This is a genomic window from Streptoverticillium reticulum, from assembly GCF_047456005.1.
GTDB lineage: Bacteria > Actinomycetota > Actinomycetes > Streptomycetales > Streptomycetaceae > Streptomyces > Streptomyces reticulum.
Genome location: NZ_CP179757.1, coordinates 1 through 46439, shown reverse-complemented (window position 1 = coordinate 46439; position 46439 = coordinate 1). Strand labels below are relative to the sequence as shown.

Annotated in this window: 29 protein-coding genes and 7 pseudogenes; 16 read left to right on the top strand and 20 right to left on the bottom strand. The window is 66.9% G+C overall.

What is annotated here, in order from left to right; translation table 11 throughout:
• Window positions 1-121: 121 nt before the first annotated feature.
• The 6 genes and pseudogenes from ACMATS_RS38330 to ACMATS_RS38305 form a co-directional block, all read right to left on the bottom strand.
• Window positions 122-4987: a DnaB-like helicase C-terminal domain-containing protein gene (locus tag ACMATS_RS38330; RefSeq protein WP_414170974.1), complete on the bottom strand. Its 4866-nt coding sequence runs from the start codon at window positions 4985-4987 to the stop codon at window positions 122-124.
• 83 nt (window positions 4988-5070) lie between these two features.
• A complete protein-coding gene (locus ACMATS_RS38325; RefSeq protein ID WP_414170973.1) occupies window positions 5071-5559 on the bottom strand; it encodes a hypothetical protein in 489 nt (162 codons plus the stop codon).
• A gap of 79 nt (window positions 5560-5638) precedes the next feature.
• Window positions 5639-6718, bottom strand: a complete 1080-nt coding sequence (locus ACMATS_RS38320) for a hypothetical protein (RefSeq protein WP_414170972.1) — start codon at window positions 6716-6718, stop codon at window positions 5639-5641.
• Window positions 6715-7110, bottom strand: coding sequence for a hypothetical protein (locus ACMATS_RS38315; RefSeq protein ID WP_414170971.1), 396 nt, complete (start codon window positions 7108-7110; stop codon window positions 6715-6717). The genes ACMATS_RS38320 and ACMATS_RS38315 overlap by 4 nt, the downstream gene beginning before the upstream one ends.
• Before the next feature lie 437 nt (window positions 7111-7547).
• Window positions 7548-8747, bottom strand: a pseudogene (locus ACMATS_RS38310) (IS256 family transposase).
• A gap of 850 nt (window positions 8748-9597) precedes the next feature.
• Window positions 9598-10004 (bottom strand): annotated as a pseudogene (locus tag ACMATS_RS38305) (transposase family protein); the annotation flags it as partial.
• A 181-nt stretch (window positions 10005-10185) separates the two neighbouring features.
• Here ACMATS_RS38305 and ACMATS_RS38300 point away from each other — a divergent pair.
• A complete protein-coding gene (locus ACMATS_RS38300; RefSeq protein ID WP_414170970.1) occupies window positions 10186-10779 on the top strand; it encodes a hypothetical protein in 594 nt (197 codons plus the stop codon).
• A gap of 24 nt (window positions 10780-10803) precedes the next feature.
• A complete protein-coding gene (locus tag ACMATS_RS38295) occupies window positions 10804-11631 on the top strand; it encodes a hypothetical protein (protein ID WP_414170969.1) in 828 nt (275 codons plus the stop codon).
• A 158-nt stretch (window positions 11632-11789) separates the two neighbouring features.
• Here the strand turns inward: ACMATS_RS38295 and ACMATS_RS38290 are convergent, their stop codons facing one another.
• The 3 genes and pseudogenes from ACMATS_RS38290 to ACMATS_RS38280 form a co-directional block, all read right to left on the bottom strand.
• Entirely contained in the window at window positions 11790-14228 is a 2439-nt protein-coding gene (locus tag ACMATS_RS38290) for an FG-GAP-like repeat-containing protein (RefSeq protein ID WP_414170968.1), read from the bottom strand.
• A gap of 527 nt (window positions 14229-14755) precedes the next feature.
• Complete coding sequence (locus ACMATS_RS38285; protein WP_414170967.1) at window positions 14756-15169, bottom strand: hypothetical protein; 414 nt, start codon at window positions 15167-15169, stop codon at window positions 14756-14758.
• A gap of 1108 nt (window positions 15170-16277) precedes the next feature.
• Window positions 16278-16939, bottom strand: a pseudogene (locus ACMATS_RS38280) (transposase family protein); the annotation flags it as partial.
• A gap of 420 nt (window positions 16940-17359) precedes the next feature.
• Here ACMATS_RS38280 and ACMATS_RS38275 point away from each other — a divergent pair.
• The 4 genes from ACMATS_RS38275 to ACMATS_RS38260 all read left to right on the top strand — a co-directional run bounded on the left by ACMATS_RS38275 (window position 17360) and on the right by ACMATS_RS38260 (window position 25634).
• A complete protein-coding gene (locus tag ACMATS_RS38275) occupies window positions 17360-19429 on the top strand; it encodes an FG-GAP-like repeat-containing protein (RefSeq protein WP_414170589.1) in 2070 nt (689 codons plus the stop codon).
• A gap of 796 nt (window positions 19430-20225) precedes the next feature.
• The gene (guaD, locus tag ACMATS_RS38270; RefSeq protein ID WP_414170966.1) at window positions 20226-21554 is read left to right on the top strand and encodes a guanine deaminase; all 1329 of its coding nucleotides are present in this window, start codon (window positions 20226-20228) and stop codon (window positions 21552-21554) included.
• 1069 nt (window positions 21555-22623) lie between these two features.
• A complete protein-coding gene (locus ACMATS_RS38265) occupies window positions 22624-22773 on the top strand; it encodes a hypothetical protein (RefSeq protein ID WP_414170965.1) in 150 nt (49 codons plus the stop codon).
• Window positions 22774-22865: 92 nt separating this feature from the next.
• Window positions 22866-25634, top strand: coding sequence for a SpoIIE family protein phosphatase (locus ACMATS_RS38260; RefSeq protein ID WP_414170964.1), 2769 nt, complete (start codon window positions 22866-22868; stop codon window positions 25632-25634).
• A 453-nt stretch (window positions 25635-26087) separates the two neighbouring features.
• Here ACMATS_RS38260 and ACMATS_RS38255 read toward each other — a convergent pair whose 3' ends face one another.
• The 4 genes from ACMATS_RS38255 to ACMATS_RS38240 are packed head-to-tail and all read right to left on the bottom strand — an operon-like array spanning window position 26088 to window position 29596.
• Complete coding sequence (locus ACMATS_RS38255) at window positions 26088-27302, bottom strand: ABC transporter permease (protein ID WP_414170963.1); 1215 nt, start codon at window positions 27300-27302, stop codon at window positions 26088-26090.
• The gene (locus ACMATS_RS38250) at window positions 27284-28000 is read right to left on the bottom strand and encodes an ABC transporter ATP-binding protein (protein WP_414170962.1); all 717 of its coding nucleotides are present in this window, start codon (window positions 27998-28000) and stop codon (window positions 27284-27286) included. The genes ACMATS_RS38255 and ACMATS_RS38250 overlap by 19 nt, the downstream gene beginning before the upstream one ends.
• Entirely contained in the window at window positions 27997-29079 is a 1083-nt protein-coding gene (locus tag ACMATS_RS38245; RefSeq protein ID WP_414170961.1) for an efflux RND transporter periplasmic adaptor subunit, read from the bottom strand. The genes ACMATS_RS38250 and ACMATS_RS38245 overlap by 4 nt, the downstream gene beginning before the upstream one ends.
• Window positions 29080-29104: 25 nt before the next feature.
• Window positions 29105-29596 carry a hypothetical protein gene (locus ACMATS_RS38240; RefSeq protein ID WP_414170960.1) on the bottom strand — a complete coding sequence of 164 codons (492 nt, stop codon included), beginning with the start codon at window positions 29594-29596 and terminating at the stop codon, window positions 29105-29107.
• 157 nt (window positions 29597-29753) lie between these two features.
• Between ACMATS_RS38240 and ACMATS_RS38235 the strand changes: the two genes are divergently transcribed.
• Together ACMATS_RS38235 and ACMATS_RS38230 are read left to right on the top strand one after the other, a co-directional pair.
• On the top strand, window positions 29754-30422 hold the full coding sequence (locus tag ACMATS_RS38235; protein ID WP_414170959.1) for a response regulator transcription factor: 669 nt from the start codon (window positions 29754-29756) through the stop codon (window positions 30420-30422).
• Window positions 30419-31570 carry a sensor histidine kinase gene (locus tag ACMATS_RS38230; RefSeq protein ID WP_414170958.1) on the top strand — a complete coding sequence of 384 codons (1152 nt, stop codon included), beginning with the start codon at window positions 30419-30421 and terminating at the stop codon, window positions 31568-31570. The genes ACMATS_RS38235 and ACMATS_RS38230 overlap by 4 nt, the downstream gene beginning before the upstream one ends.
• 604 nt (window positions 31571-32174) lie before the next feature.
• Here the strand turns inward: ACMATS_RS38230 and ACMATS_RS38225 are convergent.
• Window positions 32175-32900 carry an SPFH domain-containing protein gene (locus ACMATS_RS38225; protein ID WP_414170957.1) on the bottom strand — a complete coding sequence of 242 codons (726 nt, stop codon included), beginning with the start codon at window positions 32898-32900 and terminating at the stop codon, window positions 32175-32177.
• Window positions 32901-33524: 624 nt separating this feature from the next.
• Here ACMATS_RS38225 and ACMATS_RS38220 point away from each other — a divergent pair.
• A pseudogene (locus tag ACMATS_RS38220) lies at window positions 33525-33871 on the top strand (transposase); the annotation flags it as partial.
• 144 nt (window positions 33872-34015) lie between these two features.
• Here ACMATS_RS38220 and ACMATS_RS38215 read toward each other — a convergent pair.
• Complete coding sequence (locus tag ACMATS_RS38215; RefSeq protein ID WP_414170976.1) at window positions 34016-34852, bottom strand: peptidoglycan-binding protein; 837 nt, start codon at window positions 34850-34852, stop codon at window positions 34016-34018.
• A 1078-nt stretch (window positions 34853-35930) separates the two neighbouring features.
• Between ACMATS_RS38215 and ACMATS_RS38210 the strand changes: the two are divergent.
• Window positions 35931-36718: pseudogene (locus ACMATS_RS38210) on the top strand (IS5 family transposase); the annotation flags it as partial.
• A 62-nt stretch (window positions 36719-36780) separates the two neighbouring features.
• Here ACMATS_RS38210 and ACMATS_RS38205 read toward each other — a convergent pair.
• From ACMATS_RS38205 to ACMATS_RS38190, 4 genes and pseudogenes are all read right to left on the bottom strand, one after another.
• The gene (locus ACMATS_RS38205; protein WP_414170616.1) at window positions 36781-37596 is read right to left on the bottom strand and encodes an ExeA family protein; all 816 of its coding nucleotides are present in this window, start codon (window positions 37594-37596) and stop codon (window positions 36781-36783) included.
• A pseudogene (locus tag ACMATS_RS38200) lies at window positions 37593-38567 on the bottom strand (DDE-type integrase/transposase/recombinase); the annotation flags it as partial. The pseudogene ACMATS_RS38200 and the gene ACMATS_RS38205, both read right to left, overlap by 4 nt.
• Window positions 38521-39174 (bottom strand): DUF6431 domain-containing protein, encoded by a 654-nt coding sequence (locus ACMATS_RS38195; RefSeq protein ID WP_414170975.1) that lies wholly within the window; start codon window positions 39172-39174, stop codon window positions 38521-38523. The gene ACMATS_RS38195 and the pseudogene ACMATS_RS38200, both read right to left, overlap by 47 nt.
• Before the next feature lie 445 nt (window positions 39175-39619).
• Window positions 39620-39856 (bottom strand): hypothetical protein, encoded by a 237-nt coding sequence (locus ACMATS_RS38190; protein WP_414170613.1) that lies wholly within the window; start codon window positions 39854-39856, stop codon window positions 39620-39622.
• Between the two features lie 897 nt (window positions 39857-40753).
• Here ACMATS_RS38190 and ACMATS_RS38185 point away from each other — a divergent pair.
• The 4 genes from ACMATS_RS38185 (at window position 40754) to ACMATS_RS38170 (ending at window position 42816) form a co-directional block, all read left to right on the top strand.
• Window positions 40754-40912 (top strand): DUF5993 family protein, encoded by a 159-nt coding sequence (locus ACMATS_RS38185; RefSeq protein ID WP_414170612.1) that lies wholly within the window; start codon window positions 40754-40756, stop codon window positions 40910-40912.
• Between the two features lie 9 nt (window positions 40913-40921).
• Window positions 40922-41479 carry a disulfide bond formation protein B gene (locus ACMATS_RS38180; RefSeq protein WP_414170611.1) on the top strand — a complete coding sequence of 186 codons (558 nt, stop codon included), beginning with the start codon at window positions 40922-40924 and terminating at the stop codon, window positions 41477-41479.
• A gap of 375 nt (window positions 41480-41854) precedes the next feature.
• Complete coding sequence (locus tag ACMATS_RS38175; protein ID WP_414170610.1) at window positions 41855-42532, top strand: response regulator; 678 nt, start codon at window positions 41855-41857, stop codon at window positions 42530-42532.
• A gap of 110 nt (window positions 42533-42642) precedes the next feature.
• Window positions 42643-42816, top strand: coding sequence for a hypothetical protein (locus tag ACMATS_RS38170; protein ID WP_414170609.1), 174 nt, complete (start codon window positions 42643-42645; stop codon window positions 42814-42816).
• A 66-nt stretch (window positions 42817-42882) separates the two neighbouring features.
• On the opposite strand, the gene ACMATS_RS38165 is transcribed toward ACMATS_RS38170, so the two are convergent.
• Window positions 42883-43842, bottom strand: a complete 960-nt coding sequence (locus ACMATS_RS38165; protein ID WP_414170608.1) for a transposase family protein — start codon at window positions 43840-43842, stop codon at window positions 42883-42885.
• Between the two features lie 222 nt (window positions 43843-44064).
• On the opposite strand from ACMATS_RS38165, the pseudogene ACMATS_RS38160 reads away from it, so the two are divergent.
• Together ACMATS_RS38160 and ACMATS_RS38155 are read left to right on the top strand one after the other, a co-directional pair.
• Window positions 44065-44789: pseudogene (locus tag ACMATS_RS38160) on the top strand (IS5 family transposase); the annotation flags it as partial.
• 267 nt (window positions 44790-45056) lie between these two features.
• The coding region (locus ACMATS_RS38155; RefSeq protein ID WP_414170956.1) for an IS1182 family transposase at window positions 45057-46439 on the top strand (1383 nt) is incomplete at its 3' end.

The following is a 46439-nucleotide window of genomic DNA, read 5'->3' as shown; positions in this document are numbered from 1 at the left end:
GGCGGGAGAGGGCTTCTTCCATGGCGCGGCCGAGGGCGCGGCCGCCGCGGACGTTCTCCGGTGAGCGGCCGGCGCCGTAGACGCCGAAGTTGCGCCAGCCGCTGTCGTCGTACGGCATCGGTTATTTCCCCCCGAGGGTGTACAGGCGCTTTTCCTTCATTTCAGCTGGCATGCGGCCTTCCTTGAAGACCTGGCGCCAGTCGCCTCCGGCGACGTGGAGTTCGTCAACTCCGGATACCTGTACCAGGATAAGGCCTCCCTGGTGGGCTTTCCATGATTTGAGCCAGAGGCTGGCGAATGCCTGGGAGCGGATGGTGTGGACCCATTCGGGTCGGCGGAGTTCGTTGTTCTTTCCGGATTCGCCGATGGTGGAGGTGAACCGGGAGTACATCGCTTTGACGTATTCCTCGGTGACCTTGTCGTGGTTCTCGATCGCGGTGGTGCGGGCCTGCTGCAGGACGCGGCGGAATTTCTCCAGCAGTCCTTCGGAGGCGCCGGAGGTCCAGGACTCCAGGATCCGCGGTGCCTCGCACAGGTCGAGCTGGTGGCAGCGGATCAGCAGGCGCAGGGTGGCGTCGTCGAGGTAGTACGGGCCGGGCTCGACGCGGTTGCCGAGCGGGCTGGGCAGGTGGGTGTGGGGCCATTCGAAGTGGTCGACGCGGTGGATGCCGGCGCGGCGGCGGTCGAAGCCTCCGGTGGGGTCGTGCTGGAGCGCGCCGATGGGCAGGTGCGTCTTGAAGGCCGACAGGAATGCGGCGTTGGTGTCCAGCGCGGTCACGTCGAGCGGTTCGTGGGTGCCCTTGCGGATGGCGTCGGCCAGGGGCTGGTTGCGCCATTTATGGCGGCCTTCCCATACCTCGTCCGATGCGCCCTGGGCGGGCTTGGAAAGGAATTTAAGGGCGGGCGGGTAGACGGTGTGGACGTAATTCGCGCCGACGCGGGTGAGTTTGAACAGGGCCATCGAGTCCGGCACAGCTTTCCGCACGAGGGCCTTCGTCGCGGCCTCCATGTCACCCCCGGCTTCTTCGAGGGCCTGCTCGACGGCGGCGGTGATCTTGTTCAGGAAGAACGTGTACACCCGCGCGCTCGTACGGGACGCCGGGACGTCCGCTTCCGGCAGCGCGGTCGTGTCCTGAAACGACTGCGACGCGGCCGTCTCCTCGTCGCCGGGCGTCTGGAGCGCCTGGGCAGGACCGGCGGGCCGGTCGCCCGGCGCAGCAGGGGTCGTGTGAGGCACCGGCGCGGCGGCGGGCGGCTCCCCGGCGAACGGGGCGGTACGGGCCGGAGTGGGGGCCGTGCGCGCGGTCGCGGAGTGCACGGTGGTGTAGGCGGCGAGGGCGGTGTGGAGGCGGGCCCCTTCGGGGGTGTCGGGCAGGCGCGGTGCACGGGCGGCCAGATCGGTCATCGTCCGGCGCAGCCCCGCCAGCACACCCGCCAGCTCTGGCTCCGGGCACGCACCGACAGCCACGGGTGCCCCGTCGCGTGCAACGCCCGTGGCGCCGGTCGCGGTGGTGGTGCGGGCATCGCGCAGGGCGGCCATGGTGCCCGTCAGCCGGGCCGAGAGACCGCTGAGGGCACCGGAGAGGAACGGGCGCGCCGCATCCAGCAGTTCAGCCTCCGCCGCCTCCAGGCCCTCCCCCGCGGCAGCCTGTCCGGCGGCAGGGGCCAGGGCGGGAGCGGGGGCAGTAGTCGACGGGCCGGGCCCGGTGTGGGCGAGGGCCGGGCCAGTGGACGGCGCAGCGGCCGGGGCGGGCTCCGCCGGGACGGCGGAGCCGACGCTCACCGGGCCTGTGGGGTCAGCGGACCCCTGTGGCGCGGCCGCGGCCGGGAGATCGTGGCCGGCGGGCGGGGCGGAAGTGGCGGGGCTGTACGGGCCGGTGACGGCCTGTCCGGTCAGCGGTGGGTTCGAGGGCCCGGCGCAGGGCACAGCAGGCGTGTGCGGGCCCTGGAGCGCCTCGGATGCGGGTGTGATGCCGGAGGCGCCGGTGCCGGGCGGGGTGTGACCGTGAGCGGCGGCGTGGGAGGCGAACGCGGCGAGCGCGGCCGCCAGACGACGGCCCTCGGCTGTGTCCGGCAGACGCGGGGCGCGGGCTGCGGTGCTGGCCATGGCCTCCAGCAAGAGCGGCACCATGTCGAAGTTGTTGGCCACGGCCTCATCGAGCAGCGCAAGGGCTCGTGCCACGTCCTCGGGCAGGGACGGGACCGCGCCGCCATGGGTGAAGGGTCGGGCGGCCGCGAGGAGTTCGGCCTGGACTGCCCGGCCTTCCTCGTCGGCGAACGCCTCCGTGGCCGAGAACGGCCGGGGCGGATCGGTGAAGCGGGCGCAGCTCAGGTCCGCGTGGAGGGGGAGGGTGGCCAGGGGGCCGAAGTCGCGTTCGGTGATGGCCAGTTGGGCGTCCTCGCTGTTACGGGTCAGGGTGAGGGTCAGGCCGGGCACGAGCGCGGTGATGGCGTCGGGGTCGTCGGTGTCCAGCACGGCGAGCACCGGCACACCGTGGGTGCGGGCGAGGTGGGCCAGCGTCCGGGCGGCCGCGGGCAGCGCCGGGCCGGACAGCGGCACGGCGGGATCGTGGGCGTGCTGGAGACGGTCGACGACCACCAGCGCCAGACCCTCAACATCCGGCACCGTCTCAGCGATGGCGTCGGCGGTCAGGCCCGTGCCGTCATCGACGAGCAACGGGGCGGACGCCAGCTGCGCGCGCACCCCGGCAGCGGCCTCGAGCTCCACGGCGGTCAGAGCGTTCGTGCGCAGCCGGCGGTAGTCCACCGGGGTGTGCGCGGCCACGATCCGCGCGGCCACATCGCTACGGGTCAGGCCCGAAGCCGCGTAGAGAACGGGGAGGTTGTGGGTCAGGGCGGTGTACCGGGCCGCCGCGGCGGCCAGCAGCGACCCTCCGGCCCCGGGCGCAGCGGCGATCAGGGTCAGACGGCCCGGGGTGAGCGTAGCCAGGGCCTGGTCCAGGGCAGGCAGACCGAACACCACCGGGCCCCCCACACACGGCACAACCGTGTTGAGGGTGGCGGGGGCGAGGAGCTCGTCCAGGACGGTGGCATCCAGGCGTTGCAGCATGCGGGGACGCGGTGAAGGGTCCGGGGCCGCGGCGTCCTGGGCGGCGGGGACAGGGGCGGCAGCGTCCTGGGCAGGGCCGACGGACTCGGCCTCTTCCAGCCCAGCACCAGCCGGAACCGGAGCAACAACGGCAGACGCAGGGGCGGCAGCGCCGTCCGGCACCGAACCACCCGGCCCGGGGCTGTCGGCGAGCTCGGCGAACGGCTCGTCGACAAGCTCGGCCGACGGCGTCCGAGGAGCGGCTGGCGCAGCCGGGCCGGACGCCTCGTCGGCCACGGGAGCAGCACCGGCAGGCGCGGGCACGGGCGCGGCCGGCCGGGCCAGCTCGTCGGGCGCGGCGGCCTGCGGGCTGGCGGACCCAACAGGCGCAGGGCCGGGGGCCGGTGACGCGGTCGCCTCCGGCGCCCGGGACGACGCAGCAGGCGTACCGGCCCCAGCGGCGTGGGAAGGAGCGGCGGCCGGACGGGGGCCGCCGGGAGCAGCCTCGACGTCCGAGGGGGCCGGGGCGGGCGAGGCCTGAGGTACGGGCGCCCGCATCGATGCGGCCAGGGCTGGCGGGGTCTTCCCATGCGCAGGCGGCTCAGCCGGGGGGATGAGATCGGGCAGCGCGAGCGGTGACCGATCGGACTCGGACTCGGTGGCAGCCTGATCCACCCCGGCGGCGGGCGCAGTGGCAGCCGGGGTGGGGGCGGGGGCCACCTCGGCGGCGGGCTCCGGGGCCCCCGCGTCATCGGGGCCGCCGGGCACGACGACGGGGCCGTCACCGGCGGGGAGCAGCGCGGCATCCACCAGGACCGCGATCGGCGTCGTCCGGTCCAGCAGCACCTGCGGCACCCCCGGCGTGGCGGCCGTGCCGGACGCAGCGACGACCAGGTCTCCCAGCTTCGGACGCGCCGCCGTCCGCGCCCACGACGGCCACGAACCCAGCCGGGCCCGCGACACGGCGTCCAGACGGCCCACCGGAGCCAACGCGGCAGTCGCCCTGCCCTTCGCGACCAACACCACCCGCCCCTCATCGCGTGCAGCGTCGACCAGCTGATACAGCCGCTTACGCGCCACCGACACCAACAACGGCCCCTTGTCCCCCGTATTGGCCGCGGCAGGGGCTCCCTCGGCGCTGGTGCCGGGAGCAGCAGCAGGCGCGGAGGCCGCGGCAGGGGCGGGCCCCGACGACGGCGATGAAGCGGCAGACACAGCGGCGGCAGTGTCCGGGACGGCGGAGGCGGACCCAGCGGCGGCAGGAGTCGCAGCGGGTGCGACGGCGTCCAAGCCAGGCGCAGCAGCGTCTAGGCCGGGCGCAGCGACAGCAGGTGCGGGCAGCAGTGATGAGGCGGTCGGCAAGCGGTGCCGGAGGAACACGCACGATTTCAGGCTCGCCAGGGACGGGCGCTGGAGAACGGCGTCGAGGTGGTCGTCACCGGCCAGGACCAGGGGGAAGTGGTCCGGCACGCTGTGTGCCCACAGGCCGTAGAGCAGTTGCAGCGCGGTGGTGCGCAGCTGGTGGGCGTCGGGCACGATCACCAGGCGTGTGGTGCGTCGCAGTTCCGCGGCGATCAGCTCCTCGGTGTCGGCCAGGACCCGGGGCCTGGGCCGGTGCGCCTGGAGGCCCAGCGCGGTGTAGAGGGACCGGGCCATGGCCGAGCGGTCCTGCGGCGCGGCCGCCCGCACCCACACCACGCCGTGGCCGGGGGCAACCTGGCCCTCGGCGAGGGCCCTCTCCACGGCCGTGGTCGCGGTGGAACCCGGTCCGGTCACACACCCGATCTCCCGGTGTGTGATCACGTCCTGCAGGTCCTGCGTCAGCGGGAGAACCGCAAGAGCAGCAGGGGCCCGCTCCGCGGCGGCGGTGGTGTCCGGGACGGCACCAGCGGGTGCAGCAAAAGCGGCGGGATCCTGCGGCGACGGTGCGTCAGACATCAGCAACTCCGAAGAGGACAAGGGGGACAGGGACGGGACGGGATCAACGAGACGGGGGGCGGCAGCACGATGCGGGCGTCCGGTCACAGGGGGCGGCCATAGACGGCAAGGGCCTGTTGAGGCAGCCCGTCGCGCAGGATGGGCAGAAGGCGCCGAAAGTCTTCCAGCAGTCCTCCGCCTTCGACGGGCCACAGCCGGCGATCGGCTACCAGCATCCCGATGTAGGCGCGTCCCGGGGCGTTCTGCCAGGTCGGGTCGAGGACGGAGCCGTCCGGGCGGACGCACCAGGCATGCGGCAGGTAGGCACCGGCGACGTCGAGAGCGAAGCCCTCGGCGTAGACCAGGCCGTGTTCGTGGCGGGCGTGGGCGTAGCGGGCGGCGTTGTTGCAGCACTGCCCGGCAGGCATGGCGGGGAGGCGGCGCGGGGCAGGCGTGGTGGGCGTGGTGGTGAAGCGGCGTCCCAGGTCGAGCAGCAGGTGGTGCTGGGTCCGGTACGTCCATGACCGGGTGTCGTAGACGTGCTCCAGCTGATCCGCGAGCTGGCAGATGTGTCCGTGAGCATGTCCTCGCATACTCGGGGACCGGACGCCGTCGTCATCGTTGCTCTTTCCATGGCGGGTTGGGGCATGGCGGGCCGGTGGGCAGGTGGTGTCATCCGTCGTAGGCCAGGCTCAACTGCCAGGGCGCGCCCGGCGCTTGCGTCCCCGGGTGGGGGGCCAGGACGGGGACGCCGTCGAGGTTCAGGTGCGCGGCGAGGTCGCAGAGTCCGGAGCGGACCATCACGTGGTGGATATCGCGCAGCGCCTGCTCCAAAGTCTCCTGCCGGCTCTGCTGCCGGGCCCGTGGGGACCACGCGCTGAACGTGGTGGTGTCCGGGGCGGTGACGGTGATGCCGTGCGGTGCGAGGGTGAGGACCCGGCCCGGGCGCGCGCCGAGCGCGGCCCAGTTCACCGGGCATGCAGGCCCGGCCCCGGGGCCTCCGGCGGAGCTCAGCGGCGGGGCCGCCTCCTGGCCGAGGACCAGGGCCGGGTCGGTGAGCGGACCATGACCGGCGGTGGGGCCGGTGTCCTCGGCCCGGGCCGTGGGAGTCGTGGAGTAGGTGAGCCACAGGACGACCGGGCCGTTGCCGTCCGGGCCGTTGTCCTCGTCCAAGGGCAGGTGGGGGTCGCGGCGGTGGGGCGGGAAGACCTGCCGGCCGTGGTAGGTGAACCACTCCCCCACCTCGTGCACCAGAAGGGTGGCGAGAGCGTAGTGGGCCTGGGCCACCGCCAGCGCCAGGATCTCCTCATCACGGGCGCCGTGCGCGCACGCGGTGACGAGCTGGTCATCCGCCCAGTGCTCGAACCAGCGCAGCTCGATGGCCGGTCCGCCCGGGTCGTTGACGTCCGGGGCGGTGAAGTGCACGCGCGGGGTGAAGCACTCGGCGTCCGTATCGGGGCCCGTCCAGTGCAGGCGCACCCCACGGTGACCGTAGGTGATCCGGGACAGCAGCGCGGCAAGACGCTCTCCGTGCACCGCGACCGCCTGCTCACGGCACGTCCGGCACAGCGACTCCTCCGCCCGCGCACCCCAGCCGCCACACACACAACGGGCCACGTCACGGGTCAACGGCGGCAAGTACGGGACCAGCGGCGCCAGCAGAGCCGGGCCACTTGCCGGCACCGCAGCCACGGGGGGTGCGCAGCGGGCAGGCCGGGCGGGGGCGGCGATCGCAGGGGACATGAAGGTCACAGGATCCTCCATGTGTGCGGGTAGTCGGGATCCGAGGCACCGGCCACCGGCAACGGCCGGCCATCTGCGCTGATCTGCTCACGGGTGACCCGGCGAGGCACCGCCCGCGTAGTAGTACCGGACAGATGCGGGCAGAAACCGGACGCGATGTCCTTGCACCCCTCGTGCAGAGCGGCCTGCAGCACCAGGCCCTCCGGCGTCACGAACACCCACGCCTGCCGAGACAACGCCTCACCGCACAGCTGACACAGCCACTGGCTCTGGGCCCGGGCAAGCCGCTCACCATCCAGCGCACGGAACCACACCCGATCACCGGACACCGGCGCGACCCAGGGCACCGGCATCCCCCGGTAAACGGGCCGCGGAAGCCCGGCCACGGCCGGCACCGCCATACCGGCCCGCCTCAGGACACGCCATACCGGCAGATCCATCCCCAACGCCGCACACTGGCCATTCCCACACACAAAACGAGAAGCACCGGTGTCGTAGGAGAAAGGCTCCCCGCACTCGCCACACGGCGGCTCGGACACCACAGCCACAGCAACAACCCCCTCAACAAGCACAGCCAACGCACGACGAGCCAGGAACGAGGAACACAGACCGCAGACCGGACACCTACCAGCCGGCGACGGGCCAACGGGACGGGCGGGAAGAGCAGAGGTCCGGCCAAGCCGAACAGGGCAACAGGGGCGCCACCCGGGGGCAGACAACCGTCCACCCTGGAACAGGAGTTGAACCCACCTCCGACCAGACACGTAACACCCTACCCGACCCGTAACAACAGACGCCAGCAGGGGCGTGTCCGTGACTCCGTGTAAGTCCTGGGGTTTCAGTTGAGGGTAATACGGTCCTGGAAGTAGATCGAGAACGCGTTCAGCGCGGCCTTCCAGTGCGGTGCGACGTGCGTTTTGCTGCGCGTCTTGGGCTCGATCAGCTCGCGAATCGCCAGGTAGAGGACCTTCACGGCGGCCTGCTCCGTAGGGAAGTGCCCGCGGTTGCGAGTCACCTTCCGTAGCCTGGCGTTGATCGACTCGATCATGTTCGTGGAGTAAATCACCTTCCTGATCTCGGGCGGGAAGGCCAGGTAGGGCACGAAGTCCTGCCATGCCTGGGTCCAGGTGCGGACCACCGCAGGGTACTTGCGTCCCAGCTCAGACGCGGTGAACTCCTCCAGGGCCTGCTCGGCGGCCTGCCCGCTCGGCGCCGTGTAGATCCTCCGAAGGGCCGGCACGAGCTTGCCGTGGTCGGCCTTCGACGCGTACCGGAGGCTCGCCCGAACCAAGTGGATCACACAAGTTTGAACGGTAGTTCGAGGCCAGACGGCGTTGATGGCGTCGGGAAGTCCCGGCAGGCCATCGCAGCAGGCCACGAGCACATCCTCCACCCCTCGCGCTTTCAACTCGCCCAGGATCGTGAGCCACTGGCGGGCGCCCTCGCCGTCCTTGCCGATCCACAGGCCGAGCACGTGCCTGCAGCCGTCCAGGTCGACACCGACAGCGAGATAAACAGGGCGATTGGCCACCTTGCCGTCCCGCACTTTGATCCACAGCACGTCGACATAGACAACCGGCCAGACCGGGTCGAGCGGACGCGACTGCCACGCTGTGATCTCTTCGTTGACCGCATCAGTCACCTTCGAGATCAGGTCCGGCGACACCTCGGTGCCGTACATCTTCGCCAGGTACGAGCGGATGTCACGGACCGTCATCCCGCGGGCATACAGAGCCAGAACTTACTCGTCGAAGCCCGACAGGCGACGGGCGTTCTTCGGGACGATCCGCGGCTCGAAGTCCCCGTTACGATCCCGCGGCACGTCCACCTCGACCGGACCGACGTCCGTCAGAACGGTCTTCGCCGAGGTCCCGTTGCGGCTGTTCCCGCTGCCGCGGCCGGCCGCATCGCCCTTCTCATAGCCGAGATGCTCGGTCATCTCGGCCTGCAGGGCCCGCTCGAGCAGGGCCTTGGACAGCTGCTGCAGCAGCCCGCCCTCGCCGGCCAGCGGAGCACCGGCGGCGTCCGCGGAGTCCATCAGCTGCTCGAGTAGAGCATCCACCTGCTCGGCCGGAACCGCCTCGCCGACGGCCGCCTCGGATATGTGCGTCTCGTTCACGCGATCGTGCCTTTCCGGAGGGGCGGAGCCACAGACCCCGCCACACTCTCAGATCACGGACTTACACGATCATCCGGACATGCCCCGCCAGGAATAGGGGGACACGTAACAAACGAGAGGAGGGAGGGACAACACAGGCCGGAAGCCGGGCGGGAGCGGGAAGGGGCAGCCCGGCACAGCGAGACGGCGAGACACGCAAGGCAGAGGAGAAGCGGCAGGCGGCGCGACTGGCAAAGGCCGGGAGCGGAGCGGACGCCGAAGGCCGCTTCCTTCGCGAGGGTACGTACGGACGGGGCGGCCGTGGAGCACGCCCGCGCTCGGAGCGTTCACCCCATCGTGACACGCAGACACGCCGCGAACCCTGCATCGACGGCCCCAGACTCGCGTACGCCCCACAATGGGGTTACGCACCCATCTCGCGTGTGCCGGGGCGGGGGAACGGGCATGCCCCCGCCCCGGCCCTCACGTGAGCGCACCTGTCAGCGGAACCAGCGCAGCGCGAGCACCGCTTGCCGAAAGGGCTCAGTGCCCGTGTCCCGCGACGGACGCCGATCGCCCGCCTGTGTCCGTCGAGCCGACGGGCGAGGTACTCGGACCACGGGACGTCGGGCATAGCACGATGAGAGATCACGTGAAGCCTCCTGGGACCGGCAGGAACTGCCGCAAGTCCCGTCTCCTACCAGGGGCTTCACGTGCTGTTCAGAGGTCACCCAAGCCGAACAGCTCTACCACTGCATTCGCTTGCTGAGAAAACCTCAGTGAATGTCTTTCATCCTGAATAGCCGCAGGTCAGCAGGGTGTGGACGGCCTGGACGATGCGGCTGATGCGGTTGGTGGAGCATCGGGCCCGGCGTAGGACATGCCCAGGTTTTGAGCCGGGATGGCAGCGACGACGGTTCCGATGCGGTGGTGCTGCAGCGGGCCCTTCCCAGGACGCGCCAGCTCTCGAGCCTGGTGAAGGCGCGTTCGCCTGGGGCTCACAAGCGGGCGTGGACACGGCTGAACCGCTTGCAGTGCTCGGGGAGTTCGTGGTGCCGGTGAGAGGGGTGCGGACAGTGGCTCCGGCTCCTTGGTAGGCACGGTCGGCAGGACGAGGGCCTGGGGGGTGAGGCAGGCCTGGACGATGCTGTGGGCCCGGGCCGCGGTCATTTCCAGATCGGCACGGTGCGCTGGCGTGCCACCCGCTCGGCCCGCAGCGCTGCTGGTGTGGTCGAGTTCGAAAACCTCACCGTTGCCGGTCAGTCGCCGGTGCGTTGTCCCGTCAAGGGGGGGCAAGGGCGGTGAGCTCAGTGCCGGCGAGTCCTTCCAGGACCTGCTGGGCATCCCCCGGATCAGTACAGGACCGGGGCGGCTCACCATGATGGACGTCCTGACCTGGTTGTACATCCAGCAGGTCACCATCGCCACCAGCTACCTCGGTGGTCTCTCCCCTGCACGGCGCCGGCTGGCGGGCCGGACACTGCTCGGCGCCCACGATGCACAGGTCGAAGCCCTCAGGTCACGCGCCGACCAGGCCCGCAAGGATTGGTCGGCCGCCAAGAGCACCCTGGAGAAGACCCTCAAGGTACGGTCCGAGCACGGGCCGGACGAAGTCGGCGACCTGCAGGCGCGCCAGGCACAGTGGACCACCGAGCACGAGGAAACCGCCGCGCAGGCCCACGCGGCCACCGCGGAGCTGAGCAAACTGGCCCGTCGACACCAGGCCCTGACGGATCAGGCGAAGGCAGCCGAGTCCGCACAGCAGGCCGCACGGACTGCGGCGGGCGAAGCCGAGAAGGAGGCCCGGTCCTGGGCCCGCGCGGAAAGGGAGGCCAAAGGGCTCTACAAAGCGTTGCGGGAACGCGCGGCCGACCCCACGGCATTCCCGATATGTCACCAGAAGCTGGTCACCAAAGGGCTGAAGGACGAGCAGTGCCCGTTGTGCAAGGAGATCGACCCCGGACAGGCGTAGCGAAGCCGGCAGGACGACGAGCGTGTGCAGGAAGCCCGTGAGCAGCGGGACCGTGCCCGTGCAGCCCGGCAGAGGACGGATGACGCGGCCGCGGCCGCGCGGTTGAAGGCACTGCAGGCCGACCAGGCCGTGCGGGAGGCGTACACGCGCGCCGCGGAGTTCGGTAGGGACCTCGTCGATCCCCAGCGGGAAAAGGCCCGTGGCCTTGAGGCAGCCGCGCGTGAACTGGCAGACCGGCTGGAGCAACTCGCGCGGCATCTCAGGGAGGTCGATGCCTTGCACGACCTCGAACGCGGGCGCGACCACCTGGCCTCGGCGAAGGGCAAGGCGCAGGAGGAGTTCACAGGAGCGGAGACAGCGGAGACAAATGTCAGCGAGCACGCCAAGGCCCTGGCGCAGCGCTGGTCGTTCTTCTTCGAGAAGCGTATGAAGGCCACCGACCCGCAGGTACGCAGCGCCTCCATCGACGCCGACGGGTTCTCCCCACTGGTCAACGGACGTTCTTTCGACGCCCAGGCCGTCGCGGGCGCCGTCCTCGTCAGGATCAATATCAACGCCATGCTCGCGCTGCGGGACTTGATGGCCGAAGTCCCGGCCATCCTGCTGCCGGGTTTCCTCCTGATCGATTCTCCGCTAAGCGGCCTGGGGACCCACGGACACGACCGGGAAGCCGGCGAGATGATGCTGCGCACCCTCACCGACTGCGCGCTCCGACCCGATGCGCAAGACGGGGTACAGCAGGTCATCTGTGCAGTCAACGACCCACTGAGCGAGCCCGTTTCGGGCGTACGCGAGATCCTCGTGGGCAAGACCGTCCGCTATATCCCCGGCCTCCCCGCCAACCTGGCATAACCCCGCTGAATACCTGCGCTCCTCGTTCAGCAGGGTGTTGAGAGACCTGGTGGCGCTGCCCCTGGGGCCTGTCATTCCCGACTGGTCAGACACCCCAGCCTCCGGGCACCCCTGGGGTGGTGTGGTGGGGTGCCCGGGGTTGTTGTGGTTTTGGTGGGTCAGGGTTGGATGGTGAGCTGGACCTTGTGGGAAGAGCCGAAGAGCTTGGAGGTGAGGTGGCCGGTGGACGTCCAGGTCTTGACGGTGTTGTGGCGGGTGTCGACGGCGAGGAGGTCGGCCTTGTGGTCGCCGTTCAGGTCGCCGGCGGTCATCCGGTCGAAGCCGTTCCACGGGGTGAGGGTGACGGGCCTGGCGAAGGGATTGTGCTTGAAGTCGCCGCTGGACTTCCACGCCAGCAGCTTGCCGTGGGGGTCCTTGGCGATGAGGTCGGCCTTGCCATCACCGTCGAAGTCCCCGGCCGTGGTCTGCGTGAAGCCCTTCCAGGGGGTGAGGACGATCGGCTTGGCGAAGGGGTTCTTCGTCCCGGACTGGCCCTTCCACAGCTTGAGCTGGTGGGTCCTGGTGTCCAGGGCGACCAGGTCGGCCTTGCCGTCGCCGTCGAAGTCCCCGGCCGTGGTCTGGGTGAAGCGGCCCCAGCCGCCGGTCAGCTTCACGGGCTTGGCGAACCCGCCCTTGCCGTCGCCCTTCCACAGGTACAGGACGCCGTCCTTGACGGCGACCAGGTCGGTCTTGCCGTCACCGTCGAAGTCCCCGGCCGTGGTCTGCGTGTAGTCCCAGCTCTTGTACAGCTCACGGCCCGCCTTGAAGGAGGAACCGTCCCCCTCGCCCTGCCACAGATACAGCCCACCGGTCGCCTTGTCCTTACCGACCAGATCCGCCTCACCATCCCCCGTGAAATCCCCCAGCACATCCTCCGACAAATCCGACGCCTTCACCGGAGACGGCACAGGCCCAGGTCCGTCGAACTTCGCGAAGATCTTAGAGAATTCCTCGGGGGCCTGCTTGACCCCGCTCGAGTCGAGGCCAGCTGATCCATTGTCCTGGTCTCGGTTGACTGACCAGAAGCCGAGCTGGCCGATACCCTGCTTTTCCGCCCAATTGACCAGATCCTTGGCGTTCTGAAGCGAGAAGGTTTCGGTCTGAACGTCATTAACCCCGAGGTCCGGGGTGAGACCGATCATTTTGTAGATTTCGGCCGATGTCTTGTGCGGGTAAAGTCCGGAAAGGAATTTGTGCGTATTCTCGGCGGCCTGCTTAGCACCCGCGAGCATGTCATGGCTAGGGAGAGCATTGTCGCCATAGTCCATGGTCATGATATTGACCCGCGCAATATCTACACCGGCATCCACCCAGTCCTTGACGAGCGCCTGCCCTCCATGTTCAGTCAGGCCACTGGGGAGGACCGCCGGAGTGAGAGTAACATGCAGTTCACGCTTCTGCTTCTTAGCCCACTTCTGGACCATGGCTACAGCCTGGGCGTTCTTCTTGTTTACATCGCCATAAACCTTGTCATCGTCGTATGGCGGCTCAATATCGAAGTCGATCTTGGTGAGTGCGTAATCCGAGATGATCTTCTCGTAGGCCTTAGCAAGGTCTGCGGCATTCTTGTACTGCGAAGATTGGTCGACATAAGGACCGATCTGCCCTCCGAATGAAGCGGTTACATCATAGCCCTGTTGGCGGACATCGTTGATGACGTCCCCGAACTTCTTCTTCGAGGTAAGGTTAGCGTCTTGACCGCCCCAAGAAGGCTCCCCCTTTTCCTTGAACTGGTCGGCAGTGATGAAAGCGAGCGTGACATTCTTTGCTCCGACCTGCTTCATGTACTGGCTGAGCGGCATCGGCTTGCCGCCCAGATTGACCATGCCGTTTCCATTTCCGGCAGTCGGGTCAAAGTACGGCGAAAACGGCTGGAGCCCCCGCACGTCCTTGTTGGCCGGTTGTACAACAATCTTCGAGGAGTCGGAGCTGTACTGGAAGCTCGTTGCCTGCCCCACAGTCTGGTGCGCAGCTATGGGGTCATTGGCCCACGACTGGGACGGATCCGTGGGCGGAGACCAGAGTTCAAGGCCTTGCCCATCGTTGATCACCTTGATTTTGAGGTTGCTAAAACCATTGAACCCGCTGGCACCCCAGATAGCGATCGGCGTGTCGACCTCCTTCCCATCCTTCGTCTTGGACTTAATGTACTTCGAGATCTTCATTCCGATGGGGAATTGGATAGCCGCCTTCCAGCCAGACGGGATCTCCTTATCTCCAGTGTTCTTCAACGTGAAGGTGACATTGGCCGCCGACCCGTAGTCCATAGAGCTGCTGTCGATCGACGCCGTCAGATTGGGGTCGCTGGTGCGGACCTCGCCCGGATTCATGCGGGAGAGACCCTTATCCGTCATGTCACCACCGTGGCCGGTGTACTTGTCCCACGGAGTGTCGCCCAGATGGCGAGGGGACGCCTTGCCCTGCAGCGGCATAACGGGGCTGGCCTGGGGGTGAGGAGTCGCGGCGAATGCGGGTGAGGCGGACGCGATACCGCCAGCGGCTACGGCGGTCATGATGCACGAGGCGACCAGACGCTGGCCGCGGATACGACGCTTCACTACAGAATCTCCTTTTGAAGGATAAGGCGCCAAATGCACTGACGGGAGTTCATGAACCCGCCAGAATGTTTCCGAGATGCGAAACCATCACGCCGACAACACACGTCCCAAAACCCTCCCACCAATAGCGGCGAGCAAGCCTGTTCTTCCTTGCGGCGTAATCGCGACCTTATTGGGGCTAGAAGTTGCAAACGCCTACCGAAAGTTGACGCTTTCGTTTCGGAAGGAAGTGGTTGAGTCGAAACGGTCTGGTTGCCCGGGGTCTCGGCAAAGTCGACCGTAGGGCGCCATTGGCACCGTCAAGTTGCTGGAGCGCGTCTGGTGGCGGCCGGGCTGCTCAAGGGACGGGACAGGGTGTAGTCGTTGACTCGCGGACGCAGGTCGTAGTCGCGCAGCGGTGGGTTGACGAACAGGGCGTCGAGTTCCCATGCGGGGGCGGCGCCGGCGATGAGGTTCAGATGTGGTCGGCTGGTGCTCCGTTGTGCTCGGCTTTGCGGGCATGAGACCCCAAACAAGAGTGAACAGCGTCAGGGCGTGGAGCCGAGGGCGGTCGGGTGCGCAGCGCTGCCAGGCGGCGGCGAACGCGCGCTCGCCGTCGGGCAGGGGCGCGTCGGGCGCTGGCGGTGGGCCCAGGTGCGCACGGCGAGGTCGCCGTGTGGGTAGACGGAGAAGTCGCCGGTGTGGCCCGCGGTGGCGGCGAAAGCAGTCCATGGGCCTACGCGCGGGATGTCGCCGAGGGCCTTGACGAGGTCGTCGGCGTCGAGGGCGGCCCAGTTGTCGCCGTGCTGTTGGTAGGCCATGGCGGCAGCCTGCAAGGCGGTGCGGTGGAAGGCCGTGCCGACTCGACGGAACGCGTCGTCGGGCAGGTAGAGGACGATCTCGGGGGCGGGCGTGAGCGCGACGGGCCCGTGCGGGGTGTCGCGGGTGCCGTAGGGCGGCACACCAACGGAGGTAGAGAGCGTGGGCCTGCGCAGCACGTACGACCTGCCGGAGGAACGCCGTGGTGATGGCGTCCCGCAGGGACGGATTTGGCGGGCGAACGACCGTGTCGAAGCCGATCAGGGCGTCGCGCAACGGGGCGGGGGCGGTCGTGGGCACGTCGGCGGTGGTGTGGTCAATGCGCGGTGGTGCGTCGGCTGTCTTGTTGGAGCAGGGCGAGGTCTGCCCCCTTCCAGCGGGCCGACCACACAGCATCGCGGGCCAGGATGGCGCGAGTCGTACCGCTGTCGGCATGGGGTGTCCATGCCGGGTGGTCGGTCATGAGCGTTGTCACAGCATCCCCTGATTCCTCCGGTGAGTGACGGCCCAGGACCATTGGGGCAAGGCACACCCCAGAGTTTCGGCCGGAACCACCTCACCCGACCTGAGCGTTGCAGCTGCCGGCGGGCGGAGCGGAACGGCGTCAGGTAGGGGCGCATAGCGAGTGGGCCAGCCCCGGGTGTCACAGACTCCGGGGCGGCCCGCTCGTCAGCACAGATGCACGGGCGGCAGATCCGCGTCGTCCCCCATCTGAGTGCGTCGGCCGCGATGCCTTCCTCGACGAACTGCGTTGCACCCTCTTGGCTGCAGCCTGTGGGGGTCGGCTCGAATGACAACAGGATGCGGACCGGAGCGCCGTTGATGACGTGGGGCTGCCACGCTTGACCGAGCTCGCGAATCATCAGCCTCCACGGGGCCTGGCTGTAGTCGAGGGAGACGACGCCCCCGTGCACGGTCAAGCGCGGCCCGTTCACTGCGTCCTCACCTCTGCCTATACCTACTTCCCCACCGGTCGTTCGTCATTCGCCGGTGCCCCACCTGCGGAGGGCCTCGGTTATGAACAGGCAGGCCACACCCCCGGGGGCATTCGACGACGGGCAGGGAGTCACCCGGTTCGCTGCCGTAGCGGATCGCATTCGTCTCCAGCTCGGAGACGGCGAGTACGGCATCAGACGTGTGTTCAGGACGCGTTGAGAGCTCACTCGACGAACTCGCGGGCGAAGGCCCGAGACGGTTGATCGAGCCCTCTCACATGGAGACAGAAAATTACATGTGCCGACTGAACATCTTTCATCCTGAATAGTCCCAGGTCAGGAGGGTGTGGACGGCCTGGACGATGCGGCTGATGCGGTTGGTCGAGCGCCGGGTTCGCCGGAGGATGCGCATGGACGGAGGCGTTGCCTCCTCGGTAGGCGCGGTCCGCGAGGACGAGGACCTGGCGGGTTAGGCATGCCTGGACCACACCGTGGGCGCGGGCGGCGGTCAGGTCGTGGGTCCAGCCTGGCAGAGCCCTGGAGAACCACAGTGGCGTGCCGCCCGGGCGGCCGATGACCTGCAACGTTCATCCCGTGTCGCCGGTGTTTTTGCGAGTAGTACGGCTCGTTCGCGGCGATACGGTCGGTGGCGATCAACGTGCCGTCGAGGACCGCGAAGTCCTCTGGCGGGCAGGGTCCGCAGCGCGGTCCGCAGGTCCGGTGCGTGGTAGGCAAGGATCTCGACGGTCCCGGCGATGTACCAGCCGATGGTCGCGGTCAAGACGCCGAACCCGGCTGCGGGCCGGGCGAGCGTCTCGTTCATGCGCAGGTGGACCAGTGCCAGCAGGGCCTGCCGGAAGCAATTGGGCCGTTGCCAGGGGGGCTTCTGTTACACCTCCGGGTACGGATCAGCCAGGAAACCTGCCCAACGACCTCGTACGGGACGTCGAGCGTGGCTTGATACGGGACCGCAAGGCTTCTGCTGTCGAGATGTCGGCGAGTGAGATCACCAAGGCAGCGGCCAGGAGTCTTGCCTCGTCCGCACCGTCATTGCCCCTGTGCCACAGGCTGAAAGACGTTCAGTGGTGTGGTGGTTGTGTTTTTGCGTGGGGGCTTGGCGTGTGGGGGGTGTCGTTGGTTGGTTGTCTTTTGGGTTTGTATGTGGGTGTGTGGTGTGTCTTTTGTGTGGGGGGTGGGGGCTTTGTGTGGGTGGGTGTCATCGTTGGCTTGTGTGGGTGGGGTGGGGTGTGGAGGGAGACTCGTTGGTGTGCGCGTCGGTTGGCTGTGCTGGTGCGGGTGTTGGCGGCACGGGGTGTCGTTGGGGCTCGGGCGGGCTGGCTTGTCTGGCGTGGGGTTTTGATTGTCGACGAGTGGAAGATTCCTATGAGGGTGTGTGCGGTGTCCGGTGGTCGGCGGGCGTTGGTCCGGGCTGCTGCGGCGGCTGTGGTGGCCACGGTGGGTATTACGGCGCTGGGGGCCGCGGCGCCCGCTGCTACTGCTGCTGGTCAGGCCAGGGCCGGTGCGGGCGGCTGTACCCCGACCGATGGTTATTCCAACTGCCAGATCTTTGATTACACCGGCAAGAAGACGCAGACCTTCACCGTCCCGCAGGGGGTGTCGAAGGTTTTCGCGAAGGTCTGGGGCGCCGGCGGCGGCGGCGGTAAGAACTCGGGCAACAAGGACGCTTATGGGGGTGCGGGTGGTTATGCGCAGGGCACTATTTCGGTGCAGGGGGGCCAGCAGCTCACCCTGACCACCGCCGGCGGCGGCGATAAGGCATACCAGACCAATGCTGCGGGCGGTTACGGTGACGGCAATGGCGGATCAATATCGAATGCAGCCCTCAGCTCGTCTGGTGGTGGTGGGGGTGGTGCGAGTTCGGTGAGGTCCGGTGACACCCGGCTGCTGGTCGCCGGCGGCGGCGGCGGCAGCAGCGCCACGCCGGGTGGTGCGGGTGGCGGGGACCGCGGGCAGGACGGGTCGGGGACGAAGCAATACCCCGACACTAGTGGTCGTGGGGGGAGCGATGGCAAGGGCGGCTCCGGCGGCAATGCCAGTGGTTTCACGCCGAGCGAGAAGGGCGGGGACGGTTTCGGTGCCAACGGCGGGACCAGCACGTTCAACCACTATGGCGGGGCCGGCGGCGGCGGTTACGGGGGCGGCGGCGGCGGCCAGGGCGAGGGCAACTACGGGTTCGGTGGTGGTGGGGGTGGTGGTGGTTATGTGAGTGCGTCGTTGGCGGGTGGGAAGCTGATGGCGGGTGACCGTCAGACGCCGGGCAATGCGGGGGATGTGCAGCGGGGGAAGGCCGGTGGTGGTGGTTCTTCGTTGCATCCTGCGGGTTTTGCGGGGCGGATTGTGCTGGAGTGGAATGAGCCGGCTGCTCCGGTGGCGAAGGATGACGGCCCGGTGAAGACCGTGGCGGGGAAGCCGTCGGCTCCGATCGATGTGCTGGCGAACGACAGCATCTCGGGTGACCGGTCGAAGGCGCAGATCGAGCTGCAGAACAACGGCAAGGGCCAGCACGGCACCGCGACGGTGAAGGACGGCAAGGTCGTCTACACCCCCGCCGACTCCACCTGGACGGGCAAGGATTCCTTCACCTACAAGGTGAAGGACGAGTTCGGGCAGGAATCGTCGAAGGCCGCTACGGTGACGATGACGGTGACGCCCGGCAAACCGTCCTATCTGAAGGCGTCGGATCTGTCGCAGGATGCGCTGGGTGATTTCGACGGGGACAAGAAGGCGGACTTGGTCGGCAAGGACAAGGCCACCGGCGGCCTGTACGAGTGGAAGGGCAACGGCAAGGGCGCCTTCGAAAAGGGCCGCGAGCTGTACAAGACTTGGGACTACACCCAGACCACGGCCGGCGACTTCGACGGCGACGGCAAGACCGACCTGGTCGCCGCCAAGGGCGACACCCTGTACGAGTGGAAGGGCAAGGGCGACGGCACCTTCCAGGACCCCGTCAAGCTGACCGACGGCTGGAACGGCTACACCCAGACCACCGCCGGGGACTTCGACGGCGACGGCAAGGCCGACGTCATCGCCATGGACACCAAGACCGACACGCTCTACCTGTGGAAGGGCCAGGACAAGTCCGGCAACCCCTTCGCCAAGCCCAAGTACCTCACCCGCTGGAACGGCTACACCCAGGCCACCGCCGGCGACTACAACGGCGACGGCAAGGCCGACCTCCTCGCCCACACCCCCCGCGGCAACCTGGACTACTGGCAGTCCGACGGCAACCTCACCCCCGGCCACAACCCCTTCGCCAAGCCCAAGTACCTCACCCGCTGGAACGGCTACACCCAGCCCGCCGCCGGCGACCTCACCGCCGACGGCAAGACCGACCTCCTCGCCGTCGACACCAACAACAACACCATCAAAACCTGGAACTCCACCGGCACCACCACCCCCCACCTCTTCACCACACCCCACACCATCCGCCTCCAACTCCCCAACTAACCACCCACCAACAACCCACAGGACCGGCCCCCGGCACAACATGCCCACCTGCATCCCGCCGGGGGCCACCGGCACGGCACGCCTTCAGTCGCTCTGCTGGAGCTTGAAGGAGGATGCCCGGCTGCGGTCCTGGTAGCCGGCGGGGATGCCGTCTGCTGGTGGTGCGGGCGAGGCAGCCGTACCCGAGTGATCTGCCCCTTGCCGCATGGGAGTTGGCCCGGCCGGTCATTACGGCATGGAAGGGGCAGCACCGGCGTCAGCAGGCATCGGGGCCGGTACGGGCTTGGTACAGGGGGGATCGTCAACACCGCCCTGTACCAAGCCCGTTCCGGCCGCCAGCGGCCTTGCCTACCGCACGATTCCCCGCTCTACACCGCCGTGTGCCACTACTCCGGCAAGTAGCGCGTCGCTGGAACCGGCCAGGAGCATCCCAACCTGCTCCGACGACAAGCGCACGAGAGCAGGGGCCAGCACGAGGACCCCCAGCGCCGCGCGCGTCGGTGAACGCGCCGAAGCAGACAGCCGGCTGGGCCCGGGGAAGTAGGGCTTGGGGCCGCGAGAGGCATCACCACCGAGGTCCTCGGCGTGCTCTTTGTCGTGGCCGTTGCCACCGTCCACGACAACGCCATCGGCACTGCCCGGCTCGACAGGGCCGCCGATGAAGCGACCTGCGTCAACAGGACCCCGGTGAAAACTCACTCAACAGCAAGCAACTCTCCGTCAAATACTTGAAGTTACTCAAGGCCACCATGAAGTCGGCCGGCCTCGATGAGATGAGAAACCGAGAGGCACGCGAATGGAATATGAAATCCCTGAGGCGCAGCACTTCGCTGCTCTGCGTGGAACCATCGTCTACTTCATAGACGACCCGTTCCTGGTCGGCAAGGAGAAGGCTTTCGTATGCCATGAGGACGGGCTGCTCATCGCTGCGGACGGCATCATCAAGGCCGTGGGCCCCTATGTGAAGATCAAGTCTCAGCTTCCAGTAGGCGTCGAGATCGAACACTACGAGGGGCATATTATTTCCGCAGGGTTTATCGACTCCCACGTTCACTATGTGCAGACCGGCATGATCGGCTCTTACGGAGAGCAGCTCATCGACTGGCTGAACAACTACACATTCATTGAGGAGCAGAAGCTCAAGGACCCGGCTGCTGCACGGGAGATGTCCTCGGTCTTCTGTGACGAGCTTCTCCGAAATGGAACGACCACTGCTTTTACTTTCGCCGCAGTTTATCCGCATACTGTCGACGCTCTCCTCGAGGAGACCGAGCGCAGAAACATGCGGATGATCGCAGGCAAGATCATGATGGACCGCAACGCCCCGGCTGCTCTGCTCGATGACGCACAGAGCAGCTATGAGGACTCCAAAGAGCTGATCCAGAAGTGGAACGGTCGTGGCCGACAGCAGTACGCGATCACACCGCGCTTCGCGCCCACGTCCACCCCGGCCCAGCTGGAAGCTGCATCAGCTTTGTGGAGAGAGTACCCCGAGGTACACGTACATTCGCACGTGAGCGAGAATCTCGATGAACTTGCATGGGTGAAGGAACTTTTTCCAGAGCATGCGAGCTATCTTGACGTCTACGACCATTACAACCTTGTGGGTCGCCGTTCGCTGTATGCCCACGGCGTGCATCTGAACGAAGCAGAAATGCGTACCCTGCATGAGCGTGAGGCAGCAATAGCGCACTGCCCCACCTCGAATAACTTTCTCGGCTCGGGCCACTTTCCGCTGCGTGAAGCCAAGCGTCTCGACCGCCCCGTCCATGTCGGCCTGGGCACTGACATCGGCGCCGGCACCAGCTTCTCGATGCTGGCCACCATGAACGAGGCGTACAAGGTTGCCCAGTTGCGCTCCTACTCGTTGCAGGCCGTGAACTCCTTCTTCCTGGCCACGCTCGGCGGTGCCCGGTCCCTGGACATCGACGACAAGGTTGGCACGCTGGCCCCGGGCCATGAGGCCGACATCGTGGTACTCAACCCTCGCGCCACAAAGATCATGGATGTCCGGATGCAGCGCGTGAGCAGCATTGAGGACGTTCTCTTCGTTCTTGGCACCATGGGCGATGACCGCTCAGTGAAGGCCACCTACATCGCCGGTAAGAAGACCTACGGGGCGTAGCAGGGGAGCGTGTCGGTGGGGGCTTTTTCGTCCTGGGCTGCAGGAGTGAAACGGCGACGACCAGCACGTTATGCACGATCAACTTGCCGCTGCCTGACCCGAGATGGCCGCCCTGCCCATGCTGGTGAGCGAGTTCACCGGATGCTGTCTCCTTCGCAGGGCAACGCGAAGGCGCTGATCGACTGGATCGCCCGATGCCGCAAGCCGGCCTGTCCTTCTTGTAGTCCCTCGCCATCAGCCTCCGAAATCACGGAATAGCCATTATTCAAACATGCCTAACCCGCGAGGTGTTGGACGATTCCATAGAGGTAAGGCGCAAAGGGATAGAGTATCGAAATGATGATCATCGTGAACACGATAACGGCGATACTCTTCCCGGCCACAATCCTCAGACTCATGCGTTCTCCGCAGGGCTCTGCAGGGCGTGCCGTCCGCGATGCCCCTGGCGCAGCAGGGCGCTGGTATCCGCTGCTGGAGCTGTGTCCCTGTTGTACCGGCTGCAAGCTGGAGCCTTGCCCGGGAGCCTGACTCCTGGGTTTCTCCATCGTGCTGGCGTCCGCTGCCGGTATGCGGGAGTCTGTGGCTGTCATCGTCAAGTCTTCGCCCTTTCTCAAGCTGTCGCTGAGGTTCTTCCCGATATGCCGTGTACAGGCAGGATAGAAATCCTTGCCGTGGCTGGTGGGCATCCGGCCCGCATGAGGAAGCCTTCAGCGCCTCGTATGCGTACGGGAACCTGTGGGGACTGCGGTGGCTTCCGCTGCGCCGGTTCCGGACGGGCCGTATCGCTTACAGGGAGGTTTAGTCGGGCTGGTGCGAGGGGAACAGATGGCCTACCCGTATCGCCCTGCCTATGGGCCTGTCATGTCCGAAGACACCATCATGGCCGGGCAGCCCCTGGCGCGGTAAGGGGAACAAGTCGATCCTTGGTCATCGAAAGATGGCCCTTCAGTTGACCAAGGCTGAGGTAAAGAAACCGAGCGTGAGGCGGCCTGGGTGGCATGCTGGCCTGCAGTGTTCGACGGGCTTGTAAAAGGAGTGGTGCGATTCCGACTCCCGGAGGATTGCACCTGTGACCAGCGATGGCATGATCAAGGGGGAGGCCGTGTCGACGGCCGTTGAGATGCCGTCGCTGGTGGTGGACGAGAAGTTCATCGAGGAGCTCGTCTCCGGGGCCTGGTTCCAGGGGCTGCAGCTGACCGGTACTGATCCGAGGCACTGAGAATTCCTGGCCGTGGCTGCCCCGGTTCGATGGTGGTAGGCCTCCGCGTGGCCAAACATCATGAGCGGCACGGTATGAGATAGACATGTCGTATGGCTCGATTCCGGGGCCGCTCCGTGACATTTCTGGGGCGCAGATTCGCCGGGGGGAAGCAGCATGGCTCTCGGGACAGGTGGCAGCGGGAACGCCGTGTGCCGTCCGGGGCCTCGTCGGTGCTTCGCCGGCTGGTCACGGGTTCCCGCAGTCTTGCCGGGCAGGTTTTCGCGCTTCAGGTGCTCATCATCCTGCTGCTCGTGATCGTGGCAGTGGGCACACTGGTGTTCCAGGCGGACAGTGACCGGTGGGAGGCGGCCAGAACACGTGCTCTGGCCGCCTCTGCCGCGTTTGCTCGTGGTCCTGGTATGGCGTCAGCGCTTCGTGCCCCCGATCCTTCCGCGATTTTGCAGCCATTGGCTGAGAGTGCGCGCAGTGTGGGCCGGGTCGACTTCATCGTCGTCATGAACCGTGAGGGAATCCGGTACACGCATCCGCAGCCCGGGCAGATCGGTCAGACGTTTGTCGGTAGTCTCGGTCCGGCGCTGGCCGGCCGCGTCATCGTGCAGACGGTGGCAAGAGCTCCTGGTGGTGAGGCGGTGCAGGCGATCGTCCCCGTGATGGATTCGCGGGGAACGGTGGTCGGCGTGGTGTCGGCCGGGCTGACGATCAGTCGGGTCAGCAGCGCAGTGGGCCGGAAGCTGCCGCTCCTCCTGGGTGCAGGGGCAGGGGCTCTCGTGCTGTCGAGCGTGGGCACGGCGTTGGTGAGCCGGCGGTTGCGGCGGCAGACCCATGGCATGGGGCCTGTTGAGATGACGAGGATGTACGAGCATCACGATGCGGTTCTTCACGCGGTGCGCGAAGGCGTGGTCATTGTCGGCGAGGGCGGGCGGGTGCTGTTGGTCAACGACGAGGCGTGTCGGCTTCTCGGCCTACCTGCGGACACCGAGGGTCGGCGGCTCGGCGAGCTGGGTCTTGATCCCCGTGTAGCGGACCTGTTGGCGTCCCAGCGGGCTGCCGATGATGAGGTCGTTGCGGTCGGTGACCGGTTGCTGGCGGTGAACTTCCGTTCGACGTCCGGACTCGGTCGGCCGTCCGGCGGCGTCGCCACCTTGCGTGACTTCACGGAACTGCGAGCGCTCGCGGGAAGGGTCGAGGCCGCGCGTGGGCGGCTGGAGCTTTTGTACGACGCAAGCGTCGCCATCGGTACGACTCTCGATGTGCAACGGACCGCGGAAGAACTCACCCAGGTAGTCGTTCCCCGATTCGCTGACTATGCGAGCGTCGATCTTGCAGAGCTTGTCCTGCGGGGGGAAGAGCCCCAGATGGTGGAGGGTGACACGGGGCCGCATCTGTGTCGCGTAGCGCTCGATGCGGTCCGGGACGATCACCCTTTGTGTCAGGTCGGCGCTGTCCACCGGTTCGCCATGACCGCGGCGCAGGCACGGCTGCTTGCCTCCGGTCGTGCTGTGCTTGTCGCGGACCCAGCCGGCGTGGCCGACTGGTGTGTGCACAGTGAGGGCCGTTCCCAGGCGCTCTTGGGAGCAGGGTTTCACTCGTTCATTGCCGCGCCGCTCAAAGCACGTGGAGCGTTGATGGGAGTCGCCACTTTCTGGCGTACACGTGACAGTACCCCCTTCGAGGAAGATGACCTGTCGCTGGCCGAGGAACTGACTGCACGAGCTGCGGTGTGTGTCGACAACGCACGGCGCTTCACTCGGGAGCACACCATGGCCGTCACGCTGCAGCGCAGCCTGCTCCCGGGCGGGCTGCCTGAGCAAGAGGCTGTTGACTTCGCTTACCGCTATCTGCCGGCACACGCCGGGGTGGGCGGAGACTGGTTCGATGTCATCCCGCTCTCCGGTGCACGTGTGGCTCTCGTGATCGGCGATGTTGTCGGGCGGGGTCTGCACGCTGCGGCGACGATGGGGAGACTGAGGACAGCGGTCCAGAACTTCGCCACGCTCGATCCGCCTCCGGAGGAGCTTCTTGCGCATCTGGACGGGGTTGTCGCCCGTATCGACCGGGAGACGAGCGCGGCAGACGGGAACACCGCGATCGCGGGAGCCACGTGCCTGATCGCCATGTACGACCCTGTCTCCGGCATCTGCAGCCTGGCTCGCGCCGGGCACCCGCCGCCGGCGCTGGTCCACGCAGACGGAACCATGCATTTTCCGGAGCTGCCCGGGGGTCCGCCTCTTGGGCTGGGCGGCATGCCGTTCGAGTCGGTGGAGCTCCTGCTGCCGGAGGGCAGCAGTGTGGTCCTGTACACCAAGGGGCTCACCGAGGGTCGCACCAGGGATATGGCGGCAGGGCTGCGGCTCCTCGGGGGCGTATTGAACCATGCCGTTCGGATGCCGGAGGAGACGTGTGACGCGCTGCTCGAAACGCTGTTGCCTGCCAGTCAAACCAGCGACATCGCCCTGCTCGTCGCCCGGACCCGTCGTCTTGAGGCCACCCGGATCGCGACCTGGGAGGTGCTTCCCGATCCGTCGGCAGTGGCAGGCGTCCGGGCCGATGTCACGCAGCAGCTGAGCCGATGGGGGCTGGACGAGGCTGCCTTTACCACCGAGCTGATCCTCAGCGAGCTGGTGACCAACGCCATCCGGTATGCTTCCGCGCCCATCCGGGTCCGTCTGCTGCGTACGCGCAATCTCATCTGTGAGGTCTCCGACGCCAGCAGCACCGCGCCGCACTTGCGCTACGCCGCTGATGAAGACGAGGGAGGCCGGGGTCTGTTTCTCGTGGCGCAGCTCGCTGACCGGTGGGGTACCCGTTACACGCGAGAGGGCAAAGTCATCTGGGCCGAACAGGCAGTCACCCAGTAGTGCTTGGGAGGACTGGAGCGGCTGCGGCCGGTCGCCGCCTTCTCCTGGGGCCGGTTACCGTCGCTGCATACCGGCGGGCGGCAAGGGACGGGCGGGTCTGTCCTGGACTCGACGGGCCGTTCTGGGGACCGGCCGTAGCGTACTGATCGCAACGGCTTCGCCACGATCCTGGGCCTGGGAGAGACCCCGTGGCCGTCGGCAGCCCCTCGCCCCTGGCCGGAACGTGCGCTGGATGCGGTGGAGGTGATCCACGCCGCCCCGCCAAGCCGTGTCGGCCCAGAGGCACTGGTGGAGCACCGGAGTGCGTTCCACTGCCCACTGTTTGGGTTCCGGGTGAACTCGCGTGCCCGGGCTCGTGCTTGGGTGATCTCCACGTCGATGCCGGGGTCGGCGTCGTGGTGGATGGTGGTGAGGTTCTCCCGTCGGCCGCCGGGCCCCGTTCGCCGGTTGTGCCTATGTGCTGTGCAATGCGGTGGTCGGTGAGACGTGGGATGCCCGGATGGCGGGGTAGATGCCTGCAATGGCGCCGATGAGGAGGGTGGCAGCGAAGCCTGTGGCGATGGACCAGGGGGGTATGGCGAACGGGGTCGCGCGTGCGGCCGCGTAGGTGCCGGTGAACAGTGTGCCGAGGGCGGCTCCGGCCAGTCCTCCGAGTGCGGACAGGAGCAGTGACTCGGCGAGGAATTGCGCGCGGATGTGGCCGCGGGTGGCGCCAAGGGAGCGGCGCAGCCCGATTTCGTGGCGGCGTTCCAGCACAGAGATGATCATGGTGTTGGCGACGCCTACCCCGCCGACCAGGAGGGCCACTGTGCCCAGGCCCAGGAGCAGGTTGGTGAATGTGCTTTGGGCGGCGGCCTTGGCGGCCAGGGCATCGGAGGGCCGGGTGACTTTGACTTCGTCCGGGTGTTCGGGGTTGGCGGTACGTGCCAGTTTGCGCCAGATGTCGTTCACCGCGTTGTCGGCGGATCGTTCGTAGACCCTGGTGGGGTGTCCGTCGAAGCCCAGGTAGGACTGGGCGGCGTCCCAGCCCAGGAGTGCGGACTGCTCGATCTCCGGGGCGAGCGGCATGGGGGCGAGAATGCCGATGACGGTGAAATAGCGGTTGCTGATCCACACTTGTTGCCCAGGTGTGGTGATGCCGAGGCGTTGTGCGGCGGTGGAGCCGAGGACGACGGCCGGGTAGGGGCTGTTGGCGGCGTTCAGCCACGTTCCGGCGGCCATGCGGCCGCGCAGGGTGCGTATCAGCGGCTCGGTGGTGGCCTGGACGGCGATGCCTCCGCTCTCCCCCGGCGGGATCTTGTCGGTGCGCCGCACGGTGGCGTTGTCGATGTTTCCGGTCGCGCCGGTCTGCTGGACCCCGGAGATCCGGCTGACCATGTCGGTGGCCTGCACGGGCAGCTTGGCCTTCGTGCCGCCCAGGGTGTCGCCAGGCGCCACGGACAGCAGGTTGGTGCCCAGTTGATCCAGTTGGTTCATCAACTGGGCTTTGCTGGAGCTGGAGATGCCGACGACGGTGACCATGGTGGCGATGCCTATGGCAATGCCCAGCGCAGACAGCACGACCCGTAGAGGCCGGCCCCGCAGGCCCGACAGGCCCGCGCGGACCAGGTCGGCGAAGGCCAGCCGGGCCGGGGGCAGCCGCGTGGTTCTCACTGTGCTGTGTCGCATGCGGCCGGGTACCTTTCCGTTTCGATCCGTCCGTCGAGAATCTGCACCTGCCGGGGCAGGGATGCGGCAATGGCGGGGTCATGGGTGATCACAGCGATCGTGGTTCCTTCAGCGTGCAGGGCATGCATCAGTTCCATGACGGCCTTGCCGCTGGCGGTATCGAGGGCGCCGGTGGGCTCGTCGGCCAGGAGCAGCGAGGGCTCCCCGGCCAGGGCGCGGGCGATGGCGACGCGCTGTTTCTGGCCGCCGGACAGTTCGCCGGGCTTGTGGCTCATGCGGTCTGCCAGCCCCACCCGGCACAACGTGGCTGCGGCGCGTTCACGGCGCTCGGTCGGCGGGATGCCGGTGTACAGCAGGCCCTCGGCGACGTTGTCCAGGGCGGTCATGGTGGGGTTGAGGTGGAACTGCTGGAAGACGAAGCCCAGGTGCTGGGCGCGCAGGGCGGACAGTTCGCGGTCGGACAGCTCGGCGATGTCGTGTCCGGCGATCCGCACGCTTCCGGTGGTGGGCCGGTCCAGGGTGCCGATGATGTGCAGCAGGGTGGACTTGCCGGAGCCGGAAGGGCCGACGATCGCGACCATCTCCGCGTGTCCGATGGTCAGGTCGATGCCGCGCAGCGCGTGGACTCCCCCGGGGTAGGACTTGGTCACCCCGGACAGTGCGACCACCGCGCCTGGGCTGTCGGTGTCGGGATTCATCGGCCGGCCACCACCACGTCCATGCCGGGCTTCAGTGCGTTGCCCGTGATCTGGACCCGGCCGTTGGAGAACACGCCGAGTGTGACAGGAACCGTCTTCAGCGCCCCGTCCGGCTGCTTGATCTGGACGGCGAAGCCGCTGCTGTCCTGGGCGAGCAGTGCGCCGACCGGGACGGAGAGCACGTTGCGCTGGGTGGTGCCGGGGAAGCTCACGCTGACCTGGCTGCCGGCGAGCTTGTCCAGGTCTGCGGCGGAGCCGGTCAGCGCCACCTGGATGTTGATCTTCTGTGGGCCGCTGTCGCCGCTGCTCGTGGTGCTGCTGCCCGCTCCGTTTCGGGCGGGGCCGCCGATCTGGGTGACCTTGCCGGTCGCGGTCTTGCCGTCCGGGAGTTGTACGTGGACCTGCTTGCCGATCGACAGGGACTGTTGCTCGGAGGGGTAGACCGGGATGTTTACCACCATTTTTGCTCCGCTTGCGGTGAGTACGGCGGTGCCGGGGGCGATGCGGCTGCCGGTCTGTGCGTCGTTCTTGGTGATCCTGGCGGTGTCGGGCAGAAAGGCGATCCGGGACGGGTCGAGCCGGCCAGTGGCGTCGAGGCCGTGTTTGGCCTGCCATTCCTTGACCGCCTGCTGGGTTCCGGGCCCGAATGTGCCGTCGTGCTCGGCGCTGCGGTATCCCAGAGCGCGCAGGTCGCGCTGGAGCTGTCTGACGTCGTCGCCCGTGGTTCCCCTTTTCAGGGTGCGGTACATCGGCACATCGCCGTACAGCAGGTACACCGGTTTGCCGTTGAGCCGGTACAGGACCTGGTCTTGTGAGACGGCGGTTCCCACGGTGGGTGTCCAGGTGATCGTCCCGCCGACTGCCGCGCTCACCTGGCGGGGGTCGGAGTAGTCCAGCGTTCCGCTGCGCGCGCTGGAATCGGTCATGTCGCCCTGCTGGATGCGGGCCGTGCCCGCCCCGGGGGCTGCGGCGGTGCCGGCCGCCGGGACGGGGGGCCCGCCTGTCCCGGCGGCGACCGACACCCCGCCGATCAGTACCGCTGCGGCTCCCAGGCCGGCAAAGACGTGTTTGCGTTGCATGCTCACCCTTCCGTCGCCGGCCGGCTCAGCCCTGCGGCCGCGGGCAGGCCTGGTCCATCTTGTCGAGGTCGTTCTGGTACTCCTTCGGGATGGTGAGCCCGAAGCCCGGCTTGGGGTCCGGGACGTCCTTCCAGCCGCGGGCGCGCAGACACTGCGCCCGCTTGAGGTTCTGCTGATCCACATCGGCCTGGGACTTGCCGTAGCCGTAGCCTTGATTCACGTACTGGCTGCAGGCCTTGAACGCCTTGTCGGCAGCCGGGTCATCCTGCCACTTGCCTGACAGGCCGTTACTGCCCGGTTTGGGATCGGGCACGTCCAGGCCGTTCTGGCGCAGGCACTGCGCGAGCTTGAGCGCCATGGTGGCAGGGTCCGCGCTGCCGGAGGCATCCGTACCGCTGCCGGAGCTGCTTCCGGCCGGGGCCCCGCTGTCGGTCGTGCCGCCGCATGCGGCCAGCGACAGCGACAGGACGAGCGCGGCCGCAGGGGCCGCCCAGTACCGGGACTTGATCTTGGTCATGGCGGGCCTTCCTGCCTCGGGAATGACCGGCCCAGCATGTCCGGTAGGGCGATAACACCGCTCTCACGGGCCCTGTAAGGCGGCTGTTATGCCTCGTTGAGATATCAAAGGAAGGAATGTCGCACATGTTCGATCGCCGCCCAGGAGGAAGTCCCGCATGCGCGTACTGCTGGTCGAGGACGAGGTGTTGCTGGCCGACATGGTCGCCGACGCACTACGGGCCCAGGCGCTGGTCGTCGACGTCGCCACCGACGGCAGCAAGGCCCTGGAGCTGCTGGATCTCACCGACTATGACGTGATCGTGCTGGACCGGGACCTGCCGGTGATGCACGGCGACGATGTGTGCCGTCGCCTCGTCGCACAGCACCTGCCCGCACGGATCCTCATGCTCACTGCCTCGGCCGCCATCCAGGAACGGGTCGAGGGCCTCTCCCTCGGCGCCGACGACTACCTCCCCAAGCCGTTCGCCTTCGCCGAACTCCTTGCCCGCGTACTGGCCTTGGGACGGCGCACCGGCCGCACCGTACCGCCGGCTCTGCAGGCCGCAGGGGTCACGTTGGACAGCACCCGGCGCCACGTCACCCGCGCGGGGCGGCCCCTGGCGCTGTCGCGTCAGGAGTTCGCCGTCCTGGAAGCCCTGATGCGCGCCGACGGCGCCGTGCTGAGCCTGGAAGATCTGCTCGACCAGGCCTGGCACAACAACATCGGCAGCGACTCCAACACCGTCCGGGTCACCGTCAGCCGCCTGCGTGCCAAGCTCGGCAGCCCGCCGGTGATCGAGACCGTGCCCGGCGCCGGATACCGTTTCATCCGGCAGGCACCATGACCCCCGCATGGGTGCGACGGCACGCCACCGTCCGGGCCAGACTGACCGCGCTCTACGCCGTCATGCTGCTCTTGGGGGGCACCGGGCTGATCGCTCTGGTGTGCATCCTGGTCCGCCGGCTGCTGCCGCTGAAACTCAAGGTCGCGACCGTGCAGCCCCTCCCCTCCGATGCCCCGGCCCGGCCATCACCGATCCCGGGCACACCGGCCAAGGCCGTACCCGACGCACTGATCCAGCATCTGGGCGATACGGCGCTGACACAGGTGGTTTTCGCCTCTCTGCTGGCCCTGGCCGTCTTCGCCGTCTTCTCCGTGGCCCTGGCATGGTGGCTGTCCGGCCGGGCCCTGCGCCCCGTGGCGACGATCACCGCCACCGCCCGGCGGCTCTCCACCAACAACCTGAACGAACGCATCAGCCTGCAAGGCCCTGCCGACGAACTCAAGGAACTGGCCGACACCTTCGACGCAATGCTCGACCGCTTGGCCGCCCAAGTCGACTCCCAGCGCCGCTTCGTCGCCAACGCCGCCCACGAGCTGCGCACCCCGCTGGCCATCCAGCGGTTCGCTGCCGACGTGGGCCTGGCCAACAGCGGCTCAGCACAAGTGGAGCAGACCCGAGACCGCCTGCTGAGCATCGCCGACCGCAGCGAACGCCTCATCGACGCCCTGCTTCTGCTGTCGGTCAGCGACCAGGGCCTCCAGCACACCGAGGACGTCGAACTGGCCGCGCTCGTCACCGCCGTCATCACCGAATCCCGCGACGCCGCAGAACAAGCCGGCATCACCCTCACCACCCACCTGGAACCAGTGCAGCTGCACGGCGACCCCGTCCTGCTCACCCATCTGATCCGCAACGTGATCTCCAACGCCATCCGCCACAACACCGCCGATGGCCGGGTGGAAGTCCGCCTCACACCGCAAGCACTCGAGGTCTCCAACACCGGTCCGCACATCGCCGACAAGGAAATCCCCCGTCTGTTCGAACCCTTCCAGCGGACCCAAGCACGCCGCACCTCGCCCGACGAGGGCACAGGCCTTGGCCTGTCCATCGCCGCCTCCATCGCCCGAGCACACCACTGCGGCATCACCGCACACCCGAACCCGGAGGGCGGCCTCACCCTTCGCCTCACGTTCGAACCCGCCGGGTGACTCCGCGTGGGTCCGAAACCGTGGGGGCTTTGACTTCACGGGGTCCGGCAGTGTCCCCGGCATCCTACTGGTCCCCTCGGGTCCGGGCGCGCCTGCTGCTGTCTCTCCACGGGGGGGCCTGGTGTCCTGCGCCGGGCAGGCGACCCGCCGCAGGATCTCCCGGTTCTCCCCCAGCTCGCGCACCCTTCTTGTGCAGAGCGTGCTCCTCTGCCTCCGGCGGCGAGGCCGGTTCCCGGCCCGCCTGGCCGGCCGGGTGCGGGCCCGTACACCGACCTCGGCGGAGCGTACCCAGCGGCGCAGCTTGCGCAGCGTCCCGGTGTCCGTGCCCGGATCGTCGACCGCTTGCTCGACCGTCGCTCCCGGTCGTGACCGGTACGGCACGACCGCCTCCGCCCCCGGGCGCCGGCGGGTGACACGCCATCGCCAAGAGGCGACTCCCGTACCCAGAACCTAAAAAATCCGTGTCTCGAGTTCCCAAGTGCCCAAGATCGAGAGTCAGGGACTGGCGCCGTAGCCCGCTGAAGGTCCACTCGGTGAAGTTGGAGCGGCGGATACGCTTGTGGTGCTCGGCCATTGATGGGGAACGGGCTGGCGAGCACAACACTCAGCCAACATCGGCTTTGGCGTCCCGCGCCGTGTAGAGAGCTACGATCAGGTCTTTGACCAGGGCCTTGTGTTCATAGTCGTCGAGGCTGACCAGCCCCCGCGCGCTCATGCGCCGAACGGTCTCGTCGACGGTATCGAGGACCGCTGTGAGGACTCTTTCTCTGTGCCGGGCGTCGATAGCCTCGATCTGGCGGCGTTGTATTGCGGCGGCAATTTCAGGCGCATATTCGATCCGCGTCATTCGCGCCGAGTTGACTTCGATCCCAACGGCCCTGCACTCGGCACTGAGCAACCTCGTCAGCCAGTTACCCACTTCCTCAATATTACGCAGGCTCCTGACGCCCTCGAGCTCACCGCTGCCGTTACGGCTGCTGTCGTCATGGAACTCGTCGGCGGGGAGCTGGGAGGCGACTCGCGCGGTCACCGCCTCGACCTGCTCACGCAGATATGCCATGTGGTCGTCCACGCCCAGCACTGCCCGGGCCGTATCCTTGACCCTCCATACGACGAGGACGACGATCTGCAAAGAGGATCCCTCGGCATCCACAGTCACAAACGGTCCGCTGCGCCAGTGACGCAGTCGTACATCAACCCGCCGCCGACCGAAAAACGGGTTGATCCACACCAGACCGGTTCGCCGTACAGTGCCGAGATAACGGCCGCAGAAGGTCAACACCCAGCTATGCCCGACCTGTCCACGGTTCAGGCCTGCAAGCCCGTACACTGCGACGGCGCCGTATACAGCGACGCCGAGCCACTGGCCACGGCTGAGCCCAACCCGTGGATGCTGCGGAAGCGCCAGGATGCTCGCAAGGTCTGCTGGTACAAAGCCGCCGAGCCATATCAGCTGGCAGATTCCGGCAGTTGCAACGAGCGCTACGCCAACCGCCCAGCAACCGGACGGGCTCCGCGCAGGTTGCTCGACCAGCTTGGCCCTCGGGGACGATGGTGCCGGTGTGCGAAACGGGGTACTCGACGAGGGGCCGGGACCGGACGAAGGATGAGACACGTGCCCCGGAGACATCACAGCAATCACTGGCTGCTCAACGGTTTCCTGATCACCCATTTGAACACCAGACGACTGGTCCGGACTACCCGAACGACCGTCGTATCCAGCGGCTGATCCCCTGCGGCTGTTCCAAAAGAAAGGTCCGAGGTCTATCGGGTCACGGTAGGAGCTCACGGTGATGGGGACAGGAGGATGTGATGGCTTCGCGCTCCCCGTACCGCTGCCATCCGGCCCCTCCGGCGTCTGGGACACTTCTTTCACGGGCGCTTTACTCTCTCCGGGCAACTCACGTACTTGCAAGCCGTTTCATCTGGGTGTGATCTTGCGGCAGTCTGGTTGGTGACGAATCTGGTGGAGCGATTGGTGCCGGACGGTCTGTGGGAGTTGTTCCAGCGTGTCGTGCCGCCGGCGCCGGCCCGCGGGGCGGCGGGCGCCGGCGGCACGGTAACCCGTGAAGTCCTCGCCGCCATCGCGTTCCTGGCCACGTCGGGCTGCACGTAACAGCAACTGCCTCCCGATTTCGGCCTGTCCGGGATCACCGCCTACCGGCGTTTCGCCGAGTGGTCCGAGGCGCGGGTGTGGGCCAAGCTGTACCGCCTGGTCCTGCACGAGCTCGGGTCCAGGGCAATCTGGACTGGTGCCGGTGCGCAATCAACTCGGTCAGCATCCGGGCCCTCAAAAGGGGCAGCTGACGACGTTGATGGGTGCGGCCCCGTGGCTGCATTGCAGTGGTTTTGTGCGTGTGTTCAGAGTTGGCATCAGCTTGCCGATGCATGTGGTGCTTGGTGCCGTCGGTAACAAAGGTGACTGCTTCCTCGGCTCCCTCCACCTCAGGCGAACAGTCGCCTCCACGTCTCCGGGCCGGGATAACCGTCGGCAGCGGCCCCCCGCCAGCCCTGTGCCCGCTGGAACGCCTCAACGTTGCGGCGGTCACTCTCGGTCCAAGTCCGGCTGGGGCCGACGCTGTAATACTTGCTAAAGCCCTTCCTCACCAGCTGTTGTCCCAATCGCAATACATGGTCGCTGCTCTGCCCAGGCCGGAACTTCTCTGCCCCAGGGAAACCCGCTGAGATTTTTCCTCCCCCGCTTCCGCCTCTGGGGATGCTCCGCCCACTGCCATTCACCAGGAAGTCCCAGGTAGCAGGCCCGGGGATTCCATCGGCGTCGCTGCCACTCCAACCCTGTGCTTTCTGGAACGCTTTTGTAGCACGGCGGTCCGCTTCCGACCACACCGGGCCCGGTCCTGTTGAGTAGAAACGGCTCCCTCCTCGCTGCACGAGCAATTCTCCCAGTCGAGTCACGAACGCATTATTTGCCCCCGCCCCAAACTTTCCAGCTCCCGGGAACCTCGCCGAGCTTCCTCCCCCGCCCGTCCCACCACTTGATATCCCGTTGAATCGGTAGGGGATGTAGTCGGCCGAGCCGTTCCAGTACGCATACGGGGTGACCCGCCGCACTGTGCCGGGGCGAGTCTGTTCGTATGCGAGGTACCGGGTGTGTGTGGAATCGGTCCAACCGCCGAAGATCACCGCATGTGAGCCTGCACCAGGATTGTCCGGGTTATTACGGATGAGGACGTCGCCAGCCTGCAACTGCCCTTTGGTGATGCGCGTGGCGAAGTCGGGCAGAGTCCAAGTGGTCTGGTTGCTTCCCAAACCCCACGCCATGGAGACGAACCCGGAACAGTCCTGGCGATAGCCGTCCGACCAATAACTGCTCATGCTGTACGGAACACGCTGATCGACCCAGCGCTGAGCACGGTCAAGGACCTCCTGACGCGTGGTGATCGAGACACCGTGATCCGTGCGAGGCGATTCGGCACTGCTGTTCCTGGACAGCAGGGAGACGCTGCCTTGGGGGGTGAGCGCTTCCTCTTGCTCGTACAAGAAGCCTGGGGACTGTCTCAAATCCGATACGACTGCAACCGTCTGCGGAGCAGCGAAAGCTAGCCCTTGAGTGCCCAGCAGGGACATTCCCGTCGAAGCAATGAGCGTGGTGACACCACTTAGGCTCGCGGCCGGCCCGCCTTCTCTCCGTCCGAAACCGAGCCTGAGCATGCGTCGATGGTGCGCACAGTTCTCAAAGCGCCGGCCACCCGTTGGGGCGACCTCGCCATATACCTTTACGCAAACTGACATGGAGCTCATGAAGCCAGCTTCTCCACATGTGTCGGGAATCCGTCGCCCGGTCTGGCGCACGATCCTCAACTGCCCTAAACGCAGGAGGCTATGAAGAGAATCATTTGCGGCCAGCGAGCTCCTTGAGCTTCTCAGAAATCTTACGGAGCGTCAGCAACGGAAGTTGATGCTTGGTCAACTTAATAGCGGATCCCCCGGTTCGAACGTCACTTTGACGATGAGTGCATGGCTGCCGCACACCGCCCCGGGCATCAACTACTCGTCCCTGGTGGGCGATTCGAGGGGCAGTGGTGATCGAGCGTGTCCAGGAGTATAGGGTTTCACCCGGGGTTGTTCTTCGGTCGGAGTCTGGCCTCGTCCATGCTGCACCGGACTATTCCCACGAGGAAGCTGCCGCCCGTATCGCCTGGTGCATCAGCAACCGGGCGGTCACTGGAAGCGGCGGCGCGGGCAAGGCCGTCGTCTCCCTCGGCCCTGCCCGCTTCATGGATATTTACCAGTCCAATCCCGAGTGCGGGATGCGCGGTCTTTAGAGCTCGTAACACGATCTTGTTGAGTGTGGCTGGTCAGCCGTGACGCCGGGGGTGTTTCTGCTGTTCGTGACGGTGTGAGCAAGCGGCCGTGGATCGTGGATGACGGACTGTGGGCATTGGTCGAGCCGTTGCTGCCGCCGTGGCCCGAGCGGGCTCCGGGGCCGCGGCCGGTGTCCGACCGGCTGTGCCTGCAGGGCATCCTGTACGTGCTGCACCAGGAGATCAGCTGGCAACTCCTCCCGCCGGAGCTGGGGTTCGGCTCGGGCCAGACCTGCTGGCGACGGCTGGGCCGGTGGCACGAGGCCGGCGTTTTCGACCGGCTGCACCGCCTCCTGATCGCAAAACTGCACGCCGCCGGCGAACTCGACTGGTCCCGTGCGTGTGTCGACGCCTCCCACATCCGCGCGAAAAAGGGGGAGCCGGGACCGGTCCGTCGCCGGTCGACCGCAGGAAAACGGGCAGTAAGCACCACCTGATCTGCGACGGCAAGGGCACCCCGTTCAAGGTCATCACCACCGCGGCCAACGTCAACGACGTCACGCAGACCCTCGCACTCGTCGACGGCATCCCGCCTGTCGCCGGACGGCCCGGCCGCCCCCGCAGACGCCCCGACGCCCTGCTCGGTGACAAGGGATACGACAGCAACCCCAACCGCCGGGAAATACGCAAGCGCCGCATCCTGCCGGTCATCTCCCGCAAAGGCACACCGAACATCGAGGACCTGGGCAAGCTCCGCTATGTCGTCGAGCAGACCTTCGCACTGCTCCACCAGTTCAAACGACTCGCCGTCCGCTGGGAACGGTGTTGCGCGACGTTGGCGGTGTGCATGATGGCGACGCTGCGGTTGTCGACGAACGGGTGTGAGAAGTCCCCGGCGGCCGTCAGGCCGCCGGGGACTTCGTGGTCATGGTGTCGCCTTGGTGTTCAGTCTGTCGCGAGGATTTCGGTGATGGCCGCGCGGGCGGAGGACTCGTCGACGATGCTCTTCTCCTCGGTGTAGGCGGCGATCAGGGAATGCCAGGCGATGTTGTTGACCTGGCGGGGCAGGCCGCGGCCGGTGATGTGGATCAGGTCGACGGCGTCGTCGGAGAAGAGCGGGTCGGACCGGCCGGCGATGGTGAGGTGGTGCTTGATGTAGCCGGAGGTCTCCTCTTTGGACATGGTCGGCATTTGGTAGCTGATCGCGATCCGCTGCTCGAGGGCGGCCAGGACGCCCATCTTCATCTTCTTGCGCAAGGTGGGCTGGCCGATCAGCAGGACGGCGAACGGGGTGGTGGAGTCCATGTCGTAGTTGGTGAGCATCCGGATCGCGTCGAGCTCCTGGTGGCTGAGCAGGTGCGACTCGTCGATCACGACGGCCGGGGTGCGGCCGCGCTCGTCGACTTCCGCGGCCAGGGCGGCTGATGCCTGGGCCGCGAGTGCGGCCGAGTGGAATTTCGGGGTGCCGCCGAGGCTGGTGACGATCAGGTCGTAGAGACCGCGCATCCCGCACTCGGGGTTGGGCTGGTAGATGACGGTGAACCGGGCGGGGTCGAGGGAGGCGACGGCGCCTTTGAGGGCGACGGTCTTGCCGGAGCCGACCTCTCCGGTGACCACGCCGATGGCCCGGTTGTTGATGCACCAGGCGATGCGGGCGGCGGCTTCCTTGTGGGAGTGGTGCTGGTGCAGCATGGACGGGGCCAGGCTGCGGCCGAAGGGGACCCGGGTGAACCCGTAGTAGCCCTGGACTCTTTCGATCACCGCTGCCCCCTCGAGTCGTCCATCAGAGTCGAGTAGTTGATGCCCTGGGCGGTGCGGCGGCGGTGCTCGTCACCGAGGACCTTCAGGTAGTCGATCCCGGTCGCCGGGGCCGGCTCGGCCGGTGTCTCGGGGGTGGCCTTGGGGTGGGCATGGCGTCCGACGTGGTGCGGGACGGCTTTGCCCAGGGCCTTGCCGGCGGCCCTCACCTCGATGTCGGTCAGGTCGAACGGATCGAAGACCAGCTCCACCCGCATCCCGGCCAGCGACGGGTCGACCTCGTAGGTGTTGCCGTGCAGGGAGACCGTCGCGGTCTTGGTCACGGTCCGCGTCTGCGACCACAAGAATGCCTCCCGCAGGTCCGCCGGCGAGGGCAGCGGCAGCGGTCTGGGAATCGAACTCAGCCAGCGTTCGATCGGCGGCTGTCCGGTCTCCGAGTGCACCGTGCGGTGATAGACCGTCTCCACCCACGCGGTGAAGAGCCTGTTCAGCTCGGTGAGATGCTCAATCCGGCCGACGGCTTCGTCATCAAGCTCGACGAGGAACTGATCCCGAACTGTTCGGAAGAATCGCTCAATTTTCCCGCGTCCCTGAGGCCGTCCGGGTCTGGAGTGAGTGAGCCGGACCGCCAGGGATGCGCAGGCTCTCAGCAGCCAGGTGTCGACGAAGGCGGAGCCGTTGTCGACATAGACCGCCTCCGGGACACCCCTGGCCGCCAGGGCCGGGCGGAGGGCGGCCGCGAGGCGGACGGTGTCCTCGGCGAACCCGAAGCGGTGCCCCACGATCGCCCGCGAATGGTCGTCGATGAACGCGAACAGGTACGTCTTCCGCCCGCCGATCTTCGGTCCGTGCAAGGCGTCACCGGTCCACAGCTCGTTGCCTCTGGCGGCCTCGAACCGGCCGAACACCCCTTTGCCCCGGCCCCTTTCACCGCTTCCGGTGATGCCGGCGGCGACGAAGTGCCGCTGCAGGGTTAGGTGAAAGCGGACAGGCCAGAAGCCTCCCGGCTATGACCCGGCCGGCAAACGCCCACCGCGACACGGTGTTCACCGCCGGCCACTTCCCTGCAGCGGCCCCGTGGGCAGCGGTGACCACCGCGACCGCGTCGGCCACCGGCGAGCCGGACGGCTCCGGCATCACGGGGTCATCGGCGATCGCGACCAGGGCGATGGTGAAGAAGCGGCGGACGTCCTCGGCCCGGAGGGCGAACCGGCGGATCCAGCCCCTGGCCGTGCTCTCGGCCCGGTCCAGCTGCACCGCGATCCGCCGGTGCCCCAGGCCCAGGGCGGCTATCTCCAGCCCGGCGCCGATGACTTCGGCCGTATCGGCCCGGCGGGGCCACATCGTCTCGGCCAGCAGAACGTGCGTGACCAGGCACTTCGAGCACCGCGTCCGGCGCGGCCGGAAGAACAGGTGAGCGCCCAGCCCGCCCCTGACGGCCCGCGGCCGCCCATGACCCCACGGCGCCAGCACCCCTCCGCACGGCGGACAGAACAGACGGCCTTCCGCCAACTGCTGTTCGACCAGCAGGACGTCGGAGTCGACGACGAGCACTGAGCACCTCCGCCCCGTGCACACCATGTCGTCGTGCACGAAACAAGATCAGGATGCCCAGCAAGATCACGGCTCATACCCACCGTGAATGTCGCAAACCCCCACCCACATGCTCACGCAGAAAGTCGTCCAACAACCACGCCGCCTACGCGTACCGCTGCGCATCGCGGCAGCCATCTGCAGCGAACGCTGCCCATGGAGGCGTCGTGCCGGTCGTCATCGCGTAGCCGATTGCCCGGCGTGGGAACGCGTCATGGACGGTCGCGAGTGGGACTTGCCCTACCCGACTTCGATCTCGGCATATCGTCCCACCACAGCACATCCGGCGTGATCGTGTCGAGGCGGCGTTGTGCCAGGTCACGGGAGGGTTCCGCTCGTCGGGCCGGGTCAGGTTCTTGCGGCGACGTGAGGGCCTGCGGCCTTGGAGTCCAGGGTCGGCCATGAATTGTACGACGATGTTCACCGGGGCCTGTCAGTCCTCGGCCCACGGGTCCAGCGTGATCCGCGGGGAGTCGTAGGTCCGGCCCCATGCGTTGAAGAAGCGGGTGATCCGCTCGGCGAGTGCCGCGCGCCTGACCTCGTATTCGGCGGCTCCGGCGGGCGGCGGTGTCACCTTGTAGAACCGGGACCCGCAGGCTCCCCGGGCCCGACGTGCGACGGCATGCGGGAGGTGGTGCTCGGTCCGCTGGTCGGCAGATGAAGCCCGCAACGGTCACTTCCCTGCCGAGCCCCTCCCGCTCCCACACCCCCCACACCATGAGAAGAGGCCACGGCGAGCAGGCCCTGTTTGATGACCTCGACGACGAGTGCCCCTTTCGTGGCCAAGGTCCGGGCCGACGGCGCACCGCGCAATGAAGGGGAAGTACTGCAACGGCGCCAAGATCAACAGATCGGGGACAACCTACTTTCGGTGATGCGGTCTCCTTCTTCGGCGGATCGCTCATCCAACTAAATCGCCGCTATTCCTGCACAGTTTTGGATTACCGTATATGAGACGTTGGCGGACGGGGTGAGTTCTATGCGGCAATCCGGCGATCCTGCAGGAGGGTGTGGTTACCGTCCTCGGGATTTAACGGTTCCTTTCGCTGCCGGGCCAGTCGGTTACATGTGTGATCAGATCCCTGCGGATACATCCGTCATGATCACCCCACGCCGGGGAGGCTGTGACCAGGGCCATTCGGATGGGGAGGCGTAAGCCACCGCGAACGAGGTTGCTCCCGGTTCACACATACGGATTGAATCTCGGCGAGCACACCTCTGCCAGGCCATCGATATGGACAGGCTACGGCCGCCATTCGGGTCGGTCCGGAACATCTGCCGTCGGGAAGTCAGTTATGGCCTGCAGATGATTCGAGGGCAGCCATGGCGGGCACGGCGAATTAGCTGCTCCTGAAACCAGCATTGATGGTACACGCCTGGGCGAATTAGGACCCGGATAACTTGCGGAAAACATTGCGGCATGGGCGGGTTGCGCTTCGTCAATGATAATCCGAAGTGGCTGGCACGGAGGGGCATCTGCCAGCCGTATCTTTTACGGGGGTGGCAGGAAGTTTTGCGGCACGGTCGAGTGCCACACTAGATGGATAAGTGAGGAAACATTCATCCCATGGACGTGATGATCATGATGGGCATGACAGCCCTCGCAATTTTCGCTATCCGCGGCAGTAAGGCGAAGACATTTTTGGTATGCTGGTCCGCCCTCTTCGTGGCAACTTTTGGGTTTTTTCTCTACCATGCGACCCAAACGCTTCCCGTGAATTTTTAAGAGGCGGTCATGGAAAGATTCATTAGCCGGTTTCTTCCGCCTGCCTATATTGTTGGCCTCTGCGGAGTCCTCATCGGAGCCTTCAGTGTGCAGCTATTCATGGCAGAATGCCCCTGCCCGCTATGCATGTTGCAGCGGTATTTCTTCTTGCTCGCTATCGTCGGCCCTCTGTGGGCGCTCTGCCGGCAGAGGAAGAAGGGGCCCAGTAGACGCGTCACCCTGATCGGCTGGTCCGTATCCATTCCTTCCTGCATCGCCGGACTCGTTGTTTCCGGGCGCCAGGTCCTGCTCCACATCGCTCCGGGGGATCCCGGCTACGGTACCCCCCTGATTGGGCTGCATCTATACACGTGGGCTTTTCTGACATTCTTCCTTGCCATGATTGCCGCAGTGGTAGGAATTGCCTTCGCGGCTGGGTATGTTGACTCAACAGCGCTTCCTCGGTGCGTCACTGGGGTGGTCTTTTTCATTGTTGCAGCGAACGTGGTCGGTATTTTTTTCCTTGAGGGGTTCCACTGGGTTCTTCCGGATAACCCGACCCACTATGCGCTGTGGAATGAACGGTGACTTTCAGCAGAGTGGAGGTGGGTAGCCAGTGTGGTGGGCGATGGGGTCGATACGGCCAGGGGCGGCACGACTCCGCCCCTGCTCCGTGTGCCCGCCGGTCCGCGCCATGGCCATGTTGCACAATATGGTGCAGGGTGGATCGTCCCCGATTCGAACCAAAAGCTTTGAACCATTCGACCGCCCGTATGAAATTGCACGGGCTCGTAGTGCCCTGGTTGCGCCCACGTGAACAGGCGCACCACAATCGGACTCTTGAACACGGAAGCGACTGATCTGCAGCCTTTACGCCCGCAGGCGTACCCCTCGGGTATCTGAAAATAAGAGAACTCTGGTCCTCGCATAAATTAAAATAACCAACCCCGTGGAGGTAAGCTCATGATCCGTACGGTAATCGTGGATGACGAGGTCTTGGTGAGGGGGGGATTGCGGGCTTTGCTGGCCACGGCGGGCGACATCGAGGTCGTGGGTGAGGCGGCTGACGGGGTCGAAGCTATCTCAGTGGTGCGGGAAGCAGCTCCGGACGTCGTGTTGATGGATGTCCATATGACGCTTCGCGACGGCATCGAGGCGACCAGGCAGCTTGTTAAAATGCAGGACGCTCCCGCCATTCTCGTTCTTACGAGCCTGGACACAGACAATAACGTGCTGAAAGCTCTCGACGCAGGTGCCATGGGCTTTATCCTCAAAACGGCACGTCCGGAGCAGATTCTTACTGCAGTGCGTATGGTCGCTGCCGGGGGAACGGCTACGACGCCAGATGTAATGGCACGGCTCGTCGGCGGCCCCCGGGTACGGAACCCGCATCGCGTGGCCAGCGCCCGGCAGCGTATTGAGCTGCTCAACGAGCGTCACCGTGAGGTGCTGCTCCTCGTCAGCCGTGGCTACTCAAATGCCCGAATCGCCAAAGAGCTCGTCATGACGGAGAGCACGATCAAGACCTACGTCTCTAGGATGCTTGATCGCTTGGGTTTGGAGAACCGCACACAAGCCGCCCTGCTCGTGTACGAGTCAGGGATGCTCGATGAACCCACGGACCCTGAAATTCCGAGCTGATCATTTTAAATCTCCGCGTTCGCAAAAATGGTCGCCTGTGGCCCTTTTCTCGTGATGTGGGGGTGTGGGATGGAGGGGAGGGTGAGGGGCTTGGTAGAGAAGCAACGGTTATGGCGTGTGGTTCCGAGGAGGTGCGCTTCGGGCGGATTGTGCTGGAGACGGGGAAGTCGGCCGTGGAGAAATCGGGCGGGCTGGACGAGTCCGGGCGCGGGAAATACAAGCAGCTTCACAGGGAGAACAGCGGCATGGAGCGCCGTGTCCTCAGGCGCTCGGTGGTCCTCTGAGTGGACGTTAACGATCTCGTGCGTGGTTGTGGTTGGGACGTCGCAAGTCGTGATGCGGCGTCCTGCTCACCGTGGTCGTCCAGCTCCGATGGCGGCGGCCGACGTCCGGCTGACGGTTTGCTGTGCGGTCAGGATCGCGGCGACGGCCTGGACGGTTTCGGGGAGGTGTTCACGTCGTCCGTGGTGGCGGGCGAGTGAGCGCCAGTTCTTGAGGTGGGCGATGCCGTGCTCGACGGGGATACGGGCGGAAGAGCGCGCGAAGCGGGCCGCGTCATGATGGGCCATCAGCCATTGCACGTGTTCGAGATGCTTGCCGCGGCGTTTGCGGGGCGGGGTGACGACCTGTCCGCAGGTCTGGCCGCCGAGTCCCTGGTAGCCGGCGTCGGCCAGGATCCGCAGGTGGATCGTGTCGGCGAGGAGGTCGACGATGCCGGCCTGGCGGGCCTGGGTGATGTCCGCGCAACCGCCCGGTCTGGTCTCGCCGCAGAACAGCAGACGGCCGCGGGTGTCGGTGAGGACCAGGGCCTTCATGGCGTTCTGCTTGCTCTTGCCGGAGACGAACCGGTTGCGGCCGGGCCGTCCGGCGGCCGGGCGGCGGACCCGGATCTCGGTGGCATCGATGATCGCTGTCTGACCGGTGGTTCCGATGTGGGCGATCACATCGGCCAAAGTGCGCAGGCGGACACCACTTTCGACGGTGCAGCCCCGTTCGGCGAGCAGGGGCCGCACTTCGCCGACGGCCCGGGTGATGGTCGAGCGGTCGACGCCGAACCAGCAGGCCAGCACGTCGTGGGTGACACCGTGCCGCAGGTGCACGAGAGTGGCCAGCAGACGGTCGACGAAGACCAGCTTGAACCGGGCACCGGCACCGATCGCCCGACGGCGCGGCCGGTCGGACAGCCGCGCCTCGTGACGGGCCTGCCAGACCGGGCCAACTTCCGTGACCAGCAAGGCGATCACTTCATGGGACAGCCCCGTGATCCGTCGGTCCGCGACGATCGCCTCACGAGCACCAGCCCCCACCATGCCCCGGCTAACGACCGACCATCACACCGGCCACGCTAACCACGCACGAGGTCGTAAGGGCCCGCAGAAAAACAACATGTCGGTTTCCGGCGTGCTGACCTGCGGTGTCAAGTAGCAGAACGTGCGACTTGTTTATCTGCGGGCCCTAACAACAGCTAACACAATGAGGCGGATCGGTGCTGATGGCCGTGTCCGGGGTGGGAGTTGAGCGTTCGGTCCGGTGTGGGGACATCGCCTTGGATCGTGTCGGATGAGCTGTGGGACCGCCTGGAGCCGCTACTGCCGCAGCGCGAGCGCCGCTTTCGGTATCCGGGCCGCAAGCTGCTGCCGGACCGGGACGTGCTGTGCGGGATCCTGTACGTGCTGCACACCGGCATCCAGTGGGAGTACCTGCCCAAGGAACTGGGCTTCGGCTCGGGCATGACCTGCTGGCGACGCTTGCGGGACTGGAACGAGGCCGGCGTCTGGCAGCGGCTGCACGAGGTCCTGCTGGCGGACCTCAACGCGGCTTCACGGCTGGACTGGTCCCGTTGCGTGGTCGACTCCTCCCACGTCAGAGCCCTAAAAGGGGGAGCCACACGGGCCCCTCGCCGGTCGACCGGGGCCGGGCCGGCTCGAAGCACCACCTGATCACCGACGGGCACGGCACCCCACTCGCGGTCCTGCTCACTGGCGGCAACCGCAACGACGTCACCCAGCTGCTGCCCCTGCTCGATGCGGTCCCGCCGGTCCGCGGCCGGGTGGGGCGCCCCCGCCGCAAGCCCGACTCGCTCTTCGCCGACCGCGGATACGACCATGACATCTACCGCGACCAGGTCCGCGCTCGCGGCATCGTGCCGGCCATCGCCCGCCGCGGTACGCGACACGGCACCGGTCTGGGCACCTACCGGTGGGTGATCGAACGCAGCTTTGCATGGCTGCACGGCTTCCGACGTCTCCGGATCCGCTGGGAACGCAGGGCCGACATCCACGAAGCCTTCCTCAAACTCGCCTGCTGCCTCATCACCCACCGGCAACTCAGCTCATTGTGTTAGCCGTTGTTACTCAGCAGTTTCCCGGTGCGACGGCGTGATCAACGGGCATGCTCGGGGCTGTTCCGCAGTCCGATGCAGTTGTCGAGGTGCTCGTTGTCCTTCCGTCCCCGTTCCGGTGAGCAAGTCCCTTCTCTGACCGCGCAGATAGCGCGGGCGAGCAACCCGGACGGTACGACGGCAATGTGGGTGCGGGACCGCCTGGACGGGCTGTGGCACGACGAAGACTTCGCCGGCTGGTACCCGCGCGACGGCCGTCCCGGCCTTTCGCCCGCTCAGCTGGCCACGGTCTGTGTGCTGCAGTTCCTGCTCGGTCTGTCGGACCGGCAGGCAGCGGAAGCGGTCCGCTGTCGCATCGATTTCAAGTACGCCCTGGCCATGGAGCTGGACGACCCAGGCTTCCACCACAGCGTGCTGTCCGACTTCCGCGAGCGCGTCGTCCAGGATGACCGCGCCGACCGGCTCCTCGATCTGGCACTCGCCCGCTTGAAGGAGGCCGGACTCGTACGCGAGCGCACCACGCAGCGCACCGACTCCACCCACGTCCTGGCCGCGGTGCGCGACCTGACCCGGCTGGAACTGGTCACCGAGGCGGTCCGTGCCGCACTGGAGGAGGTGGCCCGCACAGCCGGGCATCTGCTGATCGGCCTGGTGGACGAGGACTGGGGGCGCCGCTACGGCCGTCCGGTCCGGCTGGGCAAGAACCCCACCCGGCCCAAGACCAGGATCCTCGCCGCCGGCGACGATGCCTGCCGACTACTGGAACGCCTCCACCGGCCCGGTCCGCAGGCTGAGGCCCTGCGGCAGGTCGTCGTGCAGAACTACTACCGCGACGCGGCAGGCCGCCTGCGCTGGCGCACTGCCGACGACGGCGGGCTGCCGCCCTCCTCCTCGGCCATTGTCTCCCCCTACGACACCACCGCTCGCTACGTCCGTCATGGGCACATCATCCGGTGGAAGGGGTTCACTGCCCATCTCACCGAGACGTGCGCCTCCGGCAGCGTCAACGTGATCACGGACGTGGCCACCACCTCGGCCGCCACGAGCGACGCGCAGGTGCTGCCCGGCCTCCACGCTCGGCTGGCGCGGCGTGGGCTGCTGCCCGCCGAGCACCTGGTCGACGGCGGCTACACCTCGCTGGTCCACCTGGAACAAGCCGCACGCAAACATCAGGTCACCGTCAGCGGACCGTTGACGGTCAACCCCACCCGCCAGCACCGCTTGGGCGAGGGCTTCGGCCGGGACGACTTTCACATCGACTTCGACCGCCAGCAGGTCACCTGCCCGAACGGCCAGGTCAGCGCCGGCTGGCACGGCCCCTACCCGACCTCCGAGCTCGCCGGCGCACCCCTGATCGTGGCCCGGTTCGCCAAGAGCCAGTGCCAGCCGTGTCCGGACCGGCCCCGGTGCACCAGCGCCCCGGCCAGGAACGTGGGCTTTCCTCCGCGAGAACTCCGCGACCTACAGCTGCGAGTCCGAGCCGAGCAGCAGACGCCCGAGTGGAAGGCCCGCTACGCGGTCCGCTCCGGAGTCGAGGGCACCGTCAACGAATTCGCCCACGGACAC

Bases quoted from the DNA above. Each gene is read 5' to 3' on its own strand.
- ACMATS_RS38330 (WP_414170974.1), bottom strand. From the start codon at position 4,987: ATGTCTGACGCACCGTCGCCGCAGGATCCCGCCGCTTTTGCTGCACCC.
- ACMATS_RS38260 (WP_414170964.1), top strand. From the start codon at position 22,866: ATGGCTCGATTCCGGGGCCGCTCCGTGACATTTCTGGGGCGCAGATTC.
- ACMATS_RS38255 (WP_414170963.1), bottom strand. From the start codon at position 27,302: ATGCGACACAGCACAGTGAGAACCACGCGGCTGCCCCCGGCCCGGCTG.
- ACMATS_RS38215 (WP_414170976.1), bottom strand. From the start codon at position 34,852: ATGGCGTGGGGTTTGGGAAGCAACCAGACCACTTGGACTCTGCCCGAC.
- ACMATS_RS38315 (WP_414170971.1), bottom strand. From the start codon at position 7,110: ATGGCGGTGCCGGCCGTGGCCGGGCTTCCGCGGCCCGTTTACCGGGGG.
- ACMATS_RS38245 (WP_414170961.1), bottom strand. From the start codon at position 29,079: ATGCAACGCAAACACGTCTTTGCCGGCCTGGGAGCCGCAGCGGTACTG.
- ACMATS_RS38240 (WP_414170960.1), bottom strand. From the start codon at position 29,596: ATGACCAAGATCAAGTCCCGGTACTGGGCGGCCCCTGCGGCCGCGCTC.
- ACMATS_RS38235 (WP_414170959.1), top strand. From the start codon at position 29,754: ATGCGCGTACTGCTGGTCGAGGACGAGGTGTTGCTGGCCGACATGGTC.
- ACMATS_RS38230 (WP_414170958.1), top strand. From the start codon at position 30,419: ATGACCCCCGCATGGGTGCGACGGCACGCCACCGTCCGGGCCAGACTG.
- ACMATS_RS38250 (WP_414170962.1), bottom strand. From the start codon at position 28,000: ATGAATCCCGACACCGACAGCCCAGGCGCGGTGGTCGCACTGTCCGGG.
- guaD (WP_414170966.1), top strand. From the start codon at position 20,226: ATGGAATATGAAATCCCTGAGGCGCAGCACTTCGCTGCTCTGCGTGGA.
- ACMATS_RS38170 (WP_414170609.1), top strand. From the start codon at position 42,643: ATGGCGTGTGGTTCCGAGGAGGTGCGCTTCGGGCGGATTGTGCTGGAG.
- ACMATS_RS38185 (WP_414170612.1), top strand. From the start codon at position 40,754: ATGGACGTGATGATCATGATGGGCATGACAGCCCTCGCAATTTTCGCT.
- ACMATS_RS38180 (WP_414170611.1), top strand. From the start codon at position 40,922: ATGGAAAGATTCATTAGCCGGTTTCTTCCGCCTGCCTATATTGTTGGC.
- ACMATS_RS38300 (WP_414170970.1), top strand. From the start codon at position 10,186: ATGATGGACGTCCTGACCTGGTTGTACATCCAGCAGGTCACCATCGCC.
- ACMATS_RS38165 (WP_414170608.1), bottom strand. From the start codon at position 43,842: ATGGTGGGGGCTGGTGCTCGTGAGGCGATCGTCGCGGACCGACGGATC.
- ACMATS_RS38325 (WP_414170973.1), bottom strand. From the start codon at position 5,559: ATGCGAGGACATGCTCACGGACACATCTGCCAGCTCGCGGATCAGCTG.
- ACMATS_RS38175 (WP_414170610.1), top strand. From the start codon at position 41,855: ATGATCCGTACGGTAATCGTGGATGACGAGGTCTTGGTGAGGGGGGGA.
- ACMATS_RS38195 (WP_414170975.1), bottom strand. From the start codon at position 39,174: ATGGTGTGCACGGGGCGGAGGTGCTCAGTGCTCGTCGTCGACTCCGAC.